The 57671-nt window shown below is 44.1% G+C and carries 51 protein-coding genes (2 of these 51 cut by a window edge); 15 read left to right on the top strand and 36 right to left on the bottom strand.

Going from position 1 to position 57671, the window contains the following annotated elements:
- The 10 genes from scpA to VK958_RS12580 form a co-directional block, all read right to left on the bottom strand.
- Window positions 1-431, bottom strand: the start of a protein-coding gene (scpA, locus tag VK958_RS12625) for a methylmalonyl-CoA mutase (protein ID WP_325241882.1). It extends 1681 nt beyond the left edge of the window; 431 of the gene's 2112 nt are visible here — the first part of the coding sequence; the start codon lies at window positions 429-431; the stop codon falls past the left edge of the window.
- Between the two features lies 1 nt (window position 432).
- On the bottom strand, window positions 433-1257 hold the full coding sequence (locus VK958_RS12620; RefSeq protein WP_325241880.1) for a Pnap_2097 family protein: 825 nt from the start codon (window positions 1255-1257) through the stop codon (window positions 433-435).
- A 2-nt stretch (window positions 1258-1259) separates the two neighbouring features.
- Window positions 1260-2549 carry an MSMEG_0569 family flavin-dependent oxidoreductase gene (locus VK958_RS12615; RefSeq protein ID WP_325241878.1) on the bottom strand — a complete coding sequence of 430 codons (1290 nt, stop codon included), beginning with the start codon at window positions 2547-2549 and terminating at the stop codon, window positions 1260-1262.
- Window positions 2550-2577: 28 nt separating this feature from the next.
- Window positions 2578-2874 carry an MSMEG_0570 family nitrogen starvation response protein gene (locus VK958_RS12610; protein ID WP_325241876.1) on the bottom strand — a complete coding sequence of 99 codons (297 nt, stop codon included), beginning with the start codon at window positions 2872-2874 and terminating at the stop codon, window positions 2578-2580.
- A 33-nt stretch (window positions 2875-2907) separates the two neighbouring features.
- Entirely contained in the window at window positions 2908-3882 is a 975-nt protein-coding gene (locus VK958_RS12605) for a sll0787 family AIR synthase-like protein (RefSeq protein WP_325241874.1), read from the bottom strand.
- Between the two features lie 2 nt (window positions 3883-3884).
- Window positions 3885-4463, bottom strand: a complete 579-nt coding sequence (locus tag VK958_RS12600; RefSeq protein WP_325241872.1) for an MSMEG_0567/Sll0786 family nitrogen starvation N-acetyltransferase — start codon at window positions 4461-4463, stop codon at window positions 3885-3887.
- The gene (locus tag VK958_RS12595; protein ID WP_325241870.1) at window positions 4456-5574 is read right to left on the bottom strand and encodes an MSMEG_0568 family radical SAM protein; all 1119 of its coding nucleotides are present in this window, start codon (window positions 5572-5574) and stop codon (window positions 4456-4458) included. Before VK958_RS12595 ends, VK958_RS12600 begins: the two co-directional genes overlap by 8 nt.
- Complete coding sequence (locus VK958_RS12590; RefSeq protein WP_325241868.1) at window positions 5552-6556, bottom strand: Nit6803 family nitrilase; 1005 nt, start codon at window positions 6554-6556, stop codon at window positions 5552-5554. The genes VK958_RS12595 and VK958_RS12590 overlap by 23 nt, the downstream gene beginning before the upstream one ends.
- Window positions 6557-6579: 23 nt before the next feature.
- Window positions 6580-7062 carry an MSMEG_0572/Sll0783 family nitrogen starvation response protein gene (locus tag VK958_RS12585; RefSeq protein WP_325241866.1) on the bottom strand — a complete coding sequence of 161 codons (483 nt, stop codon included), beginning with the start codon at window positions 7060-7062 and terminating at the stop codon, window positions 6580-6582.
- A 320-nt stretch (window positions 7063-7382) separates the two neighbouring features.
- A complete protein-coding gene (locus VK958_RS12580) occupies window positions 7383-8600 on the bottom strand; it encodes a porin (RefSeq protein ID WP_325241864.1) in 1218 nt (405 codons plus the stop codon).
- A gap of 275 nt (window positions 8601-8875) precedes the next feature.
- Here VK958_RS12580 and VK958_RS12575 point away from each other — a divergent pair, with 275 nt between their 5' ends.
- The gene (locus VK958_RS12575; protein WP_325241862.1) at window positions 8876-10267 is read left to right on the top strand and encodes an aminotransferase-like domain-containing protein; all 1392 of its coding nucleotides are present in this window, start codon (window positions 8876-8878) and stop codon (window positions 10265-10267) included.
- Between the two features lie 125 nt (window positions 10268-10392).
- Here the strand turns inward: VK958_RS12575 and VK958_RS12570 are convergent, their stop codons facing one another.
- From VK958_RS12570 to VK958_RS12555, 4 genes are all read right to left on the bottom strand, one after another.
- Window positions 10393-11460 carry a response regulator gene (locus VK958_RS12570; protein WP_325241860.1) on the bottom strand — a complete coding sequence of 356 codons (1068 nt, stop codon included), beginning with the start codon at window positions 11458-11460 and terminating at the stop codon, window positions 10393-10395.
- Window positions 11461-11553: 93 nt separating this feature from the next.
- Complete coding sequence (locus VK958_RS12565; protein ID WP_325241858.1) at window positions 11554-11913, bottom strand: response regulator; 360 nt, start codon at window positions 11911-11913, stop codon at window positions 11554-11556.
- 8 nt (window positions 11914-11921) lie between these two features.
- A complete protein-coding gene (locus VK958_RS12560; protein WP_325241856.1) occupies window positions 11922-15152 on the bottom strand; it encodes a response regulator in 3231 nt (1076 codons plus the stop codon).
- Window positions 15153-15486: 334 nt separating this feature from the next.
- Window positions 15487-17277: a pyrroloquinoline quinone-dependent dehydrogenase gene (locus VK958_RS12555; RefSeq protein ID WP_325241854.1), complete on the bottom strand. Its 1791-nt coding sequence runs from the start codon at window positions 17275-17277 to the stop codon at window positions 15487-15489.
- Between the two features lie 214 nt (window positions 17278-17491).
- Between VK958_RS12555 and VK958_RS12550 the strand changes: the two genes are divergently transcribed.
- From VK958_RS12550 to VK958_RS12500, 11 genes are read left to right on the top strand one after another with little or no spacing between them, the layout of a single operon-like run.
- The gene (locus tag VK958_RS12550; RefSeq protein ID WP_325241852.1) at window positions 17492-18535 is read left to right on the top strand and encodes an SAM-dependent methyltransferase; all 1044 of its coding nucleotides are present in this window, start codon (window positions 17492-17494) and stop codon (window positions 18533-18535) included.
- Window positions 18532-19089 carry a DUF2878 domain-containing protein gene (locus VK958_RS12545; protein WP_325241850.1) on the top strand — a complete coding sequence of 186 codons (558 nt, stop codon included), beginning with the start codon at window positions 18532-18534 and terminating at the stop codon, window positions 19087-19089. The genes VK958_RS12550 and VK958_RS12545 overlap by 4 nt, the downstream gene beginning before the upstream one ends.
- Window positions 19086-19847 (top strand): DUF1295 domain-containing protein, encoded by a 762-nt coding sequence (locus tag VK958_RS12540; protein WP_325241848.1) that lies wholly within the window; start codon window positions 19086-19088, stop codon window positions 19845-19847. The genes VK958_RS12545 and VK958_RS12540 overlap by 4 nt, the downstream gene beginning before the upstream one ends.
- Before the next feature lie 4 nt (window positions 19848-19851).
- Window positions 19852-20511, top strand: coding sequence for a DUF6134 family protein (locus VK958_RS12535; RefSeq protein ID WP_325241846.1), 660 nt, complete (start codon window positions 19852-19854; stop codon window positions 20509-20511).
- Window positions 20512-20561: 50 nt separating this feature from the next.
- Entirely contained in the window at window positions 20562-21083 is a 522-nt protein-coding gene (locus VK958_RS12530; protein WP_325241844.1) for a lipocalin family protein, read from the top strand.
- 32 nt (window positions 21084-21115) lie between these two features.
- Window positions 21116-22057 carry an acyl-CoA desaturase gene (locus tag VK958_RS12525; protein ID WP_325241842.1) on the top strand — a complete coding sequence of 314 codons (942 nt, stop codon included), beginning with the start codon at window positions 21116-21118 and terminating at the stop codon, window positions 22055-22057.
- A gap of 8 nt (window positions 22058-22065) precedes the next feature.
- Window positions 22066-23313 (top strand): NAD(P)/FAD-dependent oxidoreductase, encoded by a 1248-nt coding sequence (locus VK958_RS12520; RefSeq protein ID WP_325241896.1) that lies wholly within the window; start codon window positions 22066-22068, stop codon window positions 23311-23313.
- Window positions 23310-24095 carry a DUF1365 domain-containing protein gene (locus VK958_RS12515; protein WP_325241840.1) on the top strand — a complete coding sequence of 262 codons (786 nt, stop codon included), beginning with the start codon at window positions 23310-23312 and terminating at the stop codon, window positions 24093-24095. Before VK958_RS12520 ends, VK958_RS12515 begins: the two co-directional genes overlap by 4 nt.
- A gap of 11 nt (window positions 24096-24106) precedes the next feature.
- Complete coding sequence (locus VK958_RS12510; protein ID WP_325241838.1) at window positions 24107-25411, top strand: cyclopropane-fatty-acyl-phospholipid synthase family protein; 1305 nt, start codon at window positions 24107-24109, stop codon at window positions 25409-25411.
- Window positions 25412-25444: 33 nt separating this feature from the next.
- The gene (mnmC, locus tag VK958_RS12505) at window positions 25445-27400 is read left to right on the top strand and encodes a bifunctional tRNA (5-methylaminomethyl-2-thiouridine)(34)-methyltransferase MnmC2/FAD-dependent 5-carboxymethylaminomethyl-2-thiouridine(34) oxidoreductase MnmC1 (RefSeq protein ID WP_325241836.1); all 1956 of its coding nucleotides are present in this window, start codon (window positions 25445-25447) and stop codon (window positions 27398-27400) included.
- Window positions 27397-29166, top strand: coding sequence for a tetratricopeptide repeat protein (locus VK958_RS12500; protein ID WP_325241834.1), 1770 nt, complete (start codon window positions 27397-27399; stop codon window positions 29164-29166). Before mnmC ends, VK958_RS12500 begins: the two co-directional genes overlap by 4 nt.
- A gap of 6 nt (window positions 29167-29172) precedes the next feature.
- Here VK958_RS12500 and VK958_RS12495 read toward each other — a convergent pair whose 3' ends face one another.
- The gene (locus VK958_RS12495) at window positions 29173-30105 is read right to left on the bottom strand and encodes a DMT family transporter (protein ID WP_325241832.1); all 933 of its coding nucleotides are present in this window, start codon (window positions 30103-30105) and stop codon (window positions 29173-29175) included.
- A 15-nt stretch (window positions 30106-30120) separates the two neighbouring features.
- Here VK958_RS12495 and dapC point away from each other — a divergent pair, with 15 nt between their 5' ends.
- On the top strand, window positions 30121-31311 hold the full coding sequence (dapC, locus tag VK958_RS12490) for a succinyldiaminopimelate transaminase (RefSeq protein ID WP_325241831.1): 1191 nt from the start codon (window positions 30121-30123) through the stop codon (window positions 31309-31311).
- A 65-nt stretch (window positions 31312-31376) separates the two neighbouring features.
- On the opposite strand, the gene VK958_RS12485 is transcribed toward dapC, so the two are convergent.
- From VK958_RS12485 to VK958_RS12420, 14 genes are all read right to left on the bottom strand, one after another.
- Window positions 31377-31910: an FxDxF family PEP-CTERM protein gene (locus VK958_RS12485; protein WP_325241829.1), complete on the bottom strand. Its 534-nt coding sequence runs from the start codon at window positions 31908-31910 to the stop codon at window positions 31377-31379.
- A gap of 608 nt (window positions 31911-32518) precedes the next feature.
- On the bottom strand, window positions 32519-33061 hold the full coding sequence (gene rfbC, locus VK958_RS12480) for a dTDP-4-dehydrorhamnose 3,5-epimerase (RefSeq protein ID WP_325241827.1): 543 nt from the start codon (window positions 33059-33061) through the stop codon (window positions 32519-32521).
- Window positions 33061-33948, bottom strand: a complete 888-nt coding sequence (rfbA, locus tag VK958_RS12475) for a glucose-1-phosphate thymidylyltransferase RfbA (RefSeq protein ID WP_325241825.1) — start codon at window positions 33946-33948, stop codon at window positions 33061-33063. The genes rfbC and rfbA overlap by 1 nt, the downstream gene beginning before the upstream one ends.
- 8 nt (window positions 33949-33956) lie before the next feature.
- Entirely contained in the window at window positions 33957-34844 is an 888-nt protein-coding gene (gene rfbD / locus VK958_RS12470; RefSeq protein WP_325241823.1) for a dTDP-4-dehydrorhamnose reductase, read from the bottom strand.
- Complete coding sequence (gene rfbB, locus VK958_RS12465; protein WP_325241821.1) at window positions 34841-35896, bottom strand: dTDP-glucose 4,6-dehydratase; 1056 nt, start codon at window positions 35894-35896, stop codon at window positions 34841-34843. The genes rfbD and rfbB overlap by 4 nt, the downstream gene beginning before the upstream one ends.
- Before the next feature lie 119 nt (window positions 35897-36015).
- Window positions 36016-37440 (bottom strand): phosphomannomutase, encoded by a 1425-nt coding sequence (locus VK958_RS12460; protein WP_325241819.1) that lies wholly within the window; start codon window positions 37438-37440, stop codon window positions 36016-36018.
- Between the two features lie 10 nt (window positions 37441-37450).
- Window positions 37451-38863 carry a mannose-1-phosphate guanylyltransferase/mannose-6-phosphate isomerase gene (locus tag VK958_RS12455; protein ID WP_325241817.1) on the bottom strand — a complete coding sequence of 471 codons (1413 nt, stop codon included), beginning with the start codon at window positions 38861-38863 and terminating at the stop codon, window positions 37451-37453.
- A gap of 33 nt (window positions 38864-38896) precedes the next feature.
- Window positions 38897-39871, bottom strand: a complete 975-nt coding sequence (gene galE, locus VK958_RS12450) for a UDP-glucose 4-epimerase GalE (protein WP_325241815.1) — start codon at window positions 39869-39871, stop codon at window positions 38897-38899.
- Between the two features lie 58 nt (window positions 39872-39929).
- Window positions 39930-40925, bottom strand: a complete 996-nt coding sequence (locus VK958_RS12445) for a glycosyltransferase family protein (protein ID WP_325241812.1) — start codon at window positions 40923-40925, stop codon at window positions 39930-39932.
- Window positions 40922-41695, bottom strand: coding sequence for a polysaccharide pyruvyl transferase family protein (locus VK958_RS12440; protein WP_325241810.1), 774 nt, complete (start codon window positions 41693-41695; stop codon window positions 40922-40924). The genes VK958_RS12445 and VK958_RS12440 overlap by 4 nt, the downstream gene beginning before the upstream one ends.
- Before the next feature lie 11 nt (window positions 41696-41706).
- Window positions 41707-43161, bottom strand: a complete 1455-nt coding sequence (locus tag VK958_RS12435) for a lipopolysaccharide biosynthesis protein (protein ID WP_325241808.1) — start codon at window positions 43159-43161, stop codon at window positions 41707-41709.
- A 20-nt stretch (window positions 43162-43181) separates the two neighbouring features.
- Window positions 43182-44240 (bottom strand): acyltransferase family protein, encoded by a 1059-nt coding sequence (locus VK958_RS12430; protein ID WP_325241806.1) that lies wholly within the window; start codon window positions 44238-44240, stop codon window positions 43182-43184.
- A 45-nt stretch (window positions 44241-44285) separates the two neighbouring features.
- A complete protein-coding gene (locus VK958_RS12425; RefSeq protein WP_325241804.1) occupies window positions 44286-45452 on the bottom strand; it encodes a nucleotide sugar dehydrogenase in 1167 nt (388 codons plus the stop codon).
- 43 nt (window positions 45453-45495) lie between these two features.
- Entirely contained in the window at window positions 45496-46257 is a 762-nt protein-coding gene (locus VK958_RS12420; protein ID WP_325241802.1) for a WecB/TagA/CpsF family glycosyltransferase, read from the bottom strand.
- Window positions 46258-46502: 245 nt separating this feature from the next.
- On the opposite strand from VK958_RS12420, the gene VK958_RS12415 reads away from it, so the two are divergent.
- Window positions 46503-48182, top strand: a complete 1680-nt coding sequence (locus tag VK958_RS12415) for a GMC family oxidoreductase (protein ID WP_325241800.1) — start codon at window positions 46503-46505, stop codon at window positions 48180-48182.
- A 28-nt stretch (window positions 48183-48210) separates the two neighbouring features.
- Window positions 48211-49185: an NAD-dependent epimerase/dehydratase family protein gene (locus VK958_RS12410; protein WP_325241798.1), complete on the top strand. Its 975-nt coding sequence runs from the start codon at window positions 48211-48213 to the stop codon at window positions 49183-49185.
- An 88-nt stretch (window positions 49186-49273) separates the two neighbouring features.
- Here VK958_RS12410 and VK958_RS12405 read toward each other — a convergent pair whose 3' ends face one another.
- The 7 genes from VK958_RS12405 to VK958_RS12375 form a co-directional block, all read right to left on the bottom strand.
- Window positions 49274-50338, bottom strand: a complete 1065-nt coding sequence (locus VK958_RS12405) for an acyltransferase family protein (RefSeq protein WP_325241796.1) — start codon at window positions 50336-50338, stop codon at window positions 49274-49276.
- A 53-nt stretch (window positions 50339-50391) separates the two neighbouring features.
- Window positions 50392-51495 carry an acyltransferase family protein gene (locus tag VK958_RS12400; protein ID WP_325241794.1) on the bottom strand — a complete coding sequence of 368 codons (1104 nt, stop codon included), beginning with the start codon at window positions 51493-51495 and terminating at the stop codon, window positions 50392-50394.
- A 36-nt stretch (window positions 51496-51531) separates the two neighbouring features.
- Complete coding sequence (locus VK958_RS12395; RefSeq protein ID WP_325241792.1) at window positions 51532-52716, bottom strand: glycosyltransferase family 2 protein; 1185 nt, start codon at window positions 52714-52716, stop codon at window positions 51532-51534.
- A gap of 47 nt (window positions 52717-52763) precedes the next feature.
- Window positions 52764-54233 (bottom strand): Atrophin-1 multi-domain protein, encoded by a 1470-nt coding sequence (locus tag VK958_RS12390; RefSeq protein WP_325241790.1) that lies wholly within the window; start codon window positions 54231-54233, stop codon window positions 52764-52766.
- Window positions 54234-55889, bottom strand: a complete 1656-nt coding sequence (locus VK958_RS12385; RefSeq protein ID WP_325241788.1) for a GMC family oxidoreductase — start codon at window positions 55887-55889, stop codon at window positions 54234-54236.
- The gene (locus tag VK958_RS12380; RefSeq protein ID WP_325241786.1) at window positions 55890-57134 is read right to left on the bottom strand and encodes a glycosyltransferase family 4 protein; all 1245 of its coding nucleotides are present in this window, start codon (window positions 57132-57134) and stop codon (window positions 55890-55892) included.
- A 241-nt stretch (window positions 57135-57375) separates the two neighbouring features.
- Window positions 57376-57671, bottom strand: partial view of an O-antigen ligase family protein gene (locus VK958_RS12375; protein ID WP_325241784.1) — the end only. 961 nt of this gene lie beyond the right edge of the window; only the last 296 of its 1257 coding nucleotides appear in the window; the start codon falls outside the window, past its right edge; its stop codon occupies window positions 57376-57378.

Below are 57671 nucleotides of genomic sequence, written 5' to 3'. Positions count from 1 at the left end.
ATGGTCATGGAAACTGACACTTTATTCAGGGGGACACCTGCAAATAATATCTTCATGTCTTCGACACTATCTATTGCTACTCCAGCCTTTCCCACATCACCTTCTGCAAATGCACTATCTGAATCAATTCCTCTGTGCGTTGGTAAATCAAAAGCGACTGAAAGCCCTGTGGCTCCATTTTGGATGGCCTCAAGATATAACTTGTTAGTAGTCTGCGCATCGCCGAACCCAGCATACTGCCGAATAGTCCATGGCCTTTCGGTATACATAGTTGCATAAGCCCCTCTGAGATAAGGCGGTTGACCAGGCATAGTATTTAAATGATCAATGCCAGCAAGGTCCTCAGTAGTATAAATAGGCTTGATTGTCACATCACGTTCGGGCGTGATAGATAAATCGTGAATAGTTTCATCATCCAATTTCGACTGCATATCAAGCCTTTCTTTTATTGGTAAATACGTCAGCAATTTTTACGTTGTGCTGATTGAATACCTCACACCAATGCTTCAATTCATTTTTTGATTCCAGGACCGATCCAAGCGTGACTATCAATGGATCTCCAACATTAATGTTTCCGTAGAAATATAATTCCCTCTGGTCCAATGCCCAAAGCGAATCCCTTGCAAACCATTCCCACTCAGCTTTATCAATAAAGTTCTGGAAATTAGCGAAGTACAAAAAATAAGCGCCATTAAAATCAGAATATGGCGATGGATTAAAGGTGATGCTTTTCTTCTCACCTGAGTAATATCTTTGAATACCTAGATGTTCAACCCAGTTATTACTCCGGGCTGCTTTTGCAAAAGTAATCCAATCATTTAACTCTTCACGGTCGCCATTAAATTCTTTTGGTTCATTTACAAAGTTGGCTCTGGTAATAGATTGGTTATTGCCATGCTCTCTTCTATAGACAAATGTCGAGAGCATGGATATCTGAGCTGCATTAAAACTTCTAGATAAAACAGAGTGCTCCCCATAGTATCGAGCAGCACCCACTCTAGTGACTTCTGAGCGCATTGAAAATGACTGGTTTTCTTCAATTTTATTCAGCGATTTAGAGGTAATCTTTACTGCAGTAAATGCAGCATATGCTTTGTTACCTGAAACATCATGGAAGTCTGGCAGCGACTGATTATTCAGTTCTGCTAAAGCAAGCCAATGTCTATGGCCACACTCTTTTAATAACCAATTTTCAGACAATCCTTGGTAAGAAAGGTGTGGCATTCCAGCTATGTAGACCTCTTCAAGCATGCTCATATTTAAGCCGCAATCATGGTTTTCTCAACATCAGCCTTTGTTAAACTGATGACATCAGAAATGTATTGCGCATCGCGATCAATGCCAGAAAAACGGCCTGAACCCCATGTATATAACCAGGGCAGCCCCAGGAAATAGAGCCCTTTCTGAGATGTCACCCCTCGTACATGTGCTGGGTAACCACGGCCGTTAAAAATGGGTGGGTCAATCCAGCTAAAGTCAGGTCTGAAACCAATACACCAAACAATGCTGGTAATGCCGGCAGCGATCAAGTCCAGTTCCAGTTTCTCTTGATCAGGCTTCCATAGTGGGTCATAGGTTGAGGAGGCTGGTGCATCAATGTTGTTTTCTGCGATGTGTTTATCAATCGAAGCATTAATGCGGTTATAGACTGCATCTGCCTGATCCAGCATTTCACCAAGATTGCCGCTGAATTGAAGTTTTCCGTCTCTTAATTCATTCAGGTAGCCAAATAGCTCCATACCTTCACTGGCAAATTTTCGCAGGTCGATATCCCTACCACCATCTCTGCCAGTGACATAGTGATTAGTATTGTCACGAACACCTTCACGCAGAGGATGTTTATCAACTGGCAGATCGTAATAATTCATGTCTGCTAACCAATCTACGACATCCCTTCCACGGTAGAAGCGAGCACATCTTGGCGCGTCACCAACTGCGAGGAATACTTTTTTCCCCGCCAAATGTAAGTCTTCAGCAATTTGTGCTCCTGACTGGCCAGAACCGACAACCAGTACGTTTCCTGCAGGCAGTGATGCTGGATTTCTGTATTGCTCGGAATGGATTTGCTTAATTGAAGAAGGGATTCTTTCAGCCATTCTTGGAATAATCGGCACATGGTAACCACCAGATGCTACGACGACTTGACCAGCTGTGTATTCACCTGATGATGTGGAAACACTGAAGCCACCCAGAGGGTTTGCTTTAACTTGCTTTACCTCCACCCCTTCTTTAATTGGTGGGTTTACATGCTTAATGAAACCGTCCAGAAATGCGATGATTTCATCTTTCACCATGAAGCCATGAGGATCACTTCCGCTGTAGGAGTATCCAGGTAAATTGCATTGCCAATTAGGTGTTACCAAGCAAAACGTGTCCCAGCGTTGTGTACGCCATGCATGCGCAGCAGAATATTTTTCAATGACCAAATGATCGGTATTTGACTGCTGCAGGTAATAACTCAATGACAGGCCTGCCTGGCCACCGCCAACAATAATGACTGAAAAATGTGTTTTGCTAGCGCTTAAAGCTGTCTGATTTGAAGTACTCATAATTTATTCCTTGTTTGTATCTGGAGAGTTAAAGATCATTTTCGGTAATGCGTCTTACAAGTACCGTAGACCCTGGAGGGAAATTACCCTTGGCAACTAACTCTTCAATCGTTTTTAATTGATCTGCGGCTGCCGAGCAGCTATAGCCATATTTTGCCCGCACACGCTCTGATGCCTCGCCCAACCCTTCTCTCACCTTTGTCAGAAACTGTTGAACTTCATACGATTCGCCTTCCACCAAAAACTGTTTGATGATTGTTGAAGGTGAGTAACATTGAGACCGACTTTCGTCCGGCCACACCACATTGAAATAGACACTTGGCATCTCTCTCTCCTAAAATTTTAGTGCCCTGCCCTGCTAATTTTCTTGTGCAGAAGGCAAGATGAAATTACTGGTATTTAAATCCCAGACTGTTTCTGTTTTACCCTGATATTCCAGGGTGACTTTATTTGAGTCATTAATGACGCCAATTTCCTGACATGCTATGAACCTGTCTTTGAATTTGGCTATGACTGCATCGGCTTGCTCTGGCTTTACTGACAAAATGAATCCAAAACTCGGAAATGCAGAAAGCCATCTCAACATCGGTACAACTGGAGGAATTGGCACTTGATCCAGATTAATATTGGCGCCAACCTTGGAGCACTCCATGAGCATGATGGAAGTACCGATAAGTCCTGCCATGCTGATGTCTTTTGCAGCAGCGCAAAGACCTTCCTCAGCAATCTCAGGAAGTAATTCCAAGTCGCCTCTGAGACGTTCCGAAGATGCTTTAGAGGATGCATTCCAGTATGGATAGTCGCCTTCAAATTTCCCGCGCATATCAATTGCCATGAGTAATTTGTCACCAGGTCTGGCATTAAAGCTGGATAACAGTTTTTTAGCTTTTCCGATAATGGCCACGGCTAATTGCCCTTGATTCGACCTCACATTAGAATGACCGCCGACAATTGGTACCCCATAGACTTTTGAAGCTTTCGCCATGCCTTCAACGATTTTCTCTGCGTTGATTGCACCTTCACTCCATAGCGCGTTGACGACAGCGATGGGTCTTCCTCCCATTGCATAAATATCACTGATGTTTACCATCACCCCGCAATATCCTGCGAACCACGGCATCTCACGAACGAACTCTCCGACCAATCCTTCAATAGCGAATAAAAGATAGCCATCGGCATCCGGTATGGCAGCACAGTCGTCTCCGATCAGGACGTTGTCATCGACGCTCACAGGCATCACTTTGTTCATATAGCCAAGCACATCGGCAATGTCGTGTTTATGTTGAAAGAAACGACTGGAGCGAAGCATTTTTACGATTTCACTTAACGCCATATTTAGCCCTTGGTCTGGATTACAAATCCGTTAAGTGGTGTTTGAAAAGGTGGATATTTATCCAACCTTGCCTGCATTAAGTGATGAGATCTATTAAGGAGTGTTTCTTGTTGTAATATCTCCCAATGCAGACGTCTGAACAGAGGTACATTTTGGCTTTGAACATGTGCCAAGAATGTATGGCATCCCACCCAATTGGCACTGCTTACAGCCAGTTTGATTAAAGAAGCACCAAGCTTGCCCTGCGATCTGTATTTCTGATGGACTGCTAACCGAGATCCGAACCAGATCCCTGGCTCTTCCTGATGAATACGAACTGTACCCACGACGTTGTCAGGATGTCCGGCTTCGCACGAAATTGCGACAATCAGTTGAGCTTTGTCATCAATGGAATCTTTATCATTGCCGTCAAAAATGCCCTGTTCTTCACAAAATACGTCTTTGCGGATTTGCATTGCTTGTGCAATTTCCCAAGGTTGAGTTGCCCACTTAACTAGGTACTCAACCGGCTGATACTTTGGAAATTCCGAATATTGTGTGTAGTCAAAAACGCTAGGATTAATTAAGGGAGATTCAAGCATATTCCACCTCGTAAGCTGAGAGTGAAGAACAGGCACCACACTTTCCGCAGCCAGCTTTAATGTCTGCTGAACGCATCTGGGCACGTTTGAGCATGCCACCCAGGGGTTCTAAAACCGAACGCATAAAGTCGGGACTAGGTGCTGGATGATCTTCAAGAGGTGTACCAGTAATTGGCACAAATGGCACTACGAACGGGTAAACGCCAATCTCAATTAGTTTCTCGGAAATCTCCAGAATAGCTTCCTTGGTGTCACCTAGCCCGGCAAGAATATATGTATTGACCTGGCCGCGTCCAAACACTGAGACTGCAACCTTGAAGGCTTCAAAGTATTTGTCCAAAGACACCATTGCCTTACCTGGCATTATTTTTTCGCGCACCTCTTGTGTGACTGCTTCTAAATGCAGCCCGACTGAGTCCACGCCAACATCTTTCATGCGCATGAACCAGTCCATATCTTCTGGTGGCTCACATTGCACCTGAACTGGTAAATCAACTGCTTTCTTGATTGCTTTCACACTCTCGCAGAGTATTTTGGCACCTCTATCATCCGTCGCCGGTGTACCGGTAGTAAGAATCATGTGCTTAACACCATCCAATTTAACTGCCGCACTAGCCACCTCAGCTAATTGCTCTGGCGTTTTAAATGGAATAGTTCGTCCGGCGGCTAAAGATTGACCGATTGAACAAAACTTACATGCTTGTTTCTTACTTTCATATCGAATGCATGTTTGCAAAACTGTTGTGGCCAAGACATCTGAACTATGCAGGGTTGCAATATGTGAATAAGGGATTCCATCGGCAGTCTCTAGGTCGTAGAACTTTGGCGCTTTTGGAAAACTGATGTCAGCTATTGGAATTAGCCCTTTCAATAATTTGCTTATCCCTTTCTCATCAGGTGTGTCTGCCTTGAAAGAAGAGTTCCAAGCGGTGTTGGTATGTACGGGAATCATCACAGTAACTCCATCAATACTGACCGCTTTATGATCAGAAGGACCCGCACCACCACGACGACTCGCTGCGCCGACATTAGGTTGCTCCAGCCTTAGTCCTGTAGACTGGAGTTCAGTGATTAGCCTTTGTTTTGATTCAATTGCCAAGCTTGTCTTCATGTTTCAACTCCTCTGCGATATGAAATTGCTCTGACGGAGATCGCCCTTCATTCATTGAAAATTTGGTGGTCGCAGGAGTGTCATTAATGGCCAAGCTTAAGAGCTCGGGTCTTGAATAATGACCAACGGAATCCATCATTCTTTTTCTTTTAGTGATTAAAGACATATCAAGATCGGCAATCACCATCCCCTCACCTTCTCTTAGCGGCTCGGCTAGATGCTGGCCTTCCGGAGAAATAATTGCGGTATTACAGCCACCTCTTAGTGCTTTCTGCATTTTGGGATCGTCTGTAATTGACTTGATCTGATCCTCTGTTAACCATCCGGTCGCGTTAATAACAAAACAACCAGATTCCAATGCGTGATGGCGAATAGTGACCTCCATCTGGTCAGCAAATATTTGCCCGACCATTGAGCCAGGGAATTGAGCACAATGTATTTCTTCGTGTTGGGTCATTAATGAATATCTGGCCAACGGGTTGTAATGCTCCCAACAAGCCAGAGCACCTACACGGGCAATGCTGGTTTCAACTACTTTTAATCCTGAAGCATCGCCTTGGCCCCAAATCATTCGCTCATGGTAAGTAGGCGTGATTTTTCTGCGTTTAAGCAGAAGCTCGCCATTGGTATCAAAAATCAATTGAGTGTTATACAAACTACCGTTATCGCGTTCATTCACACCAAGCACGACAACCATCTGATTCACCCTTGCTCTCTCTGCAATGGCCTGTGTCACAGATCCAGGTATCACGACACTCTTTTCATAAAGCTTCAAATGCTCTGCGCCAGCAATGACAGGAGGCGTAATAAACGAGAAGTATGGGTAATATGGAACAAAGGTTTCCGGGAATACAATAATCTGCACACCCTGAGCCCCCGCCTCATCAATGACGTTACATACCTTTTTCAGGGTTCCATCATGCGATTCAAGATCCGGGGAGATTTGAACGGCTGCCGCTTTTATGATTCGCTTGTCTGACATCGTGATACCTATCCTTTAATTAATTACACAGTCCATGTATCAATAATCACTGCGTTGTCACGAATGTGGAGCAGTTTGAGATCAAGCACATCTAATGGATTGATTGGACGGATACCTTCGATTAATGCTGGTTCGCCATGACCGTACAAAGCTTGGAGTGCAAAACGACATGCGAAAACTTTGCCGCCTTCTGACATGAACTTGGTCAGTTGGCGATTAAAGTTAAGATGTCCAGGAAAGGCTTCATCACCTAACTTAGGGAAACCACGTTGAACACCAAGAGTAACGCCTGGGCCATATAGGAGAATGGATGTTTCAAAACCTTTGCGTTGAAGTCTGGTCGCTTGCAACATATTCACAAAGCCGATTGACCCCTCGAAAGCTACGGTGTGGAAAGTCACTAATGCTTTCTGTCCAGGAGTGGCTTGAACATCTTCAAAAACCTTCTCTTCGTAATCTACAAAAAATTCACCGTCTTGATGTTTGGGGGCAGTGATCGCTGGCATATATTTCTCCATAAATATTGTCTGAAATGAAAAGAACTCATTTTCTCTTCAAGTCAAATATAGCAATCTATATGCCATCAATAATTTATAATAATGCAATCAATATGCAATCAATACGATAAAATATACGATTGATCGCTACATGATTTTTTTAAGTTTTTTGAAATGCTTGAAGTGCTCTTTTTTGGCATTCACTTAGCGCACCAAATTGATTCAATATGCACCAGTAAGGAATGCAAACAGTGCAAGAAATAAGTGCATCAAACAAAAAAAAGCCCGACGAATCGGGCAAAGAGAGAGGGGTTAAAAGTTGACTTTATTTAGAATTGCAATTGCACGCCTACCGTTAATTTGTCCTGGTCGGCAGCATTTGAAAATTCATTTTTGGTATAAGTAGCACTCAAACGTGCATTGTGCCCATCAATTACATAGTGAACACCGTAATCATACTGCTTCGATTCACTTGAAAGTACATCTACAGATAACAGTCCGCCATCACCGCTTGTGGAATCAGCATCAAACTTTTGATACCTGAAATAAGGTTGCAACTTTCCCCAGCCAACTTGTTGTGGAAATAAAACCGCGGAAGAAAAGAGATATGCCTTGCCTTGTCTGATACCCCCTACATTGGCGGTTAGGTTAGGTGTAGATACCAGTAAGCCTGTAGACACATCCGATTTCCCATCTGTATCGAACTTGTACAAACCTACCTCGATATCAAGATACCCAATACCAACATCTTTCTCAAATAGAATGTCAGCACTGTATCCAAGGTAATCCCCTTTGGCATTCATACTACCCACGCCATTCTTTTGGTATTGAGTCGCCAAGCCTACAGACAAATACTCCTTGCCATAGAAGGTGCTCGCTGTGTAATAAGCAGGCGTCATGCCCTGTCCCCAAAAGTCATATTGGATCCTGCCCGCATAAAGTAAATTGTCATCTTGGCTGGATGCCTGACTGTAATTGTTGTGCCCTTCGTAAGCACCAAAAGAATAGATCAGGTGTTGATCAATTAATTTGCCCCAGGCAGTCACACCAGTATCCCGGCCAGCCAACTGGCTGGGGTATTGAGCGACTAGTCCAGGATATAGCCAGGATGATAAAAAGTATGGACCATCCAAATTGGAGCGGTCACTGGGCGTTAGCATGCGACCAGCCCATATGTTCAATTCTGGCATAAATTCAAACTGTGCGATCGCTTCATAGACCTCAAAGCTTTCAGCACCATTCGTGGTGCTTTCTGAACCGTGAACGCCCTCGAAGTTAAACGTTCCTTTAATCACTTTGTTTAGTTGGGCATTTGTATAGACACGGGCACTGTAAACATCAAAGTCATTTGCGCGCGATCTACCATTTGCTGCCCCATCTTCAGCGGATGTGTATGCTGCTCTCAATCCAAAGCCAAGATGTACAAACTTGTCTTCTCCAAAACTGATCGTAGCGCCCGCCAGAGCATTACTGGAAAACATTCCACCCAATACTAATGCACCAATTACGTTTAGCTTGAACTTTAGACCTAACATTTCATTTTTCATATGCATAACTCTCCCTGAGTTGGTTTAAAAACATGCGCAAAACTTATTACGCTGACCAACTTCTGCAACTGTTATGCCATAATTAATTAATTAAAAAGCAATCAATATGCAATCATATTGATATATTATCGCTGTTAGTAATTTGTAGTTTTTTCAAAGCATGCGTAGAGATTGTTTACGCCTTTGCAGTGCACCAAGCTTTGAATCAATTAGGTGCAATTTGTCCAATTTCAATGCTACAAAATAGTGCTTGGTTAAAAGCTTGGGGGTAGTTAATGACGCAGAACATTCATCACTGGATTAAACGGTTGAGCGAAAGCAAGAAGCCTGCTTACCTGCTTGTTGCAGACCTGATTGAAGAAGACATCAGTAATGAACGGCTTCGTCCACGAGACCAGTTACCAACATTAAGGGAGCTGTCTCAATTCCTGGGGTTGAATTACACAACCGTCTCTAGAGCCTACAATGAAGCGAAGCGAAGAGGATTAATTGACTCCCAGGCTGGTTCAGGCACTTATATAAAAGGTAAGCCTCCTGCAATTAAACTCAGAGATGGCAGTAGCATCGCCATGACTATGAATATGCCTCCCGAGCCGGCATCTGTAGCTCAGAAAATTAAGGATGATGCTGCTCGTATTATTTCCAATTCAGATATTTATGATTTATTGAGATATCAGGATTTTGGGGGCACTCCTGAAGATAGAGAAATTGCTGCAGCCTGGCTAAGTACTTATGTGCCTAACTGCAAAGCTGAAAACACCTTAATATGTTCTGGTATCCATTCAGTGCTACTTGCACTTATGACAAACCTTGCAAGACCTGGCGAAACGATTTGTGTTGAGGATCTTGTATATCCGGGTATCAAAGCGATTGCAGCACAGTTGAATATCGCACTTTTATCAATCCCTAGTGATAAGGATGGCCCAATTGTTTCTGCGCTAGAAGATGCTTGCAAAACCAGCCGTGTGAAAGCGTTCTATTGCAACCCGACCATTCAGAATCCAAGTACATTAACCATTACTAAACACAGAAGAGAAGCGATTGCCGATATAGCCATGCGTTACAACATAGCAATTATCGAAGATGATGCCTATGGAATGCTACCAACAGACAAGTTGGATACCATAGCGAGTATTGCCCCAGAGATAACCTGGTATATCAGTGGTTTCTCTAAATGCTTTGGTGCAGGCTTGAGGACAGCCTTTGTAGCAGCACCCTCTCCAAGACAAACTCAAAGATTAGCCGGCTCTTTAAGAGCAACATCGGTAATGTCCAGCCCTATTACAAATTTACTAGTATCTAATTGGATTAGGAGTGGCTTGATTGATGACATGCTTAAAGCCATTAAGTTAGAGTCTGTTGCACGCGTTAAAATTGCTTCTAAAGTTTTGGATATGTGGCCATTCATGTCGCATCCAGAAGGATTTCATATCTGGCTGCCAATCCCTAATACCACTGGTTGGCGCTCTTCAGAACTCGCCATGCACCTCAGATCTCAAGGAATAAGTGTAGTAGCAAGTTCAGCATTCAGTACTGATAATAACCCTCCCGAAGCAGTCAGAATTTGCTTGGGAGGCCCCATCAGCAGAGATGAGTGTGAAAACGGGCTAAATATAATTGCGGATACCCTTGAGTATCCGCATCACATGCATCTACAGATAATGTAAGAGCGATGCGGATAACTTAATTTATGCCTACTAGCGAAAGTGCGACCACGTTAGTGATGCAGACTAAGAAAAACCGTAAATATTAATCCGTATCCATTTCAAATTAAAACTTGAAGCACTAATTATTAAGGCAAGTCAGCGTGCTCTTCAAATATTTCCCTGAAGCGCTCAGCCAGCTTTTCGAATGCGCTGAGTAACATCGGGTCGAAATGTTCTGGACGTGTGCGTCCGTCACCTTTCAGCATGATCTGCAATGCGTGCTCATGCGTAAACGCTGGTTTGTATGGACGCCTGCTGCGCAAAGCATCATATACATCACTAATCACCATAATCCGTGCAGATAGTGGGATAGCCTCCCCTTTTATCCCATTCGGGTAACCAGTCCCATTCCAGCGTTCATGATGATTCAGGGCAATTTCGGCGCCCATCATGGTGAATGGCGATGTGCTCTTCCCGTTACCCAGAATGCTGTGTCCTAAAGCGGCATGGGTTTTCATGATTTCCCATTCATCAGGGGTGTGAGGGCCCGGTTTTAGCAAAATGCGATCAGGAATGCCTATTTTGCCAACATCGTGTAAGGGGCTGGCATGGTAAATGGTGTCGCTGAACTCTGAACCCATGCCAATATATGCAGACAGCTCTTTACAGAAAAATGCAATCCGGTGAATATGGTCACCTGTTTCTTTATCACGGAATTCCGCTGCCCGCAGTATGCTGAACATAGAATCAAAATAACTAGTCAGCAGTTGTTCTGTGCGTTCCTCGACTTGTACTTCAAGCGTACGGCTGTAGTTGGTTAAAAAGTCGTTATATTCCTTAAGCCGCAATAAATTCCGGACGCGTATCCAGAGCTCAGCCCGGTCAACCGGCTTGGTGACAAACTCCTCTACCCCACATTGTAAAGCGCGCATCCTGGAGTCCCGGTCAACCAGTGCTGTGATCATGATGATAGGGATCACTTTCGTCGCTTCATTACTTTTCAACTGTTCGGCCAATTCAAACCCATTGAGCTCTGGCATCATGGCGTCTAGAAGAATCAGATCAGGCTGATGTTCTTTAATCAGCTCAAACGCCATTTTTCCATCATAGGCTTGCAGTGTGGCATAGCCTTCAGCGCTAAGGATGGCTTCCAGGTAAGTACGGTTTTTTTCTTCATCATCTGCGATGAGAATGGTTTTGCGAGTGACTTTCATATCCATGTTGTTTAGAACCCCCACAAGCTGATTTCAATGCTTGAATTTGCCATCAGGTTGCTTAACCCTGCCTTAAAGCCCCCTGGTGTTTTCCTATAGCAGGCCATCGACCGTTTCCAAGAACTCTTTGTAGCGGATAGGTTTGGCAATATAGCCATCACAACCGGCATTACGCATTTTTTCTTCATCACCTTTCATTGCAAATGCCGTCAACGCAATAATCTTGATGTCACGGGTCTTACTGTCATCTTTAAGCAAGCGAGCAGCAGTCAGCCCATCCATACCGGGCAACTGTATGTCCATCAATATCACTTCGGGTAACTGGGTACGCGCAATATCCAGCCCATCGAGTGCATTCACAGCCTGCAATACCTCATGTCCTGAGGTTTCAAGAAGTAGTTGTGCCAGTTTCATATTAATTGGGTTATCTTCAACGATCAGGATTTTTGCCATAGTTGCCTCTAAGCTTTCGGTTCAGAGGTGCGTTTAACTTTACCAGCCAAGGCGCGATGTACTTCGCTAAGGAAATTGCCGTGATTAAATTCCGACTTCTCTAGCACCGCGAGTACATGCCCTTTCAACACTTGCTGTTCAGGCGGTGTCAGGAATTTTGAAGTCACAATAATGATAGGGATCTTTGCCGTACGTGAGTCTTTTCGCAGTTCTTCTACCACTTCAAAACCATTGATCTCCGGCATCATCAGATCCAGCACAATCAAATCCGGCTGCTGTAATTTCGCAATGTTGGTGGCTTCGTTGCCGCCATAAGCACGTAACACTGTGTGCTTGGTATGTTCAAGGTATGAAGAAATGATTTCCACTGCTTTGGGGTCATCATCCACCACCAACACTTTTGCGCCTGGCTGGTTGTTTGAAGGCTTGGTAAAGCCAAGCTTTGCTAATGCATTTTGCAAATCATCGGCGGAGACAGGTTTTTGTAATACCTGCGCAGCACCCAGTGACAAGCCTTTGTTGCTATCGGCGACAATAGAAATAATCACCACCGGGATATGCGCCAACTTGGGATTGGTTTTTAATTTGGTCAGGAACTCCCAGCCATCCATGCCAGGCAACAGAATATCCAGCGTGATCAGATCTGGAGGGATACCATCCGCCAGGATGGCAAGCGCTATTTCGGCGGTGGCCGCTCTCGTGACCCTGCATTTGTCTGATTCCAGCTGTAGTCTGATCAAATCCGCAGCCCGGTCATCGTCTTCCAGCACCAATACATGCGGGTTTTCATTCTGCACCAGTTGCCTGATACTTTCGCCCGATGATGTGGTCGCCAAGGCGGCATCAATCAGGTTGCTTTTGTATTGCAGCCAAACAGTAAACGTGCTGCCTTTGCCGGGCGTACTTTTCACCGCTACTGCCCCGCTATGCAACTCAGCGAGTTTACGCACTAGTGCCAGGCCTAGCCCGGTACCTTCAAAACGACGCGAAAGGGTACTTTCCACTTGTACGAATGGCTGGAAAAGCCGAGCAATATCGTCAGCTTCGATCCCTATCCCAGTGTCTGTCACAGCGATTTGAATGAATTGTTCGGCATTACCAATCCCTGCATAATGGTTTTGCAGGATATTTTTTGTTTGCTTTAGGACTTCCTCACGCGTAACCAGGCTGGCTTGTAAAGTCACCTGTCCACCTTCAGGCGTAAACTTGACTGCGTTGGATAGCAGGTTGTAAACAATCTGTTTCACTTTGCGTGCATCCAGCCAGGCTCTGTCTAGTGACTCTGAAAGATCCGCTTGCAGTTTAATGCGCTGCGCAGAGGCTTTCTCCTTGATAATCGACAGGCTGTTCTGTAGCAGGCCCTGGATATCAATGACTTCCCCTTCAAGCTCCATGCGCCCTGCTTCAATTTTAGATAAATCAAGCACATCGTTAATCAGAGAAAGCAGGTGTTGCCCACTCTCAAAAATGTCAGTGACATATACTCTCTGTTTATCTTCTAAAGGTCCGATCAACCCGTCTTTGAGTATCTCCGAAAAACCAATAATGGCATTTAACGGCGTGCGCAGCTCATGTGACATGGTGGCCAGGAACTCAGATTTCATTTTATCTGCTTCGAGCAACTGCGCATTTTTCAGGCCGATCTCCTCACTACGCAGGTGTAACTGGTCCGCCAGAAGTTTGAGGTCACCATATTGCTGGATATTGTGCAGTGCGACACCCAATTGCGCTGACAAACGCTCAATAAAGGTCTGGTCTCGCTCTGTGATAGTCTGGCTGGCCGCAAGCACAAGTACAGCAAGCGGTTTTTCCTGGTAAATGACCGGGCAGATCATAATACCGGCCGGCTGGATGGAAAGTAGCCCGGTCTCGATGGTTAAGGAAGGGAATTCTTCAACATCGCTCAAGACCAGTGTCTGATTGTTTTGGATCGCCTCCCCTATCACGCCATGCCCGAGTTTGAATTCAGTCAGGATGTTCGTCGGCACCGCATGTGTACTTTCCAGTTTATAAATACCACTCCATTCGTCATAGGTGTAAATGGCAGACACCGGGAATGGATGATTCCTGGCCAGGATATCCAGCATGCCGGGCAGGATATGCGAGCGGTCATAATTGGCATTGAACAGCCTTAACACCTCACTGTGGGTTTGGTCATAAACGGCAGCATGTTTGAGGTCATGTGCAATTTTCTTGAAGTCACTGACGTTACGCGCCACTGTAGACAAGTGTGAAGCAACGCCATTCGCATCTTTATGCACCACCACTACCTGAGAGACCGGAATAGTGATCCCGCCACGGTTGATAAAAGCCGTTTCCCCGCTCCACATACCGGTAGTGATCGCTGAAGGAATGGCTTTGTTATGAATGATGTCGATCGCCCAGGCGGGGCGCATCCGGGAAATAGGCTGAGAAGTGATATCTTCGTCTTCCCCTATCCCCAGCAATTTGCGCCCTCCTCTATTCAGGTAGAAATAATCGCCTTGCAGATTGGCATTGGCGATCAGGTCTGGCGATGCGTCCAGTATGTCCGTGAGCCGTTTTTGTTCGAGAGAGGCTTGTTTACGGATTTTAAGGTCGCGCTGTATGCGCCAGATCAGCATAGGGAAAAAGATCAGGATAGCGACTGACATCACTACAAACAGCGTCAGCAAGTCTTTCGTATGGTCCTGTTCCAGCTCTGTTCGGTCAGCCAGCAGGTTCTGTTCCTCCAATGACATGGCGCTGAACACACCACGGATTTCCAGCATATCCTCCCTGCGTATGGAGTCTTTGCGCAAGAACGCATTCAATTGTTCAGCAGAAGTGGTTCGGGCCATATTGACAATCTGGTTAAAGTACACCAGTCGACTATCGATTAAGCGTCTCAACAAGGTGATTTGTTTTTGCTGGAAACTGTTGTCTTTAGTCAGAACCGATAGCTCGGTAATGTCTTTTTGCAGTTCAGCCAGTGCCAGGTCACGGCGATTGATAGCGCTGGTATCGCCTGTGAGAAGAAACCCACGCTGGGAAACCTCAAGCTGATTAAAAAGGCCCAAGCCCCTGTCTAGTTTGGAAATGACTTGATTGGTATGGGTGATCCAGCGATTGGTTTCAGAAAATCGTTGCAAATAAATGATGCTGGTGATGCCCAGGATAACTAATAGCGTAAAAAAGCTGATGAATCCATAAATAATAATAGATTCTAAAGCCCATAGCTCTTTGCGTTTGGAATTCCCCGGTACTACCCCACTAAGCATTGCGATTCCTATCTTGTTTTTAATATCAAGGATAAGTCTGTATTGCTTTTATTTTGTTATTTGACGGTCACATTTCCGCAACGTTCAATTACCAGCACTTATTCATAAGTTTTTGATTTCACAAAATAATCGAGCACTTTTTTGCAAATGCAATCAAGTGCTCAAACAGATGCGCAACAAAACACATTTACGCTAATTTATGCGGACTGGATTTACATGTCAATTATTATTTTTACTTAAATTAATTATTCCGATAACTAATTTAAAATACATCCTTTCATAGTGTATTTAACGAGGTACAGCAAATTTTATTAACATTTGAGGCGAAAGGCATTTAGTTTTTTGGCAGCTTAAATGTCAGTACGCTATCTCCTTGTTTAAACCCAAACAACGAGTTTCCGCCACTGACTACTGCAATATACTGTTCGCCATTCACCTGGTAAGTGATAGGCGGTGCATTCACTCCATATTGCGATTGGTGATGCCATAAGGCTTTACCGGTTTGGCTCGCATAAGCCGTGAATTTACCATTGCCTTCACCGCAAAATAATAAGCCTCCCGCGGTAGACAACACCCCGCCAACCAAAGGCTGCGGCGTTTTTTGCTGCCAGGCGATCTTTCCGGAATTTAAATCTATAGCGCTTAGCAAGCCCCAGCGTGCATCATCCGTAGGTTCGCTGGATGTGTAGCGCATGGAATGCTTGCCATCGTCGCTGTCTGTTTCGTGGATAGTGTATTTAATCGGGCTATGCATGGCAGCAACAAAAACCTTTCGTTGCTGTTCATCTACGCTGGCAGGTGACCAGTTTGAGCCGCCAAGAATCCCTGGATAAACAATCGTCCCTTCGACGCCAGGTTTTTTAAACAGGTTATGCTGCGGAACAAAAGCCTCCGATTTGGCTAGAAATTCACCAGTGCTCCGATTGTGAATATAAAACCAACCGGTTTTGCTGGCTTGCCCAACGGCGGCAATGTCTTTACCTTGATGTTTATATTGAAAAAGGATGGGAGGGCTGGCCAAATCGTAACCCCACAAGTCATGCGGCACTTGCTGGTAATGCCACTTATATTTACCGGTCTCGGTATCCAGCGCGACTAATGAAACGGTATATAAATTATCTCCCGGCCTTGAGACATCATTCATTTGTGGGGAAGGATTGCCAGTGCCGAAATACAAGGTATTGGTACTGGCATCGATCGCTGGTGTGCTCCAGGCTGAACCTCCCCCAAATGTCGCTGCATCCGGATATTTCTTCAGGGCTGTTTTTTCTTCTGCAAGATCGCGTTCAAAATGGCTGCCATCCGCAGTGTCGGTCGTAAAATCACCTTCCCATCCTTTGGTCGGAATAGTATCAAACTGCCAGACCCGGTGACCGTCATTCGCATCAAATGCAGCCAGGAAACCCGGGCGGCCATATCGGCCAGTGACGCCTATCACAGCTCCCAAGGGTGCATCGCTACGGGGATTATCAATATGTAATCCATAGCCCACACCGGTAATGCCAATGATGACTTTGTTGTTAAACACCACCGGCGCCATGGCTATGCCAACACCAGTACCACCGGTGATTTTCCGGGTTTTATTAGGGTCACTATTATTTAATGTGCCTTGCTGCTCAGTAGTCACCTGGCTGGCTGCGACATCAATATCCCAAAGCTTTTGTCCGGTTTTAGCATCCAGCGCAATCAGCCTTGCATCTACAGTACCAATAAATACCTTGCCTTGAGACACTGCAACTCCCCGATTGGCAGGGCCGCAACACATCGCCCAGTCTGCTTTGCGGACATGTGAATATTTCCATAGTTGTTTACCTGTCGCCGCATCAAGCGCTAACACATGATTAAAAGGCAGACTGACATACATGACACCATTAACCACGATAGGTGTAGCCTGAAAAGTTGCTTTGACACCAGTTTCAACCGACCATGCCGTTTTTAATTGAGCCACGTTTTGCTGATTAATCTGCGACAGGTTTGAAAACCGTTGCGATTGCAGGTCTAAGCCGTAACTTGGCCAATCAACATTGCCTGTATTATTGCCTGAAGTGGGCTTGGAGACCTGCGTACAAGCCGATAGAGCCATGACAAAAACTATAAAGATATAACGGTAAAGTGTATGCGTCATAGAGGTATTCATCTCAAAGTATTTAATGAAATATACAGATCAGTATACATGCTAAATAGATCTATAAAGAGATAAGTTTAAAAGCATTTATCTATTATCTTTGTAGACCGTCACGTTATTCAATGCTCATCATTTAAAAATTTCTTGCATGATGAAACTAAACACAGTTTATGATGGACATAAGAACAATGATTTGGCTAGTGCGATAATAATTATGAATTCAACTGCTGCGACAGCGCTAAAACTGGCCGAAAAAGGCTTAATACCTGATGCACTTATTCGTAAGGGCATACAAAAGCTATGCAAGGACAGGTTAATCGAAATCAATGATGAAAATTGCGAGCTCGCGCAATCGGCATTGATCAGGTTCGTCGAGCAGATGCAAAGCTCGGAGATCGCCCCGTTACCTGAAAAAGCCAATGCGCAACATTATGAAATCCCGGCTACATTTTACAGCTATTGCCTGGGGGTTAACCGTAAATACAGCAGCTGTTACTGGTTGCCGGAGACCAAAACCCTGGACGAAGCCGAGCAGCTGGCATTGTCACAAACCTGTGCCCATGCGCTGCTGCAAGACGGTCAACATATACTGGAATTGGGTTGCGGCTGGGGGTCATTAACGTTATGGATGGCCAGCCATTATCCGAATGCCCAAATCACCGGCGTTTCTAATTCCGCTTCACAACGAGAATACATTCTGCAGCAGGCCAACCTGCGCGGGCTTTCTAATATCAACATCATTACTGCGGATATGAATGTGTTCGATATTGAGCAGACGTTTGACCGCATCGTATCGGTTGAGATGTTTGAACATATGAGAAATTACCAGATTCTCTATGCCAAAGTAGCACGCTGGCTGAAAGCGGATGGACTATTTTTCAAGCATATTTTTGTGCATCGCCACGCGCCATATACATTTGATGTGAAAGCAGATGATGACTGGATGAGTCAGTACTTCTTCAGTGGTGGCATGATGCCGAGTGACGATCTGCCGCTCTACTTCCAGGATGACTTGAAAATTATCGAAAAATGGCGCTGGGACGGTACTCATTACGAAAAAACCGCCAATGCCTGGCTGGAAAACATGGATAAGAACCACGCTGCCCTTACCCCTGTGTTGCACTCCATCTATGGTACGAATGACGCTGAACTCTGGCGACAGCGCTGGCGGATATTTTATATGGCGTGTGCTGAATTATTTGGTTATCACCATGGACAAACCTGGTGGGTTAGTCATTACCTTTTCTCAAAAAAATGAGAGATAAAACATTAAATATGAACTCTAATAAATTGATTATATTTAATTTTATTTCTTTCCAATTACTATGGTGGGCATGTGTGCTTTCAGCTGAACCAGGATTGGGATTCGCTGTTTTACTGCTGGTCATCATATTTACTTTAGCCCATTTAGAGTGGGTTGAAGATTGGCAGCAAGCTTTACCCTTGCTCATTACCGCTCTGATAGGCTGTTTGCTGGATCAGATCGGTTACACCATGGGATTGATCAGCTTTGAACACCAGGAATTCTGGGTAAGTTATATTCCACTCTGGATGATTGCATTGTGGCTGGCATTTGCCAGCACCTTGAATGTCAGCATGCGCTGGTTACAGCATAAACCTCTGCTCGCTGCCATATTGGGCGGTATTTTTGGCCCCCTGGCTTATCTAGGTTCAGCACAGTTGCACGTGATACAACTACCCTCTCCCGCTTTCAGCCTGGCGTGGGTAGCATTCGAATGGGCCATCGCCATGCCATTATTGCTTTGGATACGCCGTCAGTTCAACCAAACCGTTCTCGGGAGATCGGCATGATTTATATGTATGCATTGATTGCGATCCTGTTGTTTGCCCTGAGCGGTTGGCTATTAAGCTTCGCTACAAGCCATTACAGCCATGTCGATAGCATGTGGAGCCTGTTTATGGCAATCACGGCTTTTATCACTGCTATTTTTACTTATGATTTATCTGCGCGCGGCTGTCTGGTTTTGGTAGCCGTGACGCTGTGGGCGCTTAGATTGAGCATCTTTCTCACTTGGCGTAACTGGGGTAAGGAAGATCACCGCTATGAGACTATCCGTAAAAATAACGAGCCCCACTTCTGGTTTAAAAGCGTTTATATCATTTTTGCATTCCAGGCAGTGCTGGCCTGGATCATTTCTTATCCCTTGTATGCAGCGGTTAATGATCAAGCGCCTTTGCACTGGCTGGATTACGCCGGGACTGCATTATTCATCATTGGCTTTTACTGGGAAGTAGTTTCCGATATCCAGTTAATGCGCTTTCGCAATCAAGCCGGAAATCAAAATGCTGTATTAGATACCGGGCTCTGGCGCTATAGCCGCCACCCTAACTACTTTGGTGAAAGCCTGATCTGGTGGGGATTCGGTTTGTTTGGTGCCGCTACTGGCAATCCATGGGTGTGGTTATCGCCCATTATTATGACTTTATTGTTATTAAAAGTCAGTGGTGTCAGTTTGATGGAAAAAACCATCCATAGTCGTCGCCCCGGCTATGCCGCTTACGTCAAAAATACCAATGCTTTCATTCCCGGTATCCCCAAAAGTGAGTAAAAGCATGAAGAAATTAATCCCTGTTGCAAAACTGTTTATAGCATTCAATGCGTTCTGCTTAAGCGTGTTGCCAGTGGCGCATGCTAAAGACTGGGCTTTCGATGTTTGGCTGGATAAGCAAAAAATTGGTACCCACACTTTCTCCCTTAACAACAACCGGTTGCAAAGCCGTGCTGATTTCAATGTAAAAGTGTTATTCATTAACGCCTATCGCTATCAGCATCAAGCAGATGAGACATGGCAAGGTGCTTGCCTTGCCAATTTGAAGGCGCATACAGAAGAAAATAAAGTAGTCACCGATGTGAATGGGCAATTGCAAGACAAGCAATTTGTTACCGAAAAGCGCAGCGCTAAAAAAAGTGATAGTCAGACTTTGCCTGCATGCATCATGACCTTTGCTTATTGGAACGCAGAAATTCTCAAACAGTCACGATTACTCAATCCGCAAAATGCAGAATACCTGGACGTCACAGTCACAGATGAAGGCGCTAAAACAATCCTGGTGAAAGGCGAAAACCTACAGACCCGACAATATCGCCTGAATGGTCGCCTGCAAGGCAAAGACAAATTAAAAATTACCCTGTGGTATGACCAGCAACAAGAATGGGTTGCCTTGGAATCTGTGACGCCAGAGGGGTACAGAATTGTTTATAAACTTGTTTGAAGAAATAAATAATCAATATGTTAAATAATCTAATTAAAGTGATTTGTATAATGAGTATATTCGGACTGAGTGCATGTCAAAATTTACCACCCATTAAAACGGTTGGGCAAGTGGATGTCGATCGTTTTATGGGGGATTGGTATGTCATTGCGGCTATCCCCACCATCATGGAGCGTGATCCTTATAATCCGGTCGAACATTATGAAAAAAATCCGGATGGCACTATTGCCACCACTTTTACTTACAACCAAGGCGCGCTGGATGGCAAATTGAAAGTTTATCATCCTACTGGTTTTGTGGTCCCGGATAGTGGTAATGCAGAGTGGAAGATGCAGTTTCTCTGGCCATTTAAATCTGAATATCTGATTGCTTACTTGAGTGACGATTACCAGCACACCATCGTTGCCAGAAATAAACGTGATTACGTTTGGCTAATGTCGCGTAAACCTGTAATAGACCAGGCGACCTTTAACCAACTGGTCGAAAAAACCAAGGCTTTGGGTTACGACATCAATAAGCTGGAAATTTTCCCGCACTTGAATGCAAAAGCACCATCCAAGCAGCCCCTTTAGTTCAGCGGGTTTGCGATTTAAAAGGAAGTATCATGCAATACCGCATTTGGGGATTGTTGGGCAGATTGGTCGGATGGTTAGATAACCAGCGTTACCAACCGCCAGCTAATCTCAGCGCTCATAGTATCGATTGGTGGCGGGTTGTGCCATTTGTGGCATTACATCTGGCGTTGATCGCTTTATTCTGGGTTGGCTGGAGTCCATTTGCAGTTGTCTTCGCTGTTTTCATGTATCTGTTACGGATGTTTGCGATTACCGGTTTTTATCACCGCTATTTCGCGCATAAAACCTTTCAAACTTCTCGTATAGCGCAATTTATATTTGCCCTCATCGGGGCTACTGCCGTCCAGCGCGGTCCGCTATGGTGGGCCGCGCATCACCGTAACCACCATGTGCACGCCGATCAACCGCAGGATACGCATTCGCCCTATCATCAAGGTTTTTTATGGAGCCATTTGGGTTGGTTCCTGAGTCACGCTAACTTCAAAACACAGTTTGATCGCGTACGTGAACTCACCCGCTTTCGCGAGTTATGCTGGCTTGATCGTTTTGATAGTTTCATCCCCATTGCACTCGCGATAGCAATTTTTGCTTTGGGCGAGTTACTCCATGTCTACGCACCACATTTGCACACCAATGGCTGGCAATTGCTGGTTTGGGGCTTTGTTGTTTCTACTATTGTGCTTTATCACGCTACGTTTTGTATTAATTCACTAGCGCATGTATGGGGCAGCCGCAGGTATGCCACACATGACCACAGCCGTAATAACTGGTTGCTTGCACTGTTAACGCTTGGCGAGGGTTGGCATAACAACCATCATCATTATCCTGGTTCTGCAAAACAGGGCTTTTACTGGTGGGAAATTGACTTTACCTATTACGGACTTAAAGTGCTGGCTGCATTCGGGCTGATCTGGAATCTTAAAAAGGTGCCTTTAGAGGTACGCAATCAGAATACTGTGAAAGGCCTATGACGATGGGCTTGAATATTGCCATCATCGGCAGTGGTATCGCTGGTAATACGCTCGCCTATCATCTGCATAAACAGCATCAGATCACCCTGTTTGAAGCAAATAATTACATTGGCGGCCATACCCATACTCATCAGGTAGAGGTTGGCGGAGAAACGCATGCGGTTGACACCGGTTTTATTGTGTTCAACGATAAAACTTACCCTGAATTTGAACGCATATTGATTGAAGCAGGGGTGGCCTGGCGCAACAGCGACATGAGCTTTAGCGTGCGTAATGAAGTCACGCATCTTGAATACAACGGCACTTCTCTTAATAGCCTGTTTGCGCAGCGGCGTAACCTGTTATCGCCAAAGTTTTACCGTATGATTCGCGATATTCTGCGCTTCAACAAGCAATCTTTGGCCTTGCTGGCAGAAGGCAATGAAATAGCCTTAGGCGAATACTTGTCGTTAAATGGTTACTCGCCACAGTTTATACGTGACTATATCGTGCCTATGGGCGCAGCGATCTGGTCTACAGATGCAGAGCAAATGCTCCAGTTCCCTGCCCGCTTTTTTGTGCGCTTCTTTCATCATCATGGCATGTTGAGTATCGATGACAGGCCACAATGGCGCACGATTATCGGTGGCTCAGCGAGTTATATCGAAAAGGTCACTGCTGGATATCGCGATCGAATTCACCTGAATACCACCGTCGAAGCCATAGAAAGAGACGGCAGTGGTGTGACCCTGAAATTTACCAGCAGGCAACCTCAGCGATTCGATTATGTATTTTTTGCCTGCCATAGTGACGAAGCGTTAAACATTCTTGGCACTGAAGCAACGGATAATGAACGTCAAGTACTCGGTGCCATTCCCTATCAGGACAATACGGTCTTTTTGCACACTGACGTCAACTTGATGCCCAAACGCAAACTGGCGTGGGCAGCCTGGAATTATCACGTCGCCGCGCAGCCCAGCGACAAAGTGCAGGTCACTTACAACATGAATATCCTGCAAGGCATACGCTCAGCAGAGCCTTTGCTGGTTACGCTTAACTATACCAATGCGATCAATCCGGCGAAAGTGATTAAGAAACTGCAATATCGCCATCCGCTTTATACCCTGGCCGGCGCCCAGGCCCAGTTACAGCATGCTGACATCAGCGGTCACCATCGCACAGGCTATGCTGGCGCTTACTGGAAGAATGGTTTCCACGAGGATGGTGTGGTCAGCGCGCTAACCGCTATCAAACATTTTGAGGCAGCCATGTCATGAGTGTAGGTGCCTCACCAAACAAGAGTGCGTTGCATAGCGCCATTTACACCGGCTGGATCAGCCATCAGCGATTGCAACCGAAAGCACATGGCTTCCGTTACCAGCTTTTTATGTTGTATCTGGATTTAGATGAACTGCCTTTATTATTTAAAAACAATCGCTTGTGGTCTTATCTTAAACCCAATCTTGCTTATTTTAAGCGCGAAGACTACCTTGGCCCACCAGATCAACCTTTAGATCAATCTGTGCGTGACCTGGTTGAAAAGAACACCGGCCAACGCCCTCTAGGCAGAATAGGTCTGCTAACCCATTGCCGTTATTGGGGCGTCTGCTTTAACCCTGTCAGCTTTTATTATTGTTACGACACTAAAGACCAGTTACAGGCAATCATCAGCCATATTACCAATACCCCCTGGAAAGAGCAGTTCGCTTATGTGCATGAAGTAAAACAGGCCACATCCATGCTCTTCAAACTTGAAAAAGATTTCCATGTCTCGCCATTTATGCCCATGGACATCGATTACCAATGGCAATTTTCAGCACCGGGAGAGGACATCAGTGTGCATATGCAGAACTGGCACCATGAGCAAGCTACGTTTTTTGCTACCTTGAAACTCCAAAGGCAGCCCTGGCAAGCCAGTGCGCTGAATAGCATGTTATTGAGCTACCCGTGGATGACACTCAAAGTCATCGCAGCTATTTACTGGCAAGCCCTGCGGCTATGGCTCAAAAGAATCCCTTTCTATTCTCACCCAAAACAACACTCCAACCTTGGTGATTAATCATGGACTCAATGCCTACAAACGCTCTTTCCGCTGACAAGCTGACCAAACCTTTGAAGTCTAAAAGCCGCGCCAGATGGGTCGCGAAGCTGGCAAAGACCCAGGTGCTCAAACGGTTGTCTGGGTTGAAAGTCGGTCAGCTGACTGTTGTTGACGGTAACGAGAGATACATTTTTGGCAATCCCAATAGTCAAAACCATATACAGGTGATCCAGGCTACCATCACCATTTATGATCAACGCTTTTATGGCGAAATCGCGTTTGGCGGCAGCATTGGTGCAGGTGAAGCCTACATGCTAGGCTATTGGCAGGCCGACTCGTTAACCAATGTAGTGCGGCTGATGGTGCTCAATCAGTCTGTGATGGATACGCTTGAAGGTGGTTACCAGTATTTAAGTAAACCGATACTCAAGGCTTTTCACTGGTTAAACAGCAACAGCGAAGCGGGCAGCCAGAAAAACATAGCGGCGCATTATGACCTGGGTAATGACTTGTTCCAGTTGTTTCTGGACCCCACCATGATGTATTCATCAGCCATGTTTGATACTACAGAAAACGCTACCCCGGAGATCAGCAACTTGCAGGCGGCTTCCGAGCGTAAGTTAAAAGTGATTTGTGACAAATTGCAGCTGTCTCCGGCTGATCATGTGATTGAAATAGGCACCGGCTGGGGTGGTTTCGCCATTTACGCTGCGAAACATTATGGTTGTCGTGTCACTAGCACGACGATTTCGCAGCAGCAATTTACATTGGCACAAACGCGCGTGGCGGCTGAAGGCCTGCAGGATAAAATCGTTTTACTCAAGCAGGATTACCGGCATTTGCAAGGTCAATACGACAAGCTTGTTTCTATCGAAATGATAGAAGCAGTCGGGTACCAATACTACGACACCTACTTCAATAAAGTGAGTCATTTGCTTAAACCGGACGGGGTTGCACTGATTCAGGCCATCACTATTGCTGATCAACGTTATAAAAGCGCCATTCACTCGGTGGATTTTATCCAGCGTTATATATTCCCGGGTTCGAATATCCCCTCGAATACCGCCATGTTAAGCAGCATCACGCGCGCCAGTGATTTACGCCTGGTGGATCTGCAGGATATCGGCCAGGATTACGCCACAACTTTGCGATTATGGCGCGAAAACTTCTTCGCCAATCTTGATAAAGTAAAGCAGCTGGGCTACAGCGATACCTTTATTCGTATGTGGGATTTTTACCTGAGCTATTGCGAAGGCGGCTTTGCCGAATGTGCGCTGGGCGATGTACATTTATTGCTAGCAAAACCGGGTTACCGAGGCCTCAAACGGGTGTAAGCGGCAAATCAGGCATGATACACTTGCCAGCCTATGACTACCCATGCAGCACTGGAGTGGCGCGATGGTTTGCCCTACTCCACCGAGTTTGATGATACCTACTTTTCTGTCAGCCCAGACAATCCGCAGCATGGGCTGGCTGAAACGCGCCACGTGTTTTTACAACACAATCAACTGCAACAACGATGGCAAAATCTTCCTATTGATAAACCCAGTCACTTTGTGATTGTTGAAACTGGTTTCGGTAGCGGCCTGAATTTTCTGGCAAGCCTGAAATTGTGGCGTGAGGTAGCGCCACAGTCAGCACATCTGCATTTTGTCAGTATCGAGATTGCACCATTTTCCTTGCACGACTTGCAGCAGGCGCATGCACACTTCCCAGAATTAGCTGAGGCCAGCCTAGCCTTATGCAAGCAATATCGCTTTCTGCAACCCGGTATCAATCAATTAGAGTTGTCGGATTTTTCTACCAGCCTGACTTTGCATATCGCTGATGCTGCCAGTGTGTTGCCTGGATTGGATCTGAAAGCAGATGCCTGGTTTCTGGATGGTTTCGCGCCGTCAAAAAATCCTGATATGTGGCAAGCACCCTTATTTCAATGCATGTCCAGATGCGCTAAAGCAGGCACCACTTTTGCCACGTTTACATGTGCCGGCTTTGTCCGCCGCCAGTTAAAAGAAACTGGTTTTAACGTTAACAAAACCGCTGGCTATGGTTTAAAGCGTGAAATGCTATCAGGGGAATGGCCAGTAGCAGAAAATACTATTCCCACCACACTTCCCAGAGTAGCGGTGATTGGTGCGGGAATCGCCGGTTGCAGCACTGCCTGGTTCTTAGCCTCTATGGGCTGCAAAGTGCATGTATTTGAGCGGGCGGAGGCGATTGCCAGCGGCGCATCCGGTAATCCACGCGGCATGCTGTATCCACGCTTAAATACCGAAGAGCTCCTGAATGATGAATTAGCCTTGCGCAGCTATAGCTTTAGCCTGCGCCACTTTGCCAACCTTCGCCTGGGTGAGGATGCCTTTAAACACAATGGCTTATTGCAATTAGGTGGTGCTGCGCGCGAACAGAAGCGCGTACATAAAGTCGCAGCGCGCTATGCCCATTTAGGATTAGTGCAGCAAGTGGATGCCACTGAAGCCACAGAACTCGCAGGCGTGACCTTGACATCAGATTGCCTGTATTTTGCTGACGCGGCATGGGTTAATCCTCACGAAGCCTGTATTGCCATGCTTAAACATGTGAACATTCAAGTGCATCTGCAGCAGAATATCATTGCATTATCCAAACAGGATGACTGGCAATTACAATCTAATGCTGGTTCTCATGAGGGATTTGATGCAGTGATCGTAGCGAATGCTGCCGATGCTGGCGAATTGTTACCAGACAGTAGCATGTGGCTGAACCCGGTGCGCGGGCAAATGGGTATGATTGCCGGGCAAACCGCTATGCGAGATTTAAAAATGATCCTGTGCGGCATAGGCTATTTGACCCCTTTGCAGGATGGCATGCATGCGATGGGTGCCACTTTTGCACATGGGGATTTAGATACGCGCGTACGTGAAGAGGATAATGCCAGTAACCTGAATATGATCAGCAACTTAAGTCCGCAATTTAATGAAGCCTCTTCAGCAGACATCACCTATGCCAGGGCCTCAATGCGCTGCGGTTCACCGGATTATTTACCTTATGTGGGGCCTTTGCTGCCGACAGACAAACTCACACCCACCGCAATCAGCATTACCGATTTTGAAGATTTGCCTCCGCCACAAGGCTTGTATATCCATGTTGCACATGGCAGCAAAGGCTTGATGACGGCGCCCTATTGCGCCGCTGTAATGGCCAGACGGCTGTTGAAGGATTTTTCAATAGCCTTGCCACAGTTGACCGAAGATAGTTTCTGGAATGGCCTGCATCCACAGCGCCTGCTATTTAAACAACTAGGCTGGAAAAAACTATTAAAGCCATTCAAGGTGGCAGTATGACTCAAGAAATAACCGATTTGCAGAGGCAACTAGTCAAGATGCCAGACGATCCCGGCCTGCATTACGAGTTAGGCCGATGCTACCTGGCGCAGAAACAATTAGATCTGGCCCTTAAATCCTTTTCTGACGCATTGCTTCTAGCACCTGATCATCCACAAATTTTAATGCAATTGGGCAATGTGGCCAGCCGGCAAGGCGATGAGTTGCGTGCTGCAGAGGCTTTCAGAAGGTCATTGCAACAAGATGCTCAACAAGCGGATGTTCATTTCAATTTAGCCAACAGCCTGCGTAAGCTCGGCCACTATGCAGAAGCGATCAAGCATTACCAACAGGCGCTATTCATCAACCCGGCGGACGCAGAAACGCATAACAACCTGGGAAATGCCTATCGTGAAAGCGGCCAACTGGATTTAGCCGTGCTTGCCTATGAACAGGCGCTCAAACACGATCCGCAATTGCTACATGCGAAAGTCCACTGGATACACCAGAAACAGCATATGGCGGACTGGCAAGGCTTAAATGAGGCTATTCATGCAGTTCGCAATGCCCTGAATCGACAGCCAACAGCGCAGATCTCGCCTTTTGCATTTCTCGCCATGCCAGGGACCAGTGAAGCAGAACAACTGCACTGTGCAAGCTTATGGGCACAGCAGCACTATGGCCATGTTCAACCATTAACAGCGCCATCCGTCAGGCCTGCAAGTCAGAAAATAAGGTTAGCTTATATTTCCTCTGATTTTCGCAAGCATCCGCTGGCCTACCTGGTCACCGATGTCATTGCCTCTCATGACCGCAATCACTTTGAAGTGAGTTTATACAACCAGGCGAAAGATGATCAGTCAGCAGAAAGAAATGCGTTCATCACTGCTGCAGATCATTGGATAGAGATTGCGACACTCACCGATGCAGAAGCCGCTGCGCATATGCGGGATGCGGGTATCGATTGCCTGATCGATTTGACCGGATATACCCAAAACAGCCGCAGCGGTGTGGCAGCGTATCGTCCGGCACGCAGCCATATCAACTGGCTTGGCTATCCCGGCAGCATGGGCAGGGTGAACGACCGGCCTTTATTTGATGTCATTCTGGTGGATAGCACTGTTAAAAGTGACTCCTTGGCTGAACGCCCGATAGCATTACCTTGTTATCAACCGAATAATGCCCAGAGGCCACAAGCCAATGCCGGTAGCAAGGCCCAGCATGGTTTACCCGAAAGCGGATTTGTGTTTTGCAGTTTTAACCAAAGTTTTAAAATCACAGCCGATGTGTTTGCCTGCTGGTTACGGATACTTCAACAAGTCCCCGAAAGTGTCTTGTGGTTGCAGGAATGTAATCAATGGGCGACTAAAAACCTGCAGCAAACCGCGCAACAGGCAGGCATTCATCCGGATCGACTGATATTCGCACCGCGCACTAGCGCTGAGCTGCATATTGCCAGGCAACAGCATGCTGATTTAATGCTGGATACCACTCCCTACAATGCCCATACCACGGCTAGTGATGCTTTGTGGCAAGGCGTTCCTCTGTTGACGGTGCAAGGTGATACATTCCCCGCGCGCGTGAGTGCGAGTTTGCTTACGCGTAGCGGATTGGAAGAATGTATCTGCAGCGATTGGGAGAGCTTAGAAAAAAAGGCGGTTACACTCGCAAATAATCCTGCCGCATTGCAGGCGCTGAGACAAAAGGTGAAAGAACAAGCACGGGTGTTATTTGAACCCTTAACTTTCTGCCGTCATCTAGAGCAGGTTTATCGCGCGCTTTTGTAATCAAGCTTACCTATCGGTACTTTTTTCACTGCCTTCACTGCCTTCGCTGTAGTAAACCGACAACAGGCCTGCGGCGACAATACAAACCCCGCCTATCATTTCAATCGCAGACATGGTCTCGTTTGCCAGAAAATAAGCCGCCACAGCAGCTACAATCAGCTCAAACATGAATAATACCGAGGCCTGAATCGCGGGTGTTTTTGTGATGCCATATTGCACCAGCAAGGTTGCAGAAATGAGCATGCACGCGATCAGCAGCAGTAATAAAATACTGCTCGAAGTCAATGTGCTGGCTACGGCTGGATCAGGCAATCCTCCTTGCCAGAGCATCAGCACCAACGACAGACCAAACACACCTAACCAAACCAGCATCCCTTTGGCCGCTATAGTGAGGTGAGTGGAAAAACGCGTGATGACATTTGTGATTGAAAAGCCGATGCCAGCTGATAACGCTAGCCAATCCGAAGGTGATTGCGGCATTGGCCATGCCAATCGACCATCTGTCAGCATGAGGTCTGCCCCTAACAATGAAAGGGCTATGGCTAATAATTGAGGGCGATGCCACTGCTCATGCAGCCAGATTCTTGCCAGTAACAATGTCCACAGGGGAGACATGTAAAACAGCAGCATGACGCGCATGACTTCGCCATCTATCACAGCTAGCACATAGGCAAGATTGGTCCAGCCTGCCACCAGGCTCAGCCAATAAGCAGACTTAGGTACTTTGGCTATGTGAGGGTAGCGGCGCCAGAATATCATTCCGCCAAACAATAGCGCCAGCCCATAACTCATCAGGCTGGAATGCACACCAGAAATGCCACTATCATTCAGCAGTCGGTAGGGATACCAGATCAGCCCCCAGGAAATTGCACCGTAGATCAATGCTGCCAACGCAAAATATTTTTGCTGATGGGCTTTTTGTTTATGCGCAAGGCTCACTTATAATACAACCCTATGAATCCACATTTAAACTTACTCCAGCCCTACCCGTTTCAACGGTTACGCGATTTGTTTCATGGTTTGACACCTAATCCGGATTTCAGCCCTATCAATTTATCGATCGGGGAGCCCAAGCACGAGACGCCAGGCATTATTACTGAGGCCTTGGCAGCCAACTTGTCCGGATTGGCCAGCTATCCTACCACAGCCGGTGTGCCAGCCTTGCGCGAAGCCATTAATCAATGGCTGCAACGTCGCTACAAAATCCCGGCCCTCAATATCGACAAAGCCATTTTGCCGGTGAATGGTAGTCGTGAAGCCTTGTTTGCCTTTGCACAAGCAGTCATTGATACCAGCGTGCCGCAGCAACCCGTTGTGATCTCGCCAAACCCGTTCTACCAGATTTATGAAGGCGCTGCTTTCCTTGCTGGCGCCACGCCTTACTTTATCAATACCACTCAAGAGAATGATTATGTCATGGACCTGACACAGGTACCGGCTGATATTCTTAAGCGTACGCAATTAGTGTATGTCTGTAGTCCGGGAAACCCTTCAGGCAAGGTCATTGATTTACCAGCATGGAAAACCCTGTTTGAATTGTCTGACCAGTATGGTTTTGTCATCGCTTCAGATGAATGCTATTCCGAAATCTACTTTGACGAAGCAAATCCACCAGTGGGTGCTCTGGAAGCCGCCCACAGGTTAGGCCGCGATTTTAGTCGCGTCGTCATGTTCAGTTCGCTATCCAAACGTTCAAATGTCCCAGGAATGCGTTCCGGCTTTGTAGCTGGTGATGCTACTATTATTGAAAAGTTTGCCTTGTACCGTACGTATCATGGATGCGCAATGAATCCTGCTGTACAAGCTGCCAGTATCGTGGCTTGGGATGATGAGACACATGTGATCCGAAACCGGAAACTGTACAACGAGAAATTCCAGTCGGTAACCCCCATACTCAAGCAAGTATGGTCAAAAACACAGCTTCCTGATGCCGCTTTCTATTTATGGATAGACACGCAACAGGATGATACCCTGGTTGCCAGACAGCTTTACCAGGAACTAAACATTACCGTACTCCCCGGCTCTTTCCTGGCTCGAGAGGCTCATGGATGCAATCCAGGAAAAGGTTTTATTCGCATGGCTTTGGTGGCCTCACCAGAAGAGGCAATCATGACTGCGCAAAGAATAAAAGAACTCCTCAAATAAACCCATTCCAGAAAATAAAAAAGCCGGATGCATATGCATCCGGCTTTTTTTATTGCTAGTGAAAATTAAGCAAATTTTCTACGAGCGATCATACCGATAATGCCCAAGCCCAGGAACATCAACGCATTAGTTTCTGGTTCTGGAACAGGAACAACAGAAGCTGCAGAAATAGCAACATTACCACCGAAACGCAATGTAAAGATGGTTGATGGAACCAGCGTCAAAGAGTAGTTACCACTAGTCAGGTCATCAAATGTGTAAGTATTTGAACTTAAAAGCGTCAATGGAGCAAGTGCGATTTGTTGAATCTCAGTTGCACCTTGTTTCAGGCTGAAATAAGTGTTTCCGATGCTAGCGCCGAATAATTCGGAAATGCTGATTGAAAGGTCAGATGTACTAGATAAACTGAAATTATAAATTTCACCGCCATCAATTACGCTACCGAAAACTGCGAATGCGCTGAAATCACCACCCACAGGTGCTGCAATATCAGTCACATTACCAAGATTATAGGTTACGGTTGTAGCAGAAGATGTCATAGGCAAAAGCATTGCCGAACCAACTGCTAATACTGCCAAAGATTTTTTTATATTTAACATATAGATCCTTAAGAAAATTAAAAGAAATAACTAAAAAAACATACTAATTACAAAGGGCAAACTTAAAGCACGCAAACTAAACATAGCAGACTAAGTTAATACCAGAAACATCACTACATGGAGCTGAGACATCCAGATAAATCGGGAGATTAAAGGTTTGTTGGTATTGCCAGACATTCAATGCCGCATTCACCCAACAATACGCCGATTGAGCGTTTCCTTTTAATTCTCCTCTTTTGCTAACAATAACTTAATATTTTATCTTGCGACATTACCCGTTCGGGCTATTCCAAAATCATTATCGCGCTATTTATTTCTAAAATTAATGAATGCAAAAAACGTTCCAGTTTTAAAACAATCTAACCCATTGATTTAATTTGATTATTTTAAAGATTGATTGCTTAAGTGCTGGATTAAATGCAAAAAGTCTACAAGTCTGCTGCACAGGTGATGCGCATGCACCACTTATGTGCACTAAACGATTTGCATTTTACACATAAAAAATGGTTTATTGTGAATTTTTTGTTACATTTAACTATAGGTTTTGTCAAACGCAAAATGCATGATTTAAGTGGATTTATTCTGGAGTTAGATAAAGACGATCTGTGCTAGAACTTATCGGCCTCAGCGAAGCTAAGACCAAGCGCATCTTTCGTAGATAAGGATGGCTTTTGGGCAATAGGCCACTCAACATTTAAGGTCAGGTCATTCCAGATAATACAGCGCTCGTATTCAGGCGCATAAAAGTTTGTAGTTTTGTATAAAAACTCTGCCGACTCTGAAAGTACTAGAAATCCGTGAGCAAATCCTTCAGGAACCCAAAGCATTTTTTTATTTTCATCGCTCAAAACTTCACCTACCCATTTGCCAAAAGTGGGTGACGCTGAACGTAAATCTACCGCCACATCAAAGACCGCACCCTGGGTCACGCGGACTAGTTTTCCCTGAGGTTGTTGAATCTGGTAATGCAAACCTCTCAATACATTTTTTGCGGATCTGGAATGATTATCCTGTACGAATCGGGGACGTAATCCGGTGGATTCAGCAAATATATTTTCGTTAAAGCTTTCATAAAAAAAACCACGGTCGTCGCCAAATACCTTTGGCTCAAAAATCCATACATCTGGAATACTGGTTTGATGCGCAATCACTAAAATACCTTCTCATTCACAATCTGTGATAAATATTGTCCGTAACTGTTTTTCTTGTAGGTTTCGGCTTGTTTTAAAAGTGCTTCGGCGGAAATATACCCCATCCGGTATGCAATTTCTTCCGGGCACGCTATTTTCAGGCCTTGTCGGTTTTCTATCGTTTGAATAAACAATGAAGCCTCTAGTAAAGACTCATGCGTGCCTGTATCCAGCCAGGCATGCCCTCTTCCCATCACTTCTACATTCAGCTGCTCTTGTGTCAGGTATTGTTTATTCACATCCGTGATCTCTAGCTCGCCTCGTGGAGAGGGCTTCAAGTTTTTGGCTATCTCAATCACCTGATTGTCATAAAAATAGAGTCCGGTCACCGCGTAGCGCGATTTAGGTTGCGTTGGCTTTTCTTCCAGGCTGATGGCTTTTCCCTGGTCGTCAAACTCCACTACCCCGTAACGTTCAGGATCATTGACCGGGTAAGCAAATACTGTAGCACCACTGCCTGAATTATTTGCCTGTTGCAATGAGGTAGCCAGATCGTGTCCATAAAAAATATTGTCGCCTAGTACGAGGGCACTTTGCGAGTGACCAATAAAAGGTTGGCCGATAATAAAAGCTTGTGCCAGACCATCCGGCGAAGACTGTACAGCATATTGAATATTGATGCCCCACTGCGAGCCATCACCCAACAGTTGTTCAAACCTTGGGGTATCCACTGGCGTCGAAATCAGCAAAATATTCTTGATGCCGGATAACATAAGTGTCGTTAAAGGGTAATACACCATCGGTTTGTCATACACAGGGATCAGTTGTTTTGAAACCGCCTGCGTGGCAGGATATAAGCGCGTTCCAGAGCCCCCCGCTAACACAATCCCTTTTCTATTATTTGCCATAATGTACCCTATAAGATTTGCTGCAACACATGGGAGACGCCATGCTGCCAGTCAGGCAGACGTAAATCAAAAGCATCTTGAAACTGACGAGTATCCAGTCTTGAGTTCGCCGGTCGTCTGGCCGGTACCGGATAGTCTGCTGTTGTAATGGGGTTGACCATTTCTGGTAACACCTTCATGGACTTACCTGCTCTAATGGCTTCTGCAATTACGAACCGTGCGTACTCATACCAGTTCGTCACACCATTGGCGGTCACATGATACAAGCCATAAGGAAATGTCTCATCGTCCTGGCGTTGAATGCGGCCAATTAATTGTGCAGTCACATCTGCTAGCAGCGCGGCAGATGTGGGTGCTCCAAACTGATCGGCAACCACACTTAAAGAGTCTCGTTCACTGGCTAGTTTTAGCATGGTTTTTGCAAAATTTGCACCATGTGCGCCGACCACCCAGCTTGTTCTCATGATCAAACTACGTTCACAAGTAGAAAGTAAAGCCCGCTCACCATCCAGTTTGGTTTGCCCATATACATTTTGCGGGTTTGTCGCATCGGTTTCTTTATAAAACTGGTTGCCCACACCTTCAAACACATAATCAGTCGAATAGTGAAAAACAAAAGCACCACATGCTGACGCCTCTTCACCCATGATTCGGGGTGCATCGCAGTTTATTTTCCTTGCAGATCCAGCGTCTGATTCAGCTTTATCCACCGCAGTGTAAGCGGCAGGGTTAATAATCCCGTCAGGCGCAATCTCCCTGATAAGCCCGCGTAGTGCGGATTCATCAGATAAGTCACAATCCCCCCTGCTAATGGCAATCACCTCAGCCAGCGGTGCCAAGCTGCGTTGCAGCTCAAAACCCACTTGCCCAGTGCATCCCGTAAGTAATAGCCTCATTGATACTGTTTTTCTACCCACTGCCGGTATTGACCACTGGTAATGTTTTCAACCCACGATGCGTTATCCAGATACCACTCTACGGTTTTGCGTATACCGGTTTCAAAGGTCTCGGCTGGTTTCCAACCCAGCTCCTTTTCCAGTTTGGTGGCATCGATCGCATAGCGCCTGTCATGACCGGGGCGATCTTTAACATAGGTGATCTGTGCACTAAAAGAGACCCCATCAGCTCGTGGTTTCAACGCATCTAATATCGTGCAGATAGTATGCACAACCTCGATATTGGGTTTCTCATTCCATCCGCCCACGTTGTAAGTGTCACCGACCTGCCCGGCGGTTAATACGCGACGAATCGCGATGCAGTGATCTTTCACATATAACCAGTCACGAATTTGCTGGCCATCCCCATAGATCGGCAATGGCTTGCCATTGAGTGCGTTGTGAATGACTAACGGGATCAGCTTCTCAGGGAAGTGGTACGGTCCATAATTATTGGAGCAATTAGTAGTGAGCACCGGCAAGCCATAAGTATGGTGATAAGCGCGCACCAGATGATCAGAAGCTGCTTTGGATGCCGAATATGGACTGTTAGGCTCGTAACGATGTTGCTCGCTGAAAGGTGCGTCATTGTTGTCTAGAGAACCATACACTTCATCAGTAGACACGTGCAGAAACCTGAAATCGCTTTTTTCATCGCCCTCTAATGCGCTCCAGTAAGCGCGCACCGCCTCAAGCAGGTGAAAAGTGCCGACTACATTGGTTTGGATAAAGTCTTCCGGGCCATGGATAGAGCGATCAACGTGGGATTCAGCTGCAAAATTCAATATCGCTCGCGGCTGGTATTCAGCCAGCAAGCGCCTGACTAATTCAAAATCACCAATATCACCCTTGATAAAAATATGGCGCGGGTCGTCTTTTATTGATGTAAGGTTATCCAGATTACCCGCATAGGTCAGTTTATCCAGATTCACCACAGGCTCATCTGATTGTTGCAGCCAGTCCAATACAAAATTGCTGCCGATAAACCCGGCTCCCCCAGTGACAAAAATCATGTAATCAATAACCTTTATGTATGTTCAGATACCAAAAAGGCATATTAAAACGTTTTTGCGATGAGAACAATTTTGAAATGAATATTAACTTCAAACCTGGTCGGCTTTAATGCCGGTTTTTATGCAAACTTCCTCAGCTGCGCCATGATACTGCTGAGTAAAGATTGTGCCGCCGCCTGGCTAGTCTCTTCTACATAACACCTGAACTCAGGTGCATTGCCCGATGGACGTAGATGTACGACTTTTCCCGATTGCAACATTGCCCTTAGTCCATCAGTGGTATCAACCTGTGAAATTTGCTCTTCGAGCTGCAATGAGCTCAGCATTTCGGCAGGCGCATCAGTCCAGCCAGACAGTAATGCCTTGCTTTTTTCGGTAGGAAAATCTTGCAGGCGGTCACTGGCAGTGAAGCGTTGTGGCAATGCTGCCACGAGTTGTGAAAGGGGTTTGCCTTGTGTTTTTACCTGCGCCAATAAGGTCACTACAGGCAAGATGGCATCACGGGTTGGCAATGGTTGCAATGTCGATGCTTGAGGTATATGGCTACCCAGCAAAAATCCGCCATTTGCTTCAAACCCTGCCACACTGGCTGCACCTTCTTTTTGTAATGCTTCCATACCTGCAATCACGTACGGCGAGCCAATGCGGGTTCGCAAAACTTGTTTAAAATAGCCACTGGCCTCAACGGCGGTATTACAGCTGACGGGGATGGCTAAATGAGAAATCTGCAATGCCTTGGCTGTTAACAAACCGACGATGTCACCTCTTAGCCAGTGACCTTTTTCATCACTGATTAATGGCCTGTCCCCATCTCCGTCGGTAGAGATAATTGCATCCACTTTATATTTTGCAGCCCAGTCCAATCCTCGTTGGGTATCTTCAAATGAAACAGCTTCGGTATCAATAGGTACGAATGTATCTGAACGTTCCAGGCAAATGACTTCAGCACCCAAATCACTTAATAGCTTATGCAATACATCTCGCGCCACGCTGGAGTGTTGATATACCGCCAGCTTTAATCCTGTGAGTGCTTGATCACCCAATAAGTCTTTGTACCGTTGAATGTAATCTGTCCTGGCCTGAGGATCCTCGGCTGGCAAACTGCTGGCTGTTTCAGCTAAGGTTTGCAACTCGCATGACAACATGACGCCTTCATCGGATTTGGTGATTTCACCATCGGGACGATAAAACTTGAGGCCATTACGATCAAACGGGATATGGCTACCTGTCACCATAATCCCTGGAATATTATGTGTTTGGGCAAAGAGTGCCAACGCTGGTGTAGGGATAGCCCCACAAAAAATGACTTCAAGCCCGAGTTGCCGCAGCATTTTGGCGCAAGCTTCTGCGATGCGGGGGCTACTTGGGCGCAAATCAATCGCGATGGCAACCTGCTTAAAGGCAAACGCCTGCTGCACTGTCGTGATAAAAGCTTGGGTATAGGCTGCACAGACATCATCGGTCATTGACGCAACCAGTCCACGCGCACCACTGGTGCCAAAAGCCACACCACTTTGCTGCATCACTTTTTGTAACACTGGCATATCTGGCCCCTTAACTACGGCCATAAGTATCTTCGTAGCGCACGATATCATCTTCGCCCAGATAGCTACCTGATTGCACTTCAATCAGATGCAACGGCAACTTGCCAGGGTTTTCCAAGCGATGGGTTGAGCCAATCGGGATATAGGTAGACTCGTTTTCAGTGAATAGTTTAGTCACATCATCCACAGTGATCATGGCTGAACCGCTCACCACCACCCAATGTTCAGCACGGTGGTGATGCATTTGCAGCGACAACTTTTCGCCAGGCTTCACCATGATACGCTTGACCTGGAAACGCTCGCCCACATCAATTCCTTCATACCAACCCCAAGGGCGATATACGCGCGGATGCATTTTGTGTTCAGAACGTCCACTGGCTTTTAAATGGTCAACAATATTTTTTACATCTTGCGCGCAATCTCGATGGGCCACCAGCACCGCATCACTGGTTTCCACAATCAATAAATCTTTGACGCCAACAGCAGCTACAAAACGATTTTCAGCGCGTACCAGTGTGTTGTTTACATCTTTGAGGTAGACATCGCCACGTACAGCATTGCCATTGGCATCCTGCGTTTGCACTTCTTTCAGCGCTGTCCATGAGCCAACATCATTCCAACCCATACTGGCGGGAACAACTGCCGCCAGCTTGGTTTTTTCCATGACTGCATAGTCAATTGAATCAGAAGGCGACTCAGCAAATGAAGCCTCATGCAAACGCACAAAATCCAGGTCTTTATAACTTTGCGACACGGCTTGCGTTACCGCACTCACCATTTCCGGAGCATATTTCTGCAACTCAGAGAGGAAGACAGATGGTTTGAATAAGAACATACCGCTGTTCCAGTAAAAATTACCAGCATCCACATATTGCTGAGCTGTTGTTGCATCTGGTTTTTCAACAAAGCGAGCCACCTCAAAACAACCTTCAGCAGCATTCGTAGAGTGACCAGATTGGATATAGCCATAACCAGTTTCCGGGTGCGTTGGCTCAATACCAAAGGTCACCAGCTTGCCCTGTTCTGCCGCCACACTAGCGCGACTGACTGCAGCTTCAAATGCAATCACATCAGTAATGACATGATCCGCAGGCAATACCAGCATCAGCACATCTTTATCTTTTAAAGCAATAGCGGCTGCAGCAATTGCTGGTGCAGTGTTACGGGCTACCGGTTCCAGCAAAATCGCTTCTGGATTCAGGTTGATTTGGCGCAATTGTTCAGCAACCAAAAATCTGTGATCATTACCGCATACCACTATGGGATTACCAACATCAGCCCAGCTGGACAATCTCGTTAAGGTTTCTTGCAACATAGTGTTATCCGTTACCAAAGGTAACAGTTGCTTAGGCAACACTGCACGTGACAATGGCCATAATCTTGTGCCAGAACCACCAGATAAAATAACAGGAACAATTTTCATTTTTATCAACCTTATGCCAACATTTCGAATTCGTTAACTTAACTGCTTGCTTTCCCACTGCCATGCATGGCGCACTATCGTTTCAAGCGAAGTGTACTCAGGATTCCAAGCCAGAAGGCTTTTCGCACGCGTTGCGTCTGCGACAAGCCTTGCCGGGTCACCTTCTCGTCTTGGTCCATTTATGACCTTTACATGCTTTCCAGACACCTTCTCAACGGCTTCGATCACTTCCTGCACAGAGAAACCTGCACCATTGCCGAGATTAAAGCGGTCACTACTTCCACCTTTGTTAAGGTACTCAAGAGCTGCTAAATGTGCGGAACATAAATCCACTATATGAATATAATCTCTGATACAGGTACCATCAGGCGTATCGTAATCTCGCCCAAACACTTGTATATTTTCACGGCGGCCAGATGCGGCCTGTAAGATCAGGGGAATCAAATGCGTTTCCGGGTCATGGCGTTCACCCAATTGACCTTCAGGGTCGGCACCGGCGGCATTAAAATAGCGTAGACATACTGACCGTAAATCGAATGCCTTGTCATAATCCGCCAATACCTGTTCGATCATCCATTTTGAACGCCCGTAAGGATTCAAAGGGCGATTAGGGTGTACTTCGTCAATAGGCACATAATCCGGCTCGCCGAACACTGCTGCCGTGGATGAGAAAATGAATTTTTTCACATCAAACTCAAGCATGGTGTCGAGTAAATTCAAGGTATTCGTCACATTATTACGATAATAAATATCCGGCTTGCGCACAGACTCACCAACCTGAATATATGAAGCAAAATGCATCACAGCTTCAGGCTGGTGTGTCTCAAAAACTTGCTTCAAACAACCAGCGTCAGCCAAATCACCTTCAACAAATACTCCACCTAGCACAGCATCACGATGACCACTCGACAGGTTATCAAGCGTAATTACATCATGGCCTGCACCAAGTAACATTTTTACCATATGTGAGCCAATATAGCCGGCTCCTCCAACCACTAGAATACGCATGAAATTAAACAAGATCCTGTCAATTAAATCTTTGTGAAAGTGAATACAATTCCCAAGTCTAGTTCAAAAGAATTCTTTCAAATTTCTTTTTTATGGCCTGATCGCCAAATAGTTTTTGTGCTTCCAGAAAAATATATTCTTTGTCGAATTCGTGAAGCTTATCAGAACTAAGTGCATTCACCATTTCAGACAAGTTATTATAAACATGTAGTCCTTGATAATTGAACTCTGCTTTCAACCAGTTCATAAATGGCGTTTTAATGGCATGCACTGGTACGCCCAGGCTTGCTGCAAAGAAAAAACTACCACTGACGATCATATCGTCTTCACAATGCGCAAGAATCAGACCTTTTGAATTTGAAACAAGAGATTGCGCTTCTTCATTTGATAAAAATCTTGCATCAATATCAACATTGGTTAATTTTCTGCGCTCTTGAATTGTAGTTAACTGATCGACATAAGATTTAGACCCTACTGATCCAGCAATCAACAATGGCGTATCAGGCCAAATATTTAAAAGCTTATCGATTGCTTTATATTCAACAATCCGGCCAAACACTATAAAGCTTTTTTGCACAGAAGCGGGTTCAATTGCCGCCTTACACTTAAACTTATAAAGTGGATGAGGAACATATGTATAGCCTTTATCCAAATGGCCAGAATGGGTAATACAAATATCTGAAAACTTACAGGCAAAATCCGTTAACCATTTAGCAATTTTTCCATCTTTGCTGTTGAGTGAATGCGGATATATATTGTGTCTGACATATATCACTTTTTTTGAGATTATTTTAAGTACAAAAAGCCTTAATAAGAATCTCATTGTGGAGCGCAAAGTGAGGCGTTTGTCATTTATATCGTTCACCAGCCAGTTCTCCAACCAGTGCACTATGCTTACATCATAATGATTAATCCCTGACTTTATCATCTTGGGAACTATGTGCTTGACCTTGGTCAATTCAACCGAATCAATGCTTTCAATGATCTTGTAAATATTCTCTACATATTGGTTCTGGTCAAAGTCAGGACAAAATAATATATTCAATTGTTTCAAGACTTACCCCAAATATCCCAAGGGAATGCAGACAGCAACTTAGATTTAACAGGAGACAAATCCGGAATTTCTGGCTCATAATGGCGAGCGAGTGAAATGTCGTCAAACATTTTGAAAGAACTTCTTCCAGTTCCACTGTAATAATCTTCATATTTGAAAGGAGTTTCGCCACTTTTACTTTCATATAAACAGGCTGGAACTCCATAAGATTCAGCAATAATTACGCCATGCAATGAACTAGATACAACTTTCTCTGCCGTTTGAATCTCTTTGATGAACTCCTGCAATGAGACCAAAGGTGAAAGCGTTTTCATCCCTCGTTGGTATTGCTCTTTCTCACGCATGTGAGGTATATAAACAACTTTACCTTTTTGAACTGTCTCTGAGCGGGGCCAGAAATCCGAAACCAATATGCCAGGATCACCATAAATAGCTGGCACTGTAATGCCTCTTTTTTGCAAGAAATCAGCGGTCAGAGGCCCTCTTACTGCGCGCACATCCAAGTCATTGAATTTATGGTAGGAAACATCAACCTTACCATTTATGCCTGTTCCCCACACGGTATCTTGGTCATTAGCAAAGTGCATGACAGACCCGATCGTAAGTAATTTATTTTTTTGAATGTCCTCGATAATTAATGATCGTGTATCGAGTATTTTCTGAACCAGCAATGGTCCTAGTAAATCACCAACATTTTCTTTTTGAAAAACCTTCAGACCCCAGAGAGGCTTGGGACTCCACCAGAATACTTTATTTTTATCGAGCTTCAATGAGTGACCTTCTATTTTCGCTTAAGGATATGGAAAAAGTTTAGCTTAAAAAGCAAGTTGAATGTCTCTTTAAACCGACTGAAAATTGCATAACTAAGCATGATCACTGTTATGTAGATAATATTCTTGAAAAAAGTGTCTACTATCAAGTTTAAGTTAAGGTAACGGCTTAAAAATATGGATGAGTAAGTGGCAGCTACATATGTAGAACAAATCACAATCGAGCTTTTAAACAGTTCGTCTACTTTGATATTTTGCTTTTTAAGAAAGTAAAAACAATAAATCCATAAAAATAATAAGCCTGCAGAATATCCTACAGCTACAAACTCCATACTCCAAAATGATCCTATAAAAATCATCGCAATTACAAATGGACGAGAGGTCAGAGTAAACTTCAATTGCTCTTTGGTTAACCCTTTTGAAATGAAAATCCAGGAGCTTGAATAATTCGCAATCTGAAACATTGCACCACCACATAAAATCTGAACGAGTGGAATAGTGGCTGACCATTTAGGCCCCAACAGTATATTGACGACAAGATTGGCATTAACTGCTAAAAGACCAAAAAACAAACATACTGTATGAATCAGTATTGCCTGACCAAATTTTAAGAATTTCTGGTACTCAACCTCATCATTTTTCAACTTCGATAGCACTGGTATCGCAAGCGTGGTGGAAGGAGTATTTATTTGATTAAGCCCCATGATTACGATTTGCTGAGCCCGATTATAAAATCCAAGTAACTCAGTACTGAATCGTTGACCGATAATTAATGTATCAACAGATCTTGCTAGTTGCCCTAAAATCTGGGAAGCCATTAAATGCATACCAAATCTGGTGAATCGGCTCATATCCGTTGAAAAGCTTGGCAATGATGGTAGCCATTTGTATGCCAGGATATAGAAAGTAAAAGCCAATAAATAATTAGAAAGATATTGGACTACGATTGCCCAATACGCAAATCCATAAAAAGCTGAAGTAATACCGAATGTTGTACTTAATATGGCTGCCAGTGAATCACTCATAGCTATGGCCTTGAACTTCATCTCCCTGTTCAGGCCTGCTTTATATTGAGTAGACAAACCGTTAATTAAAAAAGTTAGGCTTAATACCTGAGCGATTTCAACTAATCGATCATCTTTATAAAAATGTGCTATTGGTGAGGCTAACGAAAATAACAGCAAACCCAAACCTAATCCAATTACAGAATTCATCCAGAAAAGATTGGACTTTTCATCAGCGGATAAATGGTCGGCCTGAATGGCGGAAGTAGACAAACCGAAATCGCGCACAACTTCTCCCAAAGCTATGACGGAAATTACAATTGCAGTAAGACCATAATCTTTTGGAGAGAGTAGTCGGGCCATCAATACGACACTCAATATTTGAATTGAAAACCTTACCACTTGCCCTGTCATCAAGGACAACAAACCTGACTTGGAGCTTTTAACTAAATCCGAACTCATTAGAAATACTGCCTGATCATTTAATCTTTGGACTTAGAAGTGATTTTTTTTGCATATCGAATCATAGGTAATTCAATGTACTTGTTTAACAACATTGAAAGAGTGATTGCTAATGCGAGACTAGATATGATCAGTAAGCCACAATAAAGCCACCTTGATTCAACATTAAAAACATGTAACAGGCAATATCCAGTGACAAATATACTCAACATATGCACACAATAAAATCCATATGAAATTTGACCTAAGAAAAGCGACAGCTTGGACTCGAACCACTGACTGAAAGCACCTTTATAATATGAAGAATAAACGACCCCGGCAAACAAAATGATTGGATATGATTTATCACGCATTAATAATGACAGGCCCAAATATAATGGCCATCTCCAAAACTGTTTTTCATCAAAATGCTTCCAAAATAAATGGCCCACAAAAAACAACCACAGATACATCAGAATGAAAGAAGGTTGTGTTTGAAATTTTGCTATAAAAATTAAAAATCCCAGTATAAGTAATTCAAAAATGATATTTTTACTTTTAAGTGAAAACATCATCAATAAGCCAACTATCAAATAGTATTGCCATTCAAGTGAAAGACTCCAGGCTTGCCCCATAAAAGCATAAGATGTTGAACTCAATAACTTATCGGGAACTAAACCATGCAGAAGAAATACGTGCAGACCTAAGTGGGTCCAGAAATTTTCTTTGCTATCCAAGAGATATTTCAACCTATCGGCCGTTCGTTCCATGTGCCATGGCGTTGATTGAATCAAATCTATTGACAGGTCTAAAGTAACTACACTACCTAATAAACAAACAAGATATGCTGGAAATAGCCTAAAGCCTCGACGGATAATAAAATTCCGCCAGGTATGACTCGTTGCAGAATTGCTAATGACAAATCCACTTAACAGTATAAATACGCAAACTGCATATTGACCATTAGCCAGTACAATACCCAAGCCTTGAGTTTTGACTAAAGGCAAGGTTGCCATCGTCACGACGTGGGTTACAAAAACCCATAACGCCATCCAGCCTCTCAGTCCATCCAATGCAGGCAGTTTTTCTTTATTTACCATAATTTATTTATTAAGTTAGAGTGATCCATGCGCGCCACTCAAAAATCAGTCACTTCCAAACAAGTCACGAGTGTAAACTTTATCGGCTACATCCGTTAACTCCTTTGCCTGCCTGTTGGCAATAATGACATCCGACATTTTTTTGAACTGTTCAATATCATTAATCACTTTAGAATTAAAAAATTCCGACTCTTGCAATACCGGTTCATAAACTACCACTTCAATTCCGCGTGCTTTGATCCGCTTCATAATGCCCTGAATTGAAGATGCCCTGAAATTGTCTGATCCTGCTTTCATAATCAAACGGAAGATTCCGACTACCTTAGGGTTTTTCTTAATCACGCTCATTGCCACAAAATCTTTACGTGTGGTATTTGCATCCACGATCGCGTTAATCAAGTTTTGAGGTACTTGCGAATAATTAGCCAATAGCTGTTTGGTGTCTTTTGGCAAGCAATAACCGCCATAACCGAATGAAGGGTTGTTGTAATGATTCCCAATGCGCGGATCCATACAGACACCTTCAATAATCTGGCGTGAATTTAATCCATGTGCCTCTGCATAAGTATCCAGCTCGTTAAAATAAGCAACACGCATCGCAAGGAAAGTATTTGCAAAAAGCTTGATGGCTTCCGCTTCTGAACTATTGGTTAACAGTACCGCGACATCCGGCTTAAGACAATTATCCTTGAGCAGATTGGCAAATGTTTGTGCGCGCTCAGAAACCTCACCCACCACGATACGTGATGGATAAAGGTTATCGTAAAGCGCTTTACCTTCGCGTAAAAATTCTGGGGAGAAAATCAGGTTTTTGCAATTTAATTCTGCGCGGATTTTTTCAGTATATCCCACCGGGATAGTCGATTTAATCACCATTACAGCATCAGGGTTGATTGCCATTACATCTTTTATAACGGCCTCAACTGATTTGGTATTAAAGTAATTGGTTTCTGCATCGTAATCTGTGGGCGTGGCAATTACAACAAATTCGGCATCCTTATAAGCTTCGCTCTTATCTGTTGTAGCCTTGAAATTTAGCTGTTTGTTTGCTAGAAAATCTTCTATTTCATGATCTACAATCGGCGATTTTTTCTGATTAAGTAACGCTACTTTTTCAGGAATGATATCCAGTGCGACTACTTCGTTTTTTTGAGCCAATAATACGGCCAATGACAATCCAACATAACCTGTACCAGCAATTGCAATTTTCACAGAGGCTCCTTCATTTTTTAACTTAATCTTTTAGCGATGCAGCCTAATCTTTCAACCACTCTTTTATGAGCAGTTTAGGGAATACAATTGCACCGACCATATATCTTCTGGCGAGCCGCTTGGGCTCAGAACACATCCTGTGCAGCCACTCCAAGCCTACCTTACGCATCCACATCGGGGCCCTGGGTTTATTGCCTGCCAGGAAGTCAATGGTCGCACCCACACATAGAGCAACCTTAACGGGTAACTTGTGCACATGCTTTTCAACCCAGATCTCTTGTTTGGGTGCACCTAGTCCAATGACGAGTAAATCGGCATTTGAATCTGCTATTGACTTGCAGATGCGATCACAATACTCACTATCTTTTTCAAATCCGAAATCAGGGCTTAAAATGCCAACCACGTCCACAACTGGCCATTGTGCTTTAATATTTGCAGCTGCAATCTCACCGACGCCTGGCATGGCTCCAAGCAGATACACTTTAAGTGGTAATTTTTTTTGCTGGAAGCGCGTAAAGATATTGGGTACGAGATCACTACCAGGAATAGTTTCGGGCAAAGCTTTGCCAAGTAATCTAGATGCAAGTACTACAGGTTTACCATCCGCAACAACCATGGCAGCATGGTTATATGCTTGTTTGAGCGCAGCGTTATTTTCAAGCTGTACAATATGATCAACATTAGGAGTCACGACATATTTACAGTCATTGCTCCCAAACTGCAACCACTCCTGCAACACATCTAATGCACCATTCATTGAAAACTTGTGGATGGTGATTCCAAACATTTCTATGCTATTTGACATACACAGCCTGAGACTTAACGACATTAATTTTAATTGTGAGTATTACGTATATCTACGTAAAGTTTTTATGGTTATTTTCGAGTGCAAGTGAATAAAAAAGAACCTGTGTGATATGGTATAACCCAATAAGGATTATGCGATATAAAATATTTAACCTATTGGCAATCATGCCTCAGCTTAAACCTCATCTACAGTCTCAATAATAACGCGTATTTGTGATTTTTTTTAAGTGATTCAAGAAAAATATGATTAGTAACCTAAATCAACTGACTTCCGGTTCAATTATCAGTGCGGATGTATGCATAGTTGGTGCAGGCGCGGCAGGTATTTCCCTGGCACTGTCGCTGTCTGGCCGAGGTTTAAAGATACTCTTGCTGGAGTCAGGTTTTGAACTGGCTGACGATCCCAGCCAGAATTTATATCAGGGTGAAGTGGTAGATGAGAAATTGCACAGCCCTCCAGATAAATACCGGCAACGCCGGTTCGGTGGGTCAACGACGATCTGGGGCGGCCGTTGTATGCCATTCGATCCTATCGATTTCGAGCAACGTGATTATGTTCCTAACAGCGGATGGCCAATTAGTTATGAGGACCTGAAACCCTATTACATTGTTGCCAACAGGCTACTTGAAGCTGGTGATTATGAATATGATGCTGACAAAGTGTTCGACGCTGAATACCAGGCAGCGATTAAAGGCTTTCAAAGTGACTTTATCAAAACCAATAATTTAGAACGTTTTTCGTGCCCTACCAATCTTGGTGATCGCTATAAACAGCGGCTCATTTTAGCCAAGGATGTTGAAATCTTGCTGGGTGCCAATTGCACAGGCATCAGGCTTGACGCCAACGGTAACCACGTTACTCACCTGGATGTAGCCAGCTTGCAAGGAATAAAAACTTCGGTAAATGCTCATAAATTCATTTTGGCAACCGGTGGGATCGAAACAGCCAGGTTACTACTGGCTTCCAATGATGTGCTTCCCATGGGTATTGGCAACCAGCATGACTTGGTAGGACGTTATTATCAGTGCCATATTGCAGGAAATCTCGGTAAATTGACAGTCTTTGGTCCAACCAGTAATGTCCGTCATGGTTATGAGGTATCACCGGAAGGTATTTATTGCCGACGTCGATTTGCACTTACTCCAGAAAAGCAAAAAGAAATATCAGCCGGTAACATGGTAGCAAGGCTGCATTTCCCAAAAATTGTGGACCCATCTCATAGAATTGGTGTGCTATCCGGATTATTCCTGGCCCAAAATTTTATCAGTTATGAATATGGTAAACGTCTTAAAGACGGACAAGCAAAACTGAGTACATACTTAAAGCATTTTGCAAATATTATTCTGGATCCAATTGATACTTCGAAGTTTTTATATCACTGGATAACAAAACGCACGTTGGCAAAACGTAAATTCCCCTCAGTGATTCTCAATAACAAAAGTAACCAGTTCACTTTTGAGATTCATGGCGAGCAATACCCTAATCCTGACAGTCGCATTACGTTAATAGAAGCGACTGACGCCCTGGGTATGCGCAAAGTGAAAGTGGATTGGAAGTATCTGCCAGCGGATATTGAATCCATCCGTCGTTCACTCAATGTCTTTGTCCAGGAAATCAACCAAAGTGGTCTGGCGACTTTTGAATACAATGATGACTTGCTTGAAGAGGATCTCACAAGGTTTGGTGCTTACGGTGGACACCATATTGGTACAGCCAGAATGGGTGCTGATCCCGAGACTTCCGTTGTAGATGCAAACTGCAAATTGCATCAGGTAGATAATTTATACATTGCCAGTGCGGCGGTATTTCCAACCAGCAGTCAGGCTAACCCTACCCTGACCATTACAGCTATCAGCCTGCGTTTGGCAGACCACATAGCTGAAACTCTGGGTGTTGGCAAATCTACACACTCAATCGTCTAATATTCAATAGTTTAGTTAAGGAACGTCCATGAAAGTCTTGATTTTGGGAGCCACTGGTCATGTAGGTAGCCGCCTGCATAATCAACTGCAACAGCATAATATCACTTCGATTGCAGCTTCAAGAGGAAGAATGCGTAGTGACCTCTCTAATCACGTGATTCTTGACAGCATGAATCTTTCAGACCTTACCAAGCAATTGCAAAACGTAGATGCTGTTGTGAATTGTGTCGCAGGAAGCAAAGATTCGATAGGTACTGGCGCACAGATACTGACGCAAGCTGCTCTAGCAGCTGGCAAACCTCTCATTGTGCATTTAAGTACTATGTCCGTGTATGGTGCGAGTGAAGGCGTTATCAACGAAACCTCCCCTTTCGACCCTGATTACAACTGGTATGCCGCGGCAAAAGTTGAAGCAGAAAACCATATGCAAGCCTATGCGCATGCTGGAGGTAAAGTGGTGGTGTTTAGGCCTGGTTGCATCCACGGCCCGGGCAGTACTCAATGGGTAGAACGAATTTCCAACCTTTTGGGAAATTTCCGGTTGGGCGACCTGGGCGATGCCGGTGATGGTTGGAGCAATCTAGTGCATGTAGATGATGTGGTAAATGCCATACAACTGGGCATTAACCTACCATTGAGGGAAGGTGAGATACAACACTATAATCTGGCCGCGCCAGATAGTCCTCGCTGGAACCAATATTTCATTGATCTGGGGCAAGCGATAGATGCCACTCCAGTCAAACGAATACACCCTACCCAACTAAAGCTGGATTCAAAAGCATTTAGCCCCTGCGTTAAGATTGGGCAAAAGCTGCTGGAAAAGGTTGGCAAGGCTAATCTTGCCAGACACTTACCCGAACCCTTACCGCCGTCACTGGTGAGGTTATTCAAACAGCATATTTTCTTGGATGTGCAGAAAATCAGTTCTATTGGCTTTACCTTCACTCCGTACCAGGAAAGCCTTTGCGATTGCGTTGCATGGTTTAAACACGAGCAACATTAATCTACCATGTCACATACTTAGTAGTCATGCTGACATCTATTAAATAGAGGGCATGGCATTGAATAGATGCTAATCGAGCCATCAAGACTTATACATTGGAGCCATATTTCCTTCTGAGCGCGAGCGTAGGTTGCTCAATAATGTAGTAGGAAAATAATGTGGTGAGCAAGGATAGGCACCAGAAACTCAACTGCCATTCTAAAGAAAATTTATTTACCCCCAGCACATATGAGACCAAGGTCAAAGAGAACCAATGCTGTAAATATAATGAATAACTCAGCTTGCCGGTAAATGTCAGTACTGGCAGACTGAGAAACTTCCTCAAATATGCATAAAAACCAGCTTGATTGAACAACACATTGGACAGCATCAAGAATAGTCCAATGTTTTGCAAGCTATACCTTATCGTTTCTCTAAAAAACATATCTCTGAACAATAGGGATATTACAATTAGTCCGGCACCAAAAACAAAATATGAGGTTTTTAACACGAGTTTGTTGAACTTCTCTTTAGAAGACGATTTTTGCAAAATGTAGGCCATGAAGCAGCCGAAAGCGATTGAGTCTATCCGGGCTTCGGTCGCAGAGTAGGTATAGCCGCCTTCATGCAGTAACTCTGGGAAAATCAAAGCATAACCAAGGCGGATTAATAGTGGCAGCACCAAAAATAACACTATGATACGAAAATACAGTTTTGAACGGTAAGTTATTGCCAGCAAAGGTGCAAACAGGATATAAAAATGTTCTTCTATAGCTAAGCTCCACAAGATATTGAAAGGCGACAATAAGCCATCAACATTGGTGAAATGGATAAAAATTTTATAATAGTTAGCAGAGTAGAATAAAGCGGCCAGAATTTCGTTGTAATTGATTCCACCGTTAATGTAGACAATCAGCAGACTGGAAATTCCAATGAAATAAATCGCTGGCGGCAGCAAGCGCCAGAACCTGCGGATATAAAACTTTTTTAAATCAATATGCTGATGTTTATCTGCTTCAGCGATTAACAGCGAAGTAATCAGGTAGCCACTTATAAAAAAGAAAATGGTTACACCAAAACCACCAGGAACAATGTGTCCTAATCCAGCATGGGAAATCATTACAAGCAGTATTGATAATGCCCTGATACCATCCAGTTCCGGTGTATATTTCATAATGAATTTCTTGCTCTACCAGATTAACAACGTTATCAGCTTTGACTGACGGGTCATACTTTCACCAGTTTTCGAGACTTGTCCCTGAATGGACTTTCAATCAACAGATATGTGATATGAGCAACAAGCAGGCATGCTATTAATAAACCTATTGTTAACAGCAGAGCCAGCGGAAACTCGAATTGCGGGATGGATAGATCATTGATGATCATTTCTGGACGATGAAACAGCACCCTAATGGTTTGCTGGTAGAACCAAAGCACTAGGCCATGAGACATGTACAAAGAAAATGAAACTGTACCTAACCAGACGAGCGCAGGGTGTGACAAAAAATTCTTCCAGAAATGCTCCCTCGAAAGCAATATTGAAGCTATCAATAAGCATGTCAAAGGATAGATTAACACTTTGAGCGCTTTTGCATCATGCGTAAAAGTCATGAAAAGCGCTATTAAAACAAAACAAATGGGAATCCAGAGAGGATTAAGGATGACTTTACCCTTCAGATGCCGAATACTTAGCGCAAGCATGCATCCGATGAAAAAACCCGCAGTGCACCTAAGCATAAAGTCATAATGTTCAGGCTGATATATCATTAATATTCCCGTAGCTGTTAATCCTAACAAAGCAAATATATGATTTTTAAATTTGCCAGATAACAGAACAATCAAACCAAAGATAAGATAGGTATAAAACTCGGCACTGATCGACCAGGCAGGACTATTAAATGTGATAGCCTGTTCATTGGGCCAAAAAGCTTTAATCATAAAAATGTCACGCATAAATGCGGCAAAATTATTCTGGTCAAATGGCTGTTTGCTCAGGCTGGCAATACCAAAGTGCTGCTGGAGCACGTATTTAAGAATCTCTACACCAAGAAACAATATCAGGAAAAGTAAATGTACTGGATACAAACGACCAAATCTCAGGAACTGAAATTTGGCCAAATCATAAACTGTAGTGATTCTCTGAGCATAAGCGGTATATATGACAAATCCTGACAATACAAAAAATAAGTCCACCATCATGAATCCGCTTCTGATGATGGAAATATTATGTATTAATGGGTTCCATGCAGGGACATGGTAAAGAACAACGAGTAAAGCAGCGACACCACGTAGACTTTCTAATTGATCAATTTTTTTTATAGTTGTACTCATTATTCCCTTGTGATTCCGAGATTGACTAATAACGCCTTAATCTCTTTTTGACTTTACCCACTCGCTCTGCCGATTTACAAAAAATTTTGCATATAACTGGATTTTACCAACTGCATACACAGGCGCATAGGTTACTAATTCAAAGAATGGTAATATTTTCGAGCCATGTTTGAGCCAAGAAATCATGACAAATACAGATAGTAGCAGAAACTGTATGACACCATATCCCCATGGAAAGTAGGTTTCATTTGCAAACATCAGTAATAAAGATACAAATGCAAATACTCCGCTGATCAGGAATAATAACGCTACTGGAGGCACACATAAATCCAGAGCCATTGAAATCATCTCCACACTCCCAGAACGGATACCTTTAAATAATAAAGGCAGGCCCTCCTGAACAATCATGCCGATGTGCCCATGCTCCCACCTTTTACGCTGGGATGAAGCTCCCTCATCATTCATGGGAAATTCACTGGTGACATATGCTTCCGGGCAGAATTTAGGCGCTAACCTTTGCTCCGCCAAATCAATACCCAATTTCATATCTTCAACAATATATCCCTTAGCAAGATTGGCATTTTTCACATGTTCCCACGGAAAAGCCATGCCTGATCCCATTAACTGCATAGGCAAGCCTAAGCGATAAAAACCTAACGGACGTGTCCAGCTTTTTACTACGTAAGCAAACTCGGCCAGCCTAGTTTTGACTGGGGAGTTAGGTTTGGCTTGTATAAGATATAAAGCTTGTACGGCACGCTTACCACTTACTACCGCTTGCACAAGCGCATTGATTGCATCAGGGTGAACTATACAGTCAGCATCAAAAACAATCATGACTTCTGGCGGATTCTTCAATAAATACTGAATACCGAAATCTAGAGCATATCCTTTACCACGCAATGTTTCATGCGTTCTTTCAATAACCTCAGCACCATAGTTTCTACCGATTTCTGCGGTATTGTCACTGCAATTATCTGCAATCACAATGATTCGGGTATTTGTTGTTGCGGCCTTATTAATCGAGATTAGAGTATCACTTATTCCGGCAGACTCATTATGTGCCGGAATAAGCAATGCCACTGAAGCAGATTGGAGGTTTATCTTTTGATTGCGATACCCAGGAAGAATAGCAATAAGAATTTGCAAACAAAACGTTAAAACTGGGATTGCCAAAACAACAAGCAATCCCCAATAGAGCACTTCAGCTACAATCATCATAAAACTCAACTTAACAAAGATTAGATTGGATTGTAGCCCAACCTCAACTACTTAACACGAACTAATGTGCCACTAACACTTGAACTCTTACCAACACCACTTGTAGCATATAGATAAGTTACAACATCTTCTTTAGGCCATATGAAAGTTATGGATTGGTCATTTTCAAGATTATAACTATCGATTTTAGTATTCCATTTTTTGTCACGTATGATAAAGCGTAACTTTCCTCCGCCACTCGTCTTTGCTGTGAGCTTAAACTTTTCTCCAGCTTTAGGTTTGGCCCACTCTACTTGACTGATACCTCTACCTGATGGATTTGACTGTGAGACCGGGGTCTTAGTATTTGCAAAAACAACTGCTTGTTTCCATGTATCAAATTTACCCATGGATGGATCATCTCTCACGCATGCAGAGCCGCGGTTAATGCACCAAGGTCCGCGCATCGACAATATATTCAGGTTCTTTTCCGGTGTGAATGGCTTACCCTGCTCATTCAACCAGGACTTTACCGAATTAACCATGCGCAAAGAATCTCGTATTGAATGAAGTTCGTTAGCTATCAGGAGATTCTGACTGTAATTATTTTTGTTTAAATTAAGTCCTGATCCATTCTCTACATAAATAATAAATGGAGTTCCGTCGTTTCTATCAATAATATATGCACCATATACTTTTAAGGTATTAGCAATTTTCACTAACTCAGGTGTTTTTAACTTTGATGTATCAAAATCAGGTGGCAACATTACTAATGAGCCTTCTGGAATTTTTCCTCTATTGGTTTTAGTGAAAACGTCTGCAGATGTCGCAGGGAAAACATAGCCTGGACCCATGCCATTTTGCGCTAGTGACATTGCCAACGCATGAGGATAAATCGTATCGGAACTTTGAAACTCGTGTTTACGTATGATGCCGGCACATGCAGGCACACCCACAGCCCTGGCACCATGGTAGTAATGAGCTGGATCAGGCCAACCACTGCCATTAATAGGAGACCATGCATATAAATTCGCAGTCCAAGCACCATTATTGTTTCTTAACTTCCAGAATGAATGTATGACGCCATTTGTCACATCGAAAATATCAGCATGACCGTCTCCTCCCGGCGCTGGCACTACGTCTGCTGGCCAATGAGGTATTTCAACTTGCGGCAAAAAAGCCTCTGCATCAGCATCATAAACACCTTTTTGCCCAGGATTAAGCTTCACTGTTACAGGCGGACTATTTTCATCAGCAAAGAAACATCCCGAAGAAAGCGTACCTTGGTGGATATTAGGATTAAATGCAGAGCGTGGAATGACAAAATCTGAAAAAGTTGGAGATACAGGACGACTTTTCCATAATGAGTTTTCTTCAAATGGTTTTGTATAGCGATTTGGATCATTCGCATTTAAATTTTTGGCAGGAGCACTTCTAACATTTGGATCTCCGGCAAATGCAACCATTGATAAGCATAGAAAAATAGAAAAGAAGAACGCTGGAATCATAAAGCGCCCTTTTGTTAATCCCGTCATCATTTACTCCTTTAGAGCAACAGTTCGATTTAAATGATCTGCAAGCCGCAAAGCCAACGCAACAATAGTGAGGGTAGGATTTGCATGACTGTTAGTGGTAAAGACTGAGGAGCTAGCGATATGTAAATTCGAAATACCGTGAACTTTGCAATTCGCATCAACCACACTTTCACTTGGATTGTTTCCCATCCTAGTCGTTCCCATGTGATGGCCGCCTACTGGTAAAGCATTCTTCATACTTTTTTCTAGCTCATTTTGATCAAACTCAAGTCTGCAAGACTTGGTTTTTTCAAATAATTCCTTAAGCAGATTAAAGTACTTAATTCCAGAAGCAATATCCAGGCCAGTGAGTTTCCAATGGATGCTCACTCTGGGCATGCCGAACCGGTCTACTTCATCCAGTATCTCTATGCGGTTATTGATGTCTTGAACCTGTTCACTATTAAATTCAAGGGGATACGTTCCATTTCTATTAGCAATTAAAGTATAGGGTACCTTTCTTTTAGCTAATTTTATTTTGAATAACCACTGATATGTAAATGCTGCAACCGAGCCAATATCCAGAAAAACATTTCTGACATGCTTTAACAGTTGACGATTTTGGTCAGGTTGACTTGTCCCATGATTCAAAATTGTCTGGTATTCGGGTTTTAGTATTGATTTAGCAAGATAAATGGTTGAAAGCACGCCGCTGCCATGAGAAGGATCTGCATAGGCAGGAAAGTGCAAGCGAAAGGCTGCATTCAATAAACCATGCTTTGCTTGAAGCTGTGGGGAAAACTGGAGTTTTCGTCTGGCATAGACACCTTCCAAGGTTTTCTGAAAATCAAAGACAGGCTTTTCACCTTGAAAGCGCAATGCTCCAAATATCAAATCATAATGACATGCGTAATACTTTCCCAGGCTGGCATCCATGTAACTCCAGGCGGGATTTTTTTGACGGCTGACAAGCATCAAGCGAGTGACATCTATACATCCACCCGCCAGCACAACTTGATTTACTTTAAGTTTTAAAGATTGGGTACCATCATGCAGAGTGATCGATTCAATTCTCCCAGGTTCATCTGGCAAACAGTTGAGGCTGATGCATCTTGTTTGCAGTAACACATGAACAAGTGTGGAAGCTGTCAATTCCTGACGAAACTTCTTACCAAAATCCGTAGGTAAACTATAGCGTTCTATATATTCGTTTAAATCCGGGGTTAACTGTGTAATCTCACTGAATATCGGTTTTGTTTTAGGCCCAAATGCTGAAATTGAAAAATCATTATTGCCGGCGTCACAAAAATCCAGTGCCTCGGGGTAATAGCTCGCTACATCCTCGGCACCTGAAGGCCACCCGCTTTCGGGCACATGGTCTCTTCGTTGAAAGTCATGATTATCGAACGGTACGCAACGCCCGCCCCAAAGATGCGTCGTTCCGCCAAAGCGTTGATACCTGAACTCTGTTGTTTGCGGGTGAGGTGAAGTTGCTTTACCTACGTAAGCATCCAGAATATCGGGCGTCTCGTTCCACCCTCCCCCTTCAATCAGCAAGACACGCTTACCCTGTCGTGAAAGTTTGGCTGCCAGACTGATACCAGCAGCACCGGCGCCTATGATACATATAGGGAAGCTTTCAAGAGCCGATTTATCAGCATCCTTAAGGTAACCAATCATTTAGCTTTCCTGATATTTCTGAATCAATTTTCCTAGCTTGGTGACCTCAACATCTAAATTAAATTGAGTTTCTATCACTTTTCTTGCATCACGCTTTACTTTTTCACGTAATTGCTCATTCTCAATGTAGCTTAAGATTGCCTGTTTAAGCGAGACTTCATCTGAAGGAGAAACCACCAATCCTGATACGCCGTGCTCAATGAGTTCGGTCACACCACCTACATTGGTTCCTATGACTGGTACCCCACATGCCATTGCTTCCATGAGTGAAACCGGCACACCTTCGGCAAAGCTAGGCAGGATAAAAACATCACTATTCTGCAATGTTTTTCTTACTGTTTCCTGACTTGCGAAACCGCCGAAATGCACATTGTTTTCGAGCCCCTGCTCCTTCACTTTCGCCTCAAGCGCCATGCGTTCAGGCCCATCCCCAAGTAATGTCAGGTGAAAATCAAATCCTTCACTCTTCAACGAAATTAGGCTATTTAGTAAGACGGGTACGCCCTTTTCTGCAGCAAGTCTGCCAACATAGAGCAGTTTAATAGCTTCACTCGATAAAATTTTTGCGATGGGTTCTGCGACCGAGTAAGTGTCTATATCCACACCACAATGGACGATGTGCAGTTTGTGCCAGTCTTTGTTATCAGAAAACAGCATGATCTGACTCTTACAATAATTACTAATGCACACGATAAACTTCGCATATTTCACTTTTTCGCTAAGTGCAAGTAAGGTCGGCTCAAAAAAAATGTGCGGTCCATGAAACGTGATACTGTATCCAACTCCACTAAGCTGACTAGCCAGCATAGTGACCATTCCACTACTATCTCCGAAATGATTATGTATATGCTGAATTTTATTTTCAATCAGATAGCTAGAAAGTAACAAAGCCTCTTGAAAATAAAATAGTTGATACAACTTGCCTTTAATTCCTGGGCGTCCCGTTTTAAAAGACAAGTACAAAGTTTGAAAATACTTAGACGGGGCTTTAACTAAAGATTGTAGGTTGAGCCTTAATAGATCAAAAATCTTGAATGGCAAAAAATAAGTTGTGTTTTCACGTTCACTGCGTATTAACTCACTCACATTATTGGTACCTTCAGGTTTTCGTAACGCACTTGTGAAAACTTCAACACCCTCATTTCGAAGACCTAAGACCTCTCGCTGAATAAATGTGTCTGTTGCTCTCGGATAACTACTAGTAAAATAACTAACTCGCATTCTTATGCTATTGCCTTTATTCATTAAAGATCTAAATCAGCGTGCAGAAGTATCTTTCTGCTGAAAATAGGTTGAAGTATTGTTGAATTGCAGAGCATCGTTTTCTTTCCACAAATCTCATCGTAATTGCATATATTCACGATTCATATTTCTCAATTGAAAACAAACAGCTGAATTCCGCTATTGGTTAGCTAACATCCTCAGAAACTATAACTTCTCCTTAATTATTGTTCTTAGCGAAATATTTGTGTCTGATATCTTTGTGTCATAACTTACTGATTTTTTGCTTTAAAACTCCGCAATAAGACAATGTGATGCCAATAAAAAACCAGAAATACCACTCAAAAATTAAATAATCCCATATATTATCTGAATAGCCTTGTAGCAGGAATTGCGCAAAAGCAATAAAGACGATCAATATCAACAATTTATTTTGAGCATAGAACTTATATAAAGCTTTGCTGGTTGTATAAATCAGGTAGAGAAAAGAAAGTAAGCCTAATAAACCAAGATTAAAAAACGTTTGAACAATGATATTGTGGGCATTAATTTCATAGGTGG

The sequence above is a fragment of the Methylophilus sp. genome, from assembly GCF_035460085.1.
In the GTDB taxonomy this organism is placed as follows: Bacteria; Pseudomonadota; Gammaproteobacteria; order Burkholderiales; family Methylophilaceae; genus Methylophilus.
The sequence above is the reverse complement of the archived record's forward strand: the minus strand, read 5'-3'. Positions and strand labels throughout refer to the sequence as shown.

What these genes read in the sequence shown, in the direction of transcription:
- VK958_RS12390 (WP_325241790.1), bottom strand. Translation starts at nt 54,233, where the DNA reads ATGATGACGGGATTAACAAAAGGGCGCTTTATGATTCCAGCGTTCTTC.
- dapC (WP_325241831.1), top strand. Translation starts at nt 30,121, where the DNA reads ATGAATCCACATTTAAACTTACTCCAGCCCTACCCGTTTCAACGGTTA.
- VK958_RS12415 (WP_325241800.1), top strand. Translation starts at nt 46,503, where the DNA reads ATGATTAGTAACCTAAATCAACTGACTTCCGGTTCAATTATCAGTGCG.
- VK958_RS12430 (WP_325241806.1), bottom strand. Translation starts at nt 44,240, where the DNA reads ATGGTAAATAAAGAAAAACTGCCTGCATTGGATGGACTGAGAGGCTGG.
- VK958_RS12395 (WP_325241792.1), bottom strand. Translation starts at nt 52,716, where the DNA reads ATGATGATTGTAGCTGAAGTGCTCTATTGGGGATTGCTTGTTGTTTTG.
- VK958_RS12525 (WP_325241842.1), top strand. Translation starts at nt 21,116, where the DNA reads ATGCAATACCGCATTTGGGGATTGTTGGGCAGATTGGTCGGATGGTTA.
- VK958_RS12405 (WP_325241796.1), bottom strand. Translation starts at nt 50,338, where the DNA reads ATGAAATATACACCGGAACTGGATGGTATCAGGGCATTATCAATACTG.
- VK958_RS12460 (WP_325241819.1), bottom strand. Translation starts at nt 37,440, where the DNA reads ATGCCAGTGTTACAAAAAGTGATGCAGCAAAGTGGTGTGGCTTTTGGC.
- VK958_RS12510 (WP_325241838.1), top strand. Translation starts at nt 24,107, where the DNA reads ATGCCTACAAACGCTCTTTCCGCTGACAAGCTGACCAAACCTTTGAAG.
- VK958_RS12535 (WP_325241846.1), top strand. Translation starts at nt 19,852, where the DNA reads ATGAAGAAATTAATCCCTGTTGCAAAACTGTTTATAGCATTCAATGCG.
- galE (WP_325241815.1), bottom strand. Translation starts at nt 39,871, where the DNA reads ATGCGTATTCTAGTGGTTGGAGGAGCCGGCTATATTGGCTCACATATG.
- VK958_RS12575 (WP_325241862.1), top strand. Translation starts at nt 8,876, where the DNA reads ATGACGCAGAACATTCATCACTGGATTAAACGGTTGAGCGAAAGCAAG.
- mnmC (WP_325241836.1), top strand. Translation starts at nt 25,445, where the DNA reads ATGACTACCCATGCAGCACTGGAGTGGCGCGATGGTTTGCCCTACTCC.
- VK958_RS12600 (WP_325241872.1), bottom strand. Translation starts at nt 4,463, where the DNA reads ATGCTTGAATCTCCCTTAATTAATCCTAGCGTTTTTGACTACACACAA.
- VK958_RS12400 (WP_325241794.1), bottom strand. Translation starts at nt 51,495, where the DNA reads ATGAGTACAACTATAAAAAAAATTGATCAATTAGAAAGTCTACGTGGT.
- VK958_RS12565 (WP_325241858.1), bottom strand. Translation starts at nt 11,913, where the DNA reads ATGGCAAAAATCCTGATCGTTGAAGATAACCCAATTAATATGAAACTG.
- VK958_RS12540 (WP_325241848.1), top strand. Translation starts at nt 19,086, where the DNA reads ATGATTTATATGTATGCATTGATTGCGATCCTGTTGTTTGCCCTGAGC.
- VK958_RS12485 (WP_325241829.1), bottom strand. Translation starts at nt 31,910, where the DNA reads ATGTTAAATATAAAAAAATCTTTGGCAGTATTAGCAGTTGGTTCGGCA.
- VK958_RS12500 (WP_325241834.1), top strand. Translation starts at nt 27,397, where the DNA reads ATGACTCAAGAAATAACCGATTTGCAGAGGCAACTAGTCAAGATGCCA.
- VK958_RS12605 (WP_325241874.1), bottom strand. Translation starts at nt 3,882, where the DNA reads ATGGCGTTAAGTGAAATCGTAAAAATGCTTCGCTCCAGTCGTTTCTTT.
- VK958_RS12620 (WP_325241880.1), bottom strand. Translation starts at nt 1,257, where the DNA reads ATGAGCATGCTTGAAGAGGTCTACATAGCTGGAATGCCACACCTTTCT.
- VK958_RS12585 (WP_325241866.1), bottom strand. Translation starts at nt 7,062, where the DNA reads ATGCCAGCGATCACTGCCCCCAAACATCAAGACGGTGAATTTTTTGTA.
- VK958_RS12590 (WP_325241868.1), bottom strand. Translation starts at nt 6,556, where the DNA reads ATGTCAGACAAGCGAATCATAAAAGCGGCAGCCGTTCAAATCTCCCCG.
- VK958_RS12560 (WP_325241856.1), bottom strand. Translation starts at nt 15,152, where the DNA reads ATGCTTAGTGGGGTAGTACCGGGGAATTCCAAACGCAAAGAGCTATGG.
- VK958_RS12435 (WP_325241808.1), bottom strand. Translation starts at nt 43,161, where the DNA reads ATGAGTTCGGATTTAGTTAAAAGCTCCAAGTCAGGTTTGTTGTCCTTG.
- VK958_RS12615 (WP_325241878.1), bottom strand. Translation starts at nt 2,549, where the DNA reads ATGAGTACTTCAAATCAGACAGCTTTAAGCGCTAGCAAAACACATTTT.
- VK958_RS12530 (WP_325241844.1), top strand. Translation starts at nt 20,562, where the DNA reads ATGAGTATATTCGGACTGAGTGCATGTCAAAATTTACCACCCATTAAA.
- rfbA (WP_325241825.1), bottom strand. Translation starts at nt 33,948, where the DNA reads ATGGCAAATAATAGAAAAGGGATTGTGTTAGCGGGGGGCTCTGGAACG.
- VK958_RS12555 (WP_325241854.1), bottom strand. Translation starts at nt 17,277, where the DNA reads ATGACGCATACACTTTACCGTTATATCTTTATAGTTTTTGTCATGGCT.
- VK958_RS12595 (WP_325241870.1), bottom strand. Translation starts at nt 5,574, where the DNA reads ATGAAGACAAGCTTGGCAATTGAATCAAAACAAAGGCTAATCACTGAA.
- VK958_RS12380 (WP_325241786.1), bottom strand. Translation starts at nt 57,134, where the DNA reads ATGAATAAAGGCAATAGCATAAGAATGCGAGTTAGTTATTTTACTAGT.
- rfbD (WP_325241823.1), bottom strand. Translation starts at nt 34,844, where the DNA reads ATGAGGCTATTACTTACGGGATGCACTGGGCAAGTGGGTTTTGAGCTG.
- VK958_RS12545 (WP_325241850.1), top strand. Translation starts at nt 18,532, where the DNA reads ATGAGAGATAAAACATTAAATATGAACTCTAATAAATTGATTATATTT.
- VK958_RS12610 (WP_325241876.1), bottom strand. Translation starts at nt 2,874, where the DNA reads ATGCCAAGTGTCTATTTCAATGTGGTGTGGCCGGACGAAAGTCGGTCT.
- VK958_RS12550 (WP_325241852.1), top strand. Translation starts at nt 17,492, where the DNA reads ATGAATTCAACTGCTGCGACAGCGCTAAAACTGGCCGAAAAAGGCTTA.
- VK958_RS12410 (WP_325241798.1), top strand. Translation starts at nt 48,211, where the DNA reads ATGAAAGTCTTGATTTTGGGAGCCACTGGTCATGTAGGTAGCCGCCTG.
- VK958_RS12580 (WP_325241864.1), bottom strand. Translation starts at nt 8,600, where the DNA reads ATGAAAAATGAAATGTTAGGTCTAAAGTTCAAGCTAAACGTAATTGGT.
- rfbB (WP_325241821.1), bottom strand. Translation starts at nt 35,896, where the DNA reads ATGATTTTTGTCACTGGGGGAGCCGGGTTTATCGGCAGCAATTTTGTA.
- VK958_RS12515 (WP_325241840.1), top strand. Translation starts at nt 23,310, where the DNA reads ATGAGTGTAGGTGCCTCACCAAACAAGAGTGCGTTGCATAGCGCCATT.
- VK958_RS12455 (WP_325241817.1), bottom strand. Translation starts at nt 38,863, where the DNA reads ATGAAAATTGTTCCTGTTATTTTATCTGGTGGTTCTGGCACAAGATTA.
- VK958_RS12570 (WP_325241860.1), bottom strand. Translation starts at nt 11,460, where the DNA reads ATGAAAGTCACTCGCAAAACCATTCTCATCGCAGATGATGAAGAAAAA.
- VK958_RS12420 (WP_325241802.1), bottom strand. Translation starts at nt 46,257, where the DNA reads ATGTCAAATAGCATAGAAATGTTTGGAATCACCATCCACAAGTTTTCA.
- VK958_RS12385 (WP_325241788.1), bottom strand. Translation starts at nt 55,889, where the DNA reads ATGATTGGTTACCTTAAGGATGCTGATAAATCGGCTCTTGAAAGCTTC.